Genomic DNA, 57,671 nt, shown 5'->3' on the forward strand with positions numbered 1-57,671 from the left:
GCTGTCGCTGTTTCCGCTGGTGTGGACGGCGATCGCGGCGTCCGGCACCAACGGCCGGCTCGCGCGGACCCCACCGCCCTTCTGGTTCGGCGGGAACCTGCCGAAGAACCTGGGGATCGCCTGGACCTCCGCGTCGCACCCCACGGACGACCCCGCCGGCGCCGCACCCGGCCCGGCCGGCGCCGAACCCCACCGGCCGGACGACCCCGCCGTCCCCAACGGCGCCACACCCCGCCCCACACACGACCCCGCCCACTCGGCTCACCCCGCCCACCCGGCTCACCCCGCCCCCCGCCCCCACGGCGGCCGGTCGTGAGGGGGGTCGACGTCGCGCGGCTGGTAGCCGTCCGTGCGCGGCGGCCCGAGGCCGTCGCCGAGGCAGCCGCCCGGCGGCGGCGACGGCCGCTGCTGGGCGACTCCGGGCGGCTGATGATCGTCGCCGCCGACCACCCCGCCCGGGGCGCACTGGGCGTCGGTGACCGGCCGTTCGCCATGGCCAACCGCCTCGACCTGCTCGAACGGCTCTGCCTCGCCCTCTCCCGCCCCGGCGTCGACGGCGTCCTCGCCACCGCCGACATCCTCGACGACCTGCTCCTCCTCGGCGCCCTGGAGGACAAGGTGGTCATGGGCTCCATGAACCGCGGCGGACTCGCCGGCGCCGCCTTCGAGCTGGACGACCGCTTCACCGGCCACCGCCCCGAGGACCTCGCCCGCCTCGGCTTCGACGCCGGCAAGGTGCTGCTGCGCATCGACCCGGCCGACCCCGGCTCCCTCAGCACCCTCCACTCCGCCGCCCGCGCCATAGACGCGATGGCCGAGCAGCGGCTCCCCGTCTTCGTGGAACCCTTCCTCTCCCGCCGCGACCCGGTGGACGGCCGGGTCCGCAACGACCTGAGCGCCGACGCGGTGACCACGTCGCTCGCCATCGCCTCCGGGCTCGCCGGCACCTCCGCGTACACCTGGCTCAAAGTGCCCGTCACCGACGACCCCGACGACATGGCACGGGTGATGGAGACCACCACCCTGCCCGCGGTCCTGCTCGGCGGGGACGTCGGACCCGACCAGGACACGGCGTACGAGAAGTGGCGCAAAGCCCTGCGGCTGCCCACCGTCCAGGGCCTGGTGGCCGGCCGCTCGCTGCTCTACCCGGCCGACGGTGACGTGGCCGCCGCGGTCGACACGGCCGTCGGCCTGCTCTGAGGCCGTTTCCGACAGGGTACGGAGAGATCATGAACCCGCAGCTGCACCTACCGCGCGGTGAGGCGGCCCACGGGCCCTACGCCGTGCACATCGATCCCCGGCGCGCCGGCTGGGGTTACTCCTCCTTGCGCGTCCTCGACCTCGCCCCCGGCGCGTCCCACCCCTTCGCCACCGGCGACAGCGAGTGGATCGTGCTTCCCCTCACCGGCGGTTGTACGGTGCGGGTGGACGGCGAGGCGATGCAACTGCTCGGCCGGGAAAGCGTGTTCGGCGGCGTCACGGACTTCGCGTACGTACCGCGTGACGCCCACGCCCAGATCGCCTCCGGCGCGGGGGGCCGCTTCGCCCTGGCAGGAGCGAGGTGCGAGCGACGACTCCCCGCTCGCTACGGCCCCGCGCCGGAGGTTCCGGTCGAAGCGCGCGGCAGCGGGACGTGCGCCCGCGAGGTGCGCAACTTCGCCGCCGCCGACGCCTTCGACTGCGACCGGCTCATCGCCGTCGAGGTCATCACCCCCGGCGGCAACTGGTCCTCCTACCCGCCCCACAAACACGACGAGCACCTGCCCGGCCAGGAGGCGGAACTCGAAGAGATCTACTACTTCGAGATCGAGCGCGACGGGCTCGGCTACCACCGGGTGTCACCCTCCCGCCCCGGCGGTGCGGACGTCCTCGCCGAGGTCCGCGGCGGCGACGCCGTGCTCGTACCGGACGGCTGGCACGGCCCGTCCATCGCCGCGCCCGGCCACACCATGTACTACCTCAACGTCATGGCCGGACCCGGCGACGAACGGGAGTGGAAGATCCGCTTCCACCCCGACCACCGCACGGAGGGATACCGATGAGCACGCGCCGACTCACCACCGCCCAGGCGCTCGTCGCCTTCCTGGCCCGCCAGTACACCGAACGCGACGGGCAGCGCCACCGGATCGTCAACGCCACCTGGGGCATCTTCGGCCACGGCAATGTGGCGGGCATCGGCCAGGCCCTCGTCGAGTACGGGGACGAGATGTCCTACCTCCAGGGCCGCAACGAACAGGCCATGGTCCACGCGGCGGTCGGCTACGCCCGCCAGTCCAACCGGCTGTCCACCCACGCGGTCACCACCTCCATCGGCCCCGGCGCCACCAACCTCGTCACCGGCGCCGCCCTCGCCACCATCAACCGCCTCCCGGTGCTGCTGCTGCCCGGCGACACCTTCGCCACCCGCCCCGCCGACCCGGTCCTCCAGCAGCTCGAAGTCCCGTACGCGGGTGACGTGTCCGTCAACGACACGCTGCGGCCCGTGTCCGTGTACTTCGACCGGATCACCCGTCCCGAGGCCCTCATCCCCGCCGAGCTCCAGGCCATGCGCGTCCTCGCCGACCCGGCCGCGACCGGGGCGGTGACCCTCGCGCTGCCGCAGGACGTGCAGGCGGAAGGGTTCGACTGGCCGGAGGAGTTCTTCGCGGAGCGGGTCTGGCACGTGCGCCGCCCGCAGCCCGATCCGTACGAGCTCCACGCGGCGGTACGGGCGGTACGCGAAGCCCGCAGGCCACTGATCGTCGCGGGCGGCGGCGTCCACCACAGCGAGGCCGAAGCCGCGCTGAGGGCGCTCGCCGACGCCACCGGCATCCCGGTGGCGTCCACCCAGGCCGGCAAGGGCTCACTGCGCCACGACCACCCGGCGGACGTCGGCGGCATCGGCCACACCGGCACCGCCACCGCCGACCACCTGGCCCGCACCGCCGACCTGGTCATCGGCGTCGGCACCCGCTACTCGGACTTCACCACCGCGTCCTCCACCCTCTTCGCCCACCCCGGCGTCCGCTTCGTGAACCTCAACATCACCGGCTTCGACGCCCACAAGCTGGCCGCGCTGCCGCTGGTCGCCGACGCCCGCGCCGCCCTCGAAGCGCTCACCGGGCACCTGGCGGGCCACCGCGTCGACCCGGCGTACGAGAGCGAGTACGCGGAGCGCAAGACAGCCTGGGAGGCGCGCGTCACCGCCGCGTACACGGCGCACAGCGACGACGCGCGCCCCACCCAGCCGCAGGTCCTCGGCGCACTCGACACCCTGATCGGCGGCGACGACATCCTGATCAACGCCGCCGGCTCGCTCCCGGGCGACCTGCACAAGCTCTGGCGGGCCCGCTCCCGGGACCAGTACCACGTCGAGTACGGGTACTCCTGCATGGGCTACGAGATCCCCGCCGCCATCGGCGTGGCCCTCGCCGCGCCCGGCCGCCCCGTGTGGGCCCTCGTCGGCGACGGGACGTACCTGATGAATCCCACCGAAATCGTCACCGCGGTCCAGGAGCGCGTCCCCATCAAGGTCGTCATCCTCCAGAACCACGGCTACGCCTCGATCGGCGGCCTCTCGGAATCCGTGGGCGCCGAGCGGTACGGCACCGCCTACCGCTACCGCGCGCCCGACACCACGTACACCGGCGATCCGCTCCCCGTGGACCTCGCCGCCAACGCCGCCTCGCTCGGCATGCGCGTCCTGCGCGCCCGCACCGTGCGTGACCTGCGAGAAGCCCTCGCCGAAGCGCGGGCGTCGACCGTGCCCACATGTGTCTACGTGGAGACGGAAACGGCAGACACAGTGTCGGGCGCGCCCCCCGCCGAGGCATGGTGGGATGTGCCCGTGGCCGAGACCGCGACCCGCGCGTCGGCGGTCAAGGCCCGGGAGGAGTACGACCGGCAACGCGCAGCCCGGCGCCGCCACCTGTAGAGGTCTGAAGAGGAGTACGTACGTCATGACGAAGACCGTTCACCACTGGATCGGTGGCAAGCCCGCTGAGCGAGCTGAGGGCACGTCGGGCAACTGGGGCCCGGTCACCGACCCGGCGACCGGCGCCGTCACCACGCGGGTCGCCCTCGCCTCGCCCCAGGAGGTCGACGCCGCCGTCGCCGCCGCCAAGGCCGCGTACGCGACGTGGGGCACCTCGTCGCTCGCCCAGCGCACGGCCGTCCTGTTCACGTACCGCGCCCTGCTCGACGCCCACCGCGACGAGATCGCCGCCCTGATCACCGCCGAGCACGGCAAGGTCCACTCCGACGCGCTGGGCGAGGTGGCGCGCGGCCTGGAGATCGTCGAGCTGGCGTGCGGCATCACCGTCCAGCTCAAGGGCGAGCTGTCCACCCAGGTCTCCAACCGGGTGGACGTCGCCGCCATCCGCCAGCCGCTCGGCGTCGTCGCCGGCATCACGCCGTTCAACTTCCCGGCGATGGTGCCGATGTGGATGTTCCCGCTGGCCATCGCCTGCGGCAACACCTTCGTGCTCAAGCCCAGCGAGAAGGACCCGTCCGCCGCCAACCTCCTCGCCGAGCTGGCTTCCCAGGCCGGTCTGCCCGACGGCGTGCTCAATGTCGTCCACGGCGACAAGGTCGCGGTCGACGCCCTCCTGGAGCACCCGGACGTGGCCGCCGTCTCCTTCGTCGGCTCGACCCCGATCGCCAGGTACATCCACACCACGGCCTCGGCGAACGGCAAGCGCGTCCAGGCCCTCGGCGGCGCCAAGAACCACATGCTGGTCCTGCCCGACGCCGACCTCGACGCGGCCGCCGACGCGGCGGTCTCGGCGGCCTACGGCTCGGCGGGCGAGCGGTGCATGGCGATCTCGGCGGTCGTCGCGGTCGGCGCCATCGGCGACGAACTCGTACAGAAGATCCGCGAGCGCGCCGAAAAGATCAAGATCGGCCCCGGTGACGACCCGGCGTCCGAGATGGGCCCGCTGATCACCGCCGCCCACCGCGACAAGGTCGCCTCGTACGTCACGGGCGCCGCGGCCCAGGGCGCGGAGGTCGTCCTCGACGGCACGGGGTACACGGTCGACGGGTACGAGAACGGCCACTGGATCGGCCTGTCCCTGCTCGACAAGGTGTCGACCGACTCCGACGCGTACCGCGACGAGATCTTCGGCCCGGTGCTGTGCGTGCTGCGCGCCGACACCTACGAGGAGGGCGTCCGCCTCATCAACGACTCGCCGTTCGGCAACGGCACCGCCATCTTCACCCGCGACGGCGGCGCCGCCCGCCGCTTCCAGCTGGAGGTCCAGGCGGGCATGGTCGGCGTCAACGTCCCGATCCCGGTGCCCGTGGGCTACCACTCCTTCGGCGGCTGGAAGGACTCCCTCTTCGGCGACCATCACATCTACGGCAACGACGGCGTGCACTTCTACACCCGCGGCAAGGTCGTCACCACCCGCTGGCCCGACCCCGCCGAGGCTCCGGCGGGCGTGGACCTGGGCTTCCCGCGCAACCACTGACCCGGCACTGACGACACTGATACGGCACTGACACGGCACAGGGCAGGGGAAGGGGAAGGGCGGGTGACCCGTGGGGAGCCACCCGCCCTTTGCGCGATCCGCGACGTCGACGTCGACGTCGTCATCCACAACTCCTAGAACAGCGAGTACAGCAGCTTGTTCGGGGAGCCGATCAGGGCGTTCTGGACCTTGCCGCTCGTCGCGTTGGCGACCAGGGCGTCACGCACCTGCGCCGGGGAGGCGGTCGGGTGCTTGGACAGATGGAGCGCCGCCGCTCCCGCCGCGTGCGGAGCCGCCATCGACGTACCGGAGATGGTGTGGGTCGCCGTGTCGCCGGTCCGCCAGGCGGAGGTGATGCCGACGCCCGGGGCGAACAGGTCCAGGCAGGTGCCGTAGTTGGAGAACGAGGCGCGCTTGTCCGCCTTGTCCGTCGCGCCGACCGTGATCGCCTCGGGGACGCGGGCGGGGGAGGTGTTGCACGCGTTCTCCGGCAGCCCGAGGATGTTGCCGTTGCCCGCCGCGATGGCGTACGAGACGCCCGACGCGATGGAGCGCTTGACCGCGTTGTCGAGGGTCGTACTCGCGCCGCCGCCCAGACTCATGTTGGCGACCGCCGGCTTCACGGCGTTCGCCGTCACCCAGTCCACGCCCGCGATGACCCCGGCCGTCGTACCGGAGCCGTTGCAGTCCAGGACGCGGACGGCGACGAGCTTGGCGGCCTTGGCGACACCGTAGGTCCTGCCGCCGACCGTGCCCGCGACGTGCGTGCCGTGGCCCTGGCAGTCCTGGCCGTTCTGGCCACCGCCGACGGTGTCCGTGCCGACCACCGCGCGGCCGCCGAACTCGCCGTGCGAGGTGCGGATGCCGGTGTCGATGATGTACGCGTGCACGTTCGCCGCGGAGGTGGTGTAGGTGTACGTCGTCGACAGCGGCAGGTTCCGCTGGTCGACCCGGTCCAGGCCCCAGGTGGCGTCGGTCTGCGTGGCGTTGAGGCGGACGGTCGCGTTCTGCTCGACGTAGGCGACCCTCGGGTCGGTGGCGAGCGCGGCGGCCCTCGCCTTCGGCATCGTGGTCGAGAAGCCCTTGAGGGCGCTGCGGAATACGAGGTCGGGCGTGGCGCCGAGGTCGGCGGCGCGCGTCGAGCCGTCCTTGAGGACGACGATCCAGCTGTTGGCGACGGCGGCGTCCGCCGGGGCGAGACGGAGATCGCCGAGGGGCGCGCTCTGTGCCGTGGGGGAGGCGGCGAACTGGAGGCCGGCCGCGAGGCCGACCACGGATATCAGCGCGCCGATGCGACGGGATGCGGCTCTCATCTCGGGGCACCTGCTCTTTCATGGTCCGGAGGGGGCCTCCACAGCGTCCCGTCCAGTCATGTACAGCACAAGATGATTACCGCGCTTCGTCGCCGAACCCCCACGTGAGCATGGCGAATTCTCCATCGTCGCCGGCACCGGCCGAGCGATACGTCGCCAATGCCGGACCGTTGCCGGTGTCCACCCCGACGGATGGTGTACGGCGACGGTAGTGCGTACGCCTCAGGACGGCCCCCGAGTTCCGCCGTACGGCAGCCCGGCCGTGGCCGCACTCCGCTTAGGGTGCTAAGCATGCAGATCCGAATTCCCCGCCTTCCTCGGCGCGGGCTTTCCCGACGCGAGCTTCCCCGGCGCGGGGTGGCCGCTTCCGCCACCGCCCTGGCGCTGCTTGCGGGCGCCGGCACCTGGACGGCCGTCGCGTCGGACGGCGAGCCCGCCGTGCACCGGGAGGACACGGTGATGGAGATGCCGGGAGCGAGGATCGACACGTCGTTCTTCACCTCCGGCACCGATGACGTCCGCCGGCCGGCCGTGCTGCTCGGGCACGGATTCGGCGGCAGCAAGCACGATGTGAAGGCCCAGGCCGAGAAGCTGGCACGGGACGGGTACGCCGTGCTGACCTGGTCCGCGCGCGGCTTCGGCGCCTCGACGGGACGGATCGGGATCAACGACCCCGACTTCGAGGTCAAGGACGTGTCACGGCTGATCGACTGGCTGGCCCGGCGCCCCGAGGTCCGGCTGGACCGGGCGGGCGACCCGAGGGTGGGCATGTCGGGCGCGTCGTACGGCGGGGCGATCGCGCTGCTGGTGGCCGGGTACGACAAGCGGGTGGACGCGATCGCCCCGGCGATCACGTACTGGAACCTGGCGGACGCGCTGTTCCCGGACGGGGTCTTCAAGAAACTGTGGGCGGGGATCTTCTTCACGACGGGCACGGCGGCGTCGTCGCCCCAGCCGCGGACCCCGCCCCGGCCCGACCAGCGCCCGACCCAGGCCCCGGGCCAGGGCGAGGCCCCAGCGGGCGCGGGTGCGGGAGGGGGCGCGGCTCCGGGTGCCGGTGCGGCGGAGGCCACACCCGCGCCGGGCGCGGCGGGTGCCGCGCAGCGGGAACCCTCGGCCGGGTCCGCCGCGGCCGCGCGTTCCGCCGCCGGTGTGGGCGCCGCGGCCTGCGGGCGGTTCCAGGAGGTGCTGTGCGCGATGTACGAGCGGGTCGCCGTCGCCGGGAAGCCCGACGCCGCCGCCCGTGCGCTGCTCGAAGCGCGCAGCCCGTCCGCCGTGGGTGACCGCGTCAAGGTGCCCGCGCTGATCGTGCAGGGCCAGTCCGACTCGCTCTTCCCGCTCTCCCACGCCGATGCCATGGCCAAGGCCATCCGCGCCAACGGCGCCCCCGTCGCGGTCGACTGGATCGCCGGCGGGCACGACGGCGGCGACCGCGAGACAGCCCGCGTCGAGGCGCGGATCGGCGCCTGGTTCGACCGGTACCTCAAGGGGGACACCGACACCGACACCGGGCCCGCCTTCCGGGTCAGCCGCGCCGGCGGCGTCGACTCGACGGACGGACAGGCCCAGCTGCGCGGCGCGACCGGGGACCGCTACCCCGGTCTGCGCGGCGGCGGCCGCACCCTCGCGCTCACCGGCCCGCAGCAGACGTTCCGCAACCCCGCCGGGGCCACCCCGCCCGCCATCTCCGCCGTCCCGGGCGTCGGCGGAGGGCTGTCCCAGCTGTCCTCACTCGGCGTCGGCCTGTCGCTGGACTTCCCCGGCCAGCACGCGCGGTTCGAGTCGGCGCCCCTCCCCGAGACGCTGCGCATCACCGGCTCGCCGGCCGTCCGCGTCAAGGTCACCTCCGACAGCGGCGAGGCGGTCCTCTTCGGCAAGGTGTACGACGTCGGGCCGGACGGGCGGCAACAGGTGCTGCCCGCCCAGCTCGTCGCGCCCGTCCGCGTCGAGGACGCGCGGGGCGGCAAGGACGTGGACCTCACCCTGCCCGCCATCGACCACGAGGTCGAGGCCGGTCACCGGCTCCGCCTCGTCCTCGCCGCCACCGACCTCGGCTACGCCTCCCCGGTGGCCCCGGCGACGTACACCGTCAGCGCGACCGGCGGCCTGTCCGTACCGACCGCGCCCGCCGTGCGCACCCAGACCGCCGGCCTTCCGTGGTGGGTGTGGGGCCTCCCGGCCGCCGGCGCCCTGATCGCCGCCGCGCTGCTGCTGACCGCCCGCCGCCGCACCGCCGCGCCCGCGCCCGACTCGCAGCTCGCCGAGGTGCCGCTCACCATCAGCGGCCTGACCAAGCGGTACGCCAAGTCCGCCGGCAGGTACGCCGTCCAGGACCTGTCCTTCCGTGTCGAGAAGGGCCAGGTTCTCGGGCTCCTCGGCCCGAACGGCGCCGGAAAGACCACCACCCTGCGCATGCTGATGGGCCTGATCACCCCCGACGAGGGGGAGATCCGGGTCTTCGGGCACGCCATCCGGCCGGGCGCGCCGGTGCTGTCCCGCGTGGGCGCGTTCGTGGAGGGCGCGGGCTTCCTGCCGCACCTGTCCGGACGCGAGAACCTGGAGCTGTACTGGCGGGCCACCGGCCGCCCCGCCGAGGACGCCCACATGGACGAGGCCCTGGAGATCGCCGGTCTCGGCGACGCGCTGGCACGTGCCGTGCGGACGTACTCCCAAGGCATGCGGCAGCGGCTCGCCATCGCCCAGGCCATGCTGGGTCTGCCGGACCTCCTCATCCTCGACGAACCGACCAACGGACTGGACCCGCCGCAGATCCGTGAGATGCGGGACGTGATGATCCGGTACGCGGCCGGGGGCCGGACCGTCATCGTCTCCTCCCACCTCCTCTCCGAGGTCGAGCAGTCCTGCACGCACCTGGTGGTCATGGACCGCGGCCGGCTCGTCCAGGCGGGCCCGGTCGCGGAGATCACCGGCTCGGGCGACACACTGCTCGTCACCACGGACGGCGAGGTGCCGGAGCCGCTGGTCGGGAAGGTCGTCGCCCTGCCCGGCGTCGGCTCCGCGACGCGCACGGAAGGCGGCCTGCTGGTACGGCTGGACGGCATGAGCGCCACCACCCTGATCGCCGAACTCGTCCGTCTGGACGTGCCGTTGACCGGGGTGGGCCCGCACCGCCGCCTGGAGGACGCGTTCCTCACCCTGATCGGAGGAGGAACCGCATGACCAGCACCGTCAGCGTGGCGCACGGCTACCGTCCCGGACACACCCTGCCGTTGCGCGTCGAAGCCGTACGCCAGCTCAAGCGCCGCCGGACGCTCGTCATGGGCGCGATCCTGGCCGCCCTGCCGTTCGTGCTGATCACCGCCTTCGCGATCGGCGGCACCCCGGACGGGCGGGACAACGACCGGATCACCCTGATGGACACCGCCACCGCGTCGGGCGCCAACTTCGCCGCGACGTGCCTGTTCGTCTCGGCCGGCTTTCTGCTGGTGGTGCCGGTGGCGCTGTTCTGCGGCGACACGGTGGCGTCGGAGGCCAGTTGGTCCTCCCTGCGCTATCTGCTGGCCGCGCCCGTGCCGCGCGCCCGGCTGCTGTGGTCGAAGCTGGCCGTGGCGCTCGGGTTCAGCGCGGCCGCGATGCTGCTGCTGCCGCTGGTGGCGCTGGCGGTGGGCACCGCGGCGTACGGGTGGGGGCCGCTGGAGCTGCCCACGGGCGGTTCCCTGGCCACGGGCGACACGGTGCCCCGGCTCGCGCTGGTGGTCGCGTTCATCTTCGTCTCGCAGTTGGTCACGGCGGGCCTCGCCTTCTGGCTGTCGACCAAGACCGACGCACCGCTCGGCGCGGTCGGCGGCGCGATGGGCCTGACGATCATCGGCAATGTGCTGGACGCGGTCACGGCACTCGGCGACTGGCGGGAGTTCCTGCCCGCGCACTGGCAGTTCGCCTGGGCCGACGCCCTCCAGCCGCAGCTGGAATGGGGCGGCATGGTGAAGGGCGCGGCGGTGTCGGTGACCTACGCCCTGGTCCTGTTCGCCCTGGCCTTCCGGGGTTTCGCCCGCAAGGACATCGTGTCCTAGCCGGTCGCGCCGTGGCGGTCATGTCCGGCCGGCCGCGCGGTGGACGGGCCGCTCACAGCCAGCCGCGCCGAGCCGCTTCCGCTCCCGCCCGGAAGCGGCTCGTCGTACCGAGCGCCGCGAGCAGCTCGCCCACGCGACGGCTGTACGTACGCCCCGATATCCCCAGCCGCGCGGCGGCCGTCTCGTCGGTGAGCCCGGCCAGCAGGGCTTCGAGGACCGGGCGCAGATGCGCCGGCAGGTTTTGTGGCCCCGCACCGGGCGGCTCCGGCCTCGCCAGGGCGTCCTCGCCCGACTCCCACCAGGCATGGTGCGCCCGGACGAGGGCGTGCACCACCACCGGGTCGCGAATCAGCAGCAGCCCGTTGTAGAGCAGTTCGAGATCGAGGGGGACGGCGGCGACCGTACGGTCCACCACGATCATCTTGAACGGGATCGACTCCGTCAGCCTGGCCCGGCCCGACAGCGCCGCCGCCCCGGCGACCTCGGCGGCCACGACCCTGGCCAGCGCGTGCCGGGGCACGATCTGGCGTACCGTACGCACCTTCTCCCTCGCCAGGCGCACGCAACTGCCCGCGAGCTCCAGAAAGGGTTCCGGGAGCGACAGGCCCAGGCAGGCGGCCGGATCGTCGAAGGTCAGCACTTCATGGCGGGCCGACTCGGTCAGCGCCGCGAGCGTGGCGCAGACCTGTCTCGTACCGCACACCGGTTGCCCGGCCGGTCGCGGCGCCCGCCACGGCGCCGCCCGCGCCGGTGTCCCATCCCTCGACGCCGCCCGGCCGAGCACGGAGCCCGGAACGTTCGCCACGGCTGACCACCCCCGTCATCCCTCTGGACGTACGCCACTCCATGTACGCACGCGATTCCACACGGTGACAAGAGCGGGATCATCGGTTGGCGAGTCCCAGCCAATCGCCGCATCACGCCCCCATCACCTGACCGGGTGTGCGCTGTTTGCAGTACCGCGAGTGGCGCCCCGCGCACGATCGTGTCCGGATGGTCATCGTGGCCCATGAAACCTGAGGGCCGCGACCGACCGACGAGAAACGGACAACCAACCGTGACCCGCACTCACCGCTGGGCCGCTACGGCCTTCACCTGCCTCGCCCTGACCGGCATAGCCGCCGGACCCGCCTTCGCCGGCGGCACCGACACCGCCACCGACAGCGCGTTCCTGCGCGCCGCCCACCAGGGCAACCTGGCCGAGATCGCCGCCGGCCAGGACGCCCAGAAGAACGCCACCACCGCCTGTGTGAAGAAGGTCGGAGCCGTACTGGTCCGCGACCACACCAAGCTCGACGCGGACACCAAGGCGCTCGCCAACAAGCTCGGCGTCGACCTGCCCGTGGCACCCACCAAGGAGCAGCAGGAGAAGCTCGCGGAGGTCATGGCCAAGGCCGGTACGAAGGCCTACGACGCCGCTTGGCTGCGCGTCCAGGCGGCAGCCCACGAGAAGACCCTCGCGCGCATCGACAACCAGATCGCCCACGGCAAGAACGCCCAGATCACGGCCGCCGCCAAGGCCGCCCGCCCGGTCGTCGCCATGCACCTGGACATGGTGCGCGGCGGTGAGTGCCGTGCGGGCCACGCGCCCAAGGCCATCCACGCCGGCAACGGCGGCCAGGCGGCGCTGGCGGCCGAGGTACCGGTCGCCCTCGCCGTGCCCGCGGTCGCGGTCGGCGGTGTCATCGTCGCCGCCGGAGCCTTCTGGGCCGCGGCCCGCATGCGCCGCAACGACAACCGCTGACACCCATGGGCGCCTGGCCGCGTACCGGGCCTGGCCCGGACCGTCTCCTGGTCCGGGCCGGGCTCGCGGTGTCCGCCGCGACGCTCCTGGTCTGTCTGCTGCCGCTCCTCGCCACGCCGACCCCCGCCCGGCCGCCGGACGCCGGCAGCCTCCCGGCCGCGGCGGCGCCGACCGCGACGGCCGCCCCGGTGCACTCCCCGCCGGTCACCCTCAGCATCCCCGGCCGTCTCGACAAGGTCCCGGTCGACCCGGTCACCAGCGACGCCACCGGTGCCATGACCGTCCCGGAATCCCCTCGCCGCCTGGGCTGGTGGGCCCTCGGCGCGGCTCCCGGCGCCCCGCACGGCACCGTCCTCCTGGCCGGTCACCTCGACTCTGCCGCCGAGGGCGTGGGCCCCTTCGAGACCCTCCACGACGTGCCTATCGGCACCCTCGCCCACGTCACGGCGGCCGACGGCAGGCGCCACACGTACCGGATCGTCGCCCGCCGCACCCACCGCAAGTCGGCCCTGCCCCGGGACCTGTTCGCCCCCGGCGGCACCCCGCGCCTGGCCCTGGTCACCTGCGCCGGCACCTTCGACCCGGAGGCGCACGCGTACGCCGACAACCTCGTCCTCTACGGCGAGCCGGCCGTATAGCACCGGCACCACACGTGTGTCCACCACCACTCGCGGGGTTCGCCAGCCGTGTTCGCCGTCCGCTACTTTCCCTCTGCCGGCTGATCAAGCCCCACAGCCATGTGTCTGTCCAACAAGGAGAGTTGTGGAACGCAGTGCTGCTGTCGCCGCCATCGCCGCCATCGCCACCGCCATGGCCGCAGTCGCGCTGTACTTCGGCATCACCGTGCCGGCCCTCGGCACGGAGCCGGCGGAACAGGTCGTGCTGGCGAGCGTGGTGAAGGACCAGCTGATGTGGTGACGCCCGCTCAGGAGCCGGTCACCCCGTGGTCCACCAGGAGGCGGCGCAGGCTCTCGGCCTCCGCGTCGGCCTCAAGGCTCACGTACAGGGCGACCGCCTGCCGGCCGTAGTGGCGGGCCGGTTCGATGCTGTGCGAGGACAGCGCGGTCCGGGCCAGCCCCGCGAGCGCATGGGCGGAACCGAGCGGAGAGCCGATCTCCCGCGCGACCTGGAGAGCCTGCTCGTACACCTCCATCGCGGCGCCGAGCCGGCCCGACTCGCGCTGGACGCCGGCCACGCCGATCAGGGCGCGCTGGCGCTCGTAGGAGTTGCCGATGCTGTGGGCGACCCGTTCCGCCAGGTTGAAGTGGAGCAGGGCCTCGCCGCGGCGGCCGGTTTCCGCGTACGCCGCGCCCATGCTGATCAGTACGTTCGCCTCGCCGAGGCAGTCCCCGCCGGCCCGGTGGCTGTCGAGGGCCCGGCGGAAGCAGGCCAGTGCCAGTTCTGTCCGGCCGGTCGCCTGGTGGACGCCGCCGAGGTTGGTGTCGAGGATGGCGAGTTCCTGCCGGCCGCCGCACCGCCGTACGAGGGTGAGGGACCGCTCGTAGTAGTGGCGGGCCTCCTCGTACCGGCCCTGGAGGCGGTGCAGCTCGCCCATGTTGTTCAGGGCCTTGGCCTGGGCCAGCGGATCGTCCAGCTCCTGGTTGATCTCCAGGATCTCGCGGAAGGTGCGGAGCGCCTCGCCGTACCGCCCCGCGAAATACAGCACCGCGCCCTGCACGTTGAGGCACGCGCTCTCGCCGTACCGGTCACCGGCCCGCCGGTACAGCGGCAGCGACCGGTCCAGGAGCGCCATGGCCGTGCCGCCGTTGCCCGCCGCCAAGTGGGCGCGGCCCGACTGGTACAGGGCGTCGGCGCAGCCGTGTGGGTCGCCGAGGTCCTCGTAGAGCGCCAGGGCCTCGGTCGCGCAGCGGAGCGCTTCGGCGTGGCCCTTCTGGGCCAGTACGTCCGCGCGTTCGGTCAGCGTCCGGGCGAGGACCGCCCGGTCTCCCTGTGCGCGCAGGGCGGGTACGGCGGCGGCGTACAGCTCGGCCGCGATGTCCCACGTACCCCACAGCTTCAGCGACGTGGCCAGGACGAGCGGGAACAGCGCGGCGTACCGGGGGACGTGGGTGGCGGCGGCGCGCGCGACGGCCAGGAGGTTCGCGCGTTCCACGGTGAGCCACACCGACGCCTCGTCCGCGTCGGCGAACTCGGGCACAGGGGTGGACGGTGATGCCGGCGGGGGCAGGGGCAGGGGCAGGGGCAGAGGCAGAGGCAGGGGGCGGCTATGGGGGTGCGCGAGGCGGCCGGCGCGGTGAGCGGCGGTGAGATAGACGCCGAGGAGCCGTTCGACCGCGGCCCGGCGGGCGGACTGCGGGTCGGTGCGGGAGCAGACCTGGAGGCCGAAGGCGCGGGCGAGGTCGTGGAGCTGGTAGCGGTCGCGTACGGGCTCTTCGAGCAGGTGGCAGTCCAGCAGCTCCTCCACGCTCCGGCGCACCCCCGCGGCACTCGCCGACCGTTCCGCCGGGTCGGAATCCGGGCCGGGCGCGGGGTCCGGGCCGGGCGCCGGGTCCGGGTCCGGATCGGGCGCCGGGTCAGGGCCGGCGAGCGCGGTCGCCGCGAGAAGGGTGATGTCGGGGCCGCTGTGCAGCGCCAGGCGGCGAAACAGCCGCTGCGCCGGGGCGCTGAGGGCCGCGTACGAGAGCCGGAACGCCGAGGCGACGGCGTCGTCCAGCTCGTCGAGCGGGTCGGCGGCCTGGGCGAGCCGGTCCAGGAGGTGGGGCAGGTCCCATGAGTCGCGGTGCCGGAAGTGGCCGGCCAGGAGCTGGACGGCCAGCGGATGGCAGCCGCACGCGGCCACGACCCGCCCCAGAGCCGTGGCGTCCTTGGCCACCCGGGCGGCTCCGGCGATCCGCGTGAACAGCGTGGCCGCCTCCGCCCCGGACAGCACGTCCACGAACAGGGACGTGGCGCCGCCCAGTCCGGCGAGCCGGTTGCGGCTGGTCACGATCGCCCGGCAGGAGGCGGCTCCGGGCAGCAGGGGCCGGACCTGATCGGCGTCCCTGGCGTTGTCCAGCACCACGAGCACCCGGTGGCGCGCGGTCCACTGCCGCCACCTCGCCGCCCGCTCGTCGAGGGAGGGCGGCAGGTCCCCGGGCACCCCCGCCGCGTGCAGCAGGACCGCGAGCGCTTCGGTGGGCTCGAAGGGCGGCCGGCCGCTGTAGGCGTGCAAGTCCACATAGAACTGGCCGTCGGGGTAGGAGCCGCGCAGCCGGTGCGCGGCGTGCACGGCCAAGGCGGTCTTGCCGACGCCCGGCATGCCGTGGACCACGGTCACCGGTAACGCGGTGCTGCCGCCACCACCACCGGCGGTGTCGCGCCCGCGCCCGCGCCCGGACTCGGACTCGGACTCGGACTCGGACTCGGACTCGGACATGGACTCGGACTCGGTGAGCAGGATGCGCAGTTCGGCGGTACGGCCGGTGAAGTCCGGGGTGTCCCGGGGAAGGTTGTCGCAGGGTGCCGGCGGCACCACCGGAACGCGCCCGGGGCCGGGGCCGGGGCTGGAGATGGCGTCGGAGCCGCGCCCGGAGCCGGGGTCGGGCTGCGACAGTGACCGGTCCTGGTCGAGGATGCGCCGGTGGAGGTCCCGCAGTTCGGCGCCGGGCTCGATGCCCTGGCGCTCCTGGAGGCGCCGGTGGGTGGTCCGGTAGACGGCGAGGGCCTCGTCGTGGCGTCCGCAGCGGTACAGCGCCAGCATCAGCGAGGCGATCACCTTCTGCGCGAGCGGGTGCTGCGAGGCCAGCTCGTGCAGTTCGCCGATGAGGTCGGCGTGCCGCCCCGACTCCAGCTCCAGGCGGATGCGTTCCTCCCGTACGCGACGGTGGTCCTCGACCAGCCGGGCACGCGCCGACGCGGCCCACGACCCGGTGAACTCCATCAACGGCTCTCCCCGCCACAGGGCTTCGGCGGTGTGCAGCAGGCCGACGGCGAGGTCCCTCTCGCCCCGCCCGGCGGCCGCGGCCGCGTCCGTACGCAGCCGCTGGAACCGCAGCAGGTCGACGTCGTTCGGATCGGCGACGCGCAGCTGGTACAGCCGCGAGGAGGGCCGATCCAGCTTCGCCAGATCGCCGACCGACCGGCGTAACCGCCCGCGCAGCCGGGAGAGGTAACTGTGCAGGGTGTCCAGGGCCGTACGGGGCGGGTCACCGTCCCAGATCCGCGCCATCAGCGTGTCCGCGGACACCGGCTCGCCCCGGGCGTGCACCAGCACGGCCAGTACGCAGCGCTCCTTCAGCGAACCGAGCTCGTACTGCCGCTGGTGCTCCCACAGTTCAAGGGGTCCCAGAGCAAGAAGTTCCACCATCGCCCCCGACGGGTGTGCTTCTTTCCACCGCATCCGGCAACGCGCGCACATTTTTCGTACGGCGCTCAACTTACTGTTTCCCGCGCCGCGAGGGTCATGGCCAGAGGCGCACGGAAGCGCGACCGGCGCGCAACAGCTCCCCGCCACCTCGTACTTGGAGTGCAGGATTCCTGCAAGCCGGCCATCCACCCGGCCGGGCACAGCGGTAGCAGTGGCCGCGAACCGTCGCGGCCTGCCGGACCGGCGACGGTCCGAGGGGGAAAGACCGGGGGATCGATTTCGATGAGCGTGACAGTGCCGGAACCGCACTGGCGGCACGTGCCGGTGCGTCTGGACGTCGAACGCTGGGCCACCCGACAGATCCGCAGGAGGGTCCTGGCCGTGGTGCACACGGTGACAGCCGGGCAGCGGCTGCTGGAGGCGGTGCGGCTGCTGGAGGGAGACTCCAGGGTGCAGGTGTTCTTCACGTCCGCGCCGGATGTGTTCAGCAACGGGGTGGCCGACTTCCTGGAGCAGCTCAGAGGGCTGGTACTGCCGTGGAACCAGGCGGTGCAGACCCGGTTCGACCTGGCCCTGGCCGCGAGCCACGGCAGTCTCCACGAACTGCACGCCCCCGTCATCGTGCTGCCGCACGGTGCCGGGCACAACAAGCTCACCCCGGGCGGGCGGCGCGGACGCGCCGTCGCGGAACGGGGTGTGTACGGCCTGAGCCGGCAGCGGCTGATCCGCGACGGCACGGTGGTGCCCGAGGTCATCGTCCTGGCGCACCAGGAGGAACTGGCCCGCCTCGGCCGTGAGTGTCCCGAAGCCCTGCCCGCCGCCGAGGTCGTCGGTGACCCCTGCTACGACCGGATCAGCGCCAGCCTGCCCTCACGGGCGCTGTACCGGGAGGCGCTGCGCACCGGCGCCCGGCAGCGGCTGGTCCTGGTCTGCTCCACCTGGGGGCCCGACTCGCTGCTGGGGCGGGGCTGGGAGCTCCTGGAGCGGCTGGTCACCGAGCTGCCCCGGGACGAGTACCGGGTGGCCGCGCTGCTGCACCCCAACGTGTGGAACGCCCACGGCGAATGGCAGATCCGCAGCTGGCTGGCCGGGCTGGCACGCTCGGGGCTCACCCTGATCAGCCAGTACAGCGACTGGACCGGGGCGCTCGTCGCCGCGGACTACATCGTGGGTGACCACGGCTCCGTGTCCCTGTACGGGGTGATGACCGGCGCGCCCGTCCTCATGGCCGACACCCACGAGCCGGAGGTGGACCCCGGCTCGCCGCTGGCCGACCTGCGGTCCTTCGCGCACCGGCTGCGCGGGGACCGGCCGCTGCGCCGCCAGCTCAGCCGCAGTTCCGCCACGTACCGTCCACAGCACTACGAGCGGGTCGCGGCCCGGATCACCTCCGAACCGGGGCGGTTCGCCCACAAGATGCGCGCGCTGATCTACCGCAAGCTGCGCCTGCGGGCCCCTTCGCCGCGCCCGACCACGGAACCGGCACGGCTGCCGGTGATGGTGCGCTACGACGAGCCGGGCAGCGTGACGTCGTGACGGGCGAGATGACCGGCCCGGCGACCGGCGTGGTGACGGGCGCGGTGACCGGCATGACCGGTGTGGTGACCCTCACCGGCACGGTCACCGGCGCAGGCACGGTCGGCGGCACCGGCACGGTCACCCTGGCTTGTGGGCCGGCCGGCTGCCGTACCCGCGTGGCGCTGGTGCGTCCCGGCACCGGCCGCCTCGTCGTGGACGAGCACCTGCGCGTACGGCTGCCCGCCGCCCACCCCTGGCCGTCGCTCGCCGATGTGCTGTACGGAGCGGGGCAAGGACCGGGCGACGCCGCCGAGCTGGCCGCCCGCCATCCCGGCGCCCTGGTGGTGGCGGTGCACCGCGGCCGGGACTGCTGGCTGCGGCTCGGCCCGGAGGGCGTCGTACTGCGGCTGACGTCCCGGCGAACCGACCCCGGAGCACCGTGGGGCGGCTGGGGGCTGCGGGCGTCACTCGCGCACGCCTGGCTGGTGGCCGGGCTCCCCGCCGAGGCCCTGCGGTCGGCGCGGGTACGGCCGCCGCGGGGTCAGTCGGGGGCCGCGCGCTCCAGCCGCTCCACCCGGGTCCGCACCGCACGTGCGTCGGCCGAATCCGCCCGGCCCGCCGCCGCGTACAGATCCAGGGCCTCGCGGTAACGGCCGAGGGCGAGGCCCGGCTGCCCGCGCCGCTCGGCGAGCCGTGCCAGGCTCTCCAGGGCGCGGGCGGTCTCGTACCCGGCCGCCATACCGCGCAGGGTGGCGAGCGCCCCGGACAGCCGGCTCTCCGCCTCGTCGAGCAGCCCGCGGTCGAGGTGCGCGCGGCCCAGCAGGGTGGCCGCGCGTGCGGCGTTGTACGTGTCGCCCGCCTCCAGCAGCGCCGTGTACGCCGCGTCGGCGTCGCCCGCCGCCTCCTCGGGCAGCCCCCGGCCGAGGGCGACGTCGGCCAGGTTGAGCCGGGCCAGCGCGCCGGCCCGCCGGTCGCCGCACGCCGGTAACGCCTCGGCGGCGCGGGCGTACAGCTCCGCCGCCCCGTCCAGCCGGCCGAGCCGCTGGTGCGCCAGGCCCCGGTAGTTGAGCGTGCGGGCGTACCCGAGCGCGTCGCCGCGGGCCTCGAAGATCCCGGCCGCCCGCTCGAACATCTCCAGGGCGCGTTCATGGCTCCCCAGGCCCAGCTCGCCCATCCCGCCGGAGGTGAGCATCCGGCACGCGGCCCGCTCGTCGCCCAGCTCCTCGGCCGCCGCGAGCCCCTCCGCGTGCGCCGCGCGCCACTGCTCGTAGAACTTGCGGCGCAGGAACAGCGGCCACAGGGCATCGGCGAGCTGCCACGCCACCTCCGGGAAGCCCGCCGGGCGTGCGCGGCGGATGACGGCCATCAGGTTGGGCAGCTCCCGTTCCAGCCAGTCCAGCGCGCCTTCGGGGGTCTCCGGGAACTCGGCCGTCACCACGGGGCCGTAGTCGCGGGGCATGGTCCGGTGCTGGGGGTCGACGATCTCCTCGGCGCGGGTGGCGGTCGCGAGGTAATGGTCGGCGATACGGCGCAGGGCCGTGGCACGGTCCGCGGCGGACTCGTCCGCCTCCGCCTTGGCGGCGGCGTGCAGCCTTACCAGATCGTGGAAGCGGTAACGGTCCTCTCCGGCGTCGATGAGGAGGTTCGCGTCGTGCAGTGTCTCCAGCAGTTCCGTCGCGTCCGCCGCCAGCGCCGCGGAGGCGACGGCGGCGCCGAACTCCCGCCCCGGATGCAGCCCCAGCAGCCGGTAGAGCCGCGCGACGCCGGACGGCAGGCCCTGGTACGACAGGTCCAGGGCCGCCCCCACGTTGTGGTCACCGTCGATGGCCAACGCCTCCAGCCGGTCGTGTTCCTCACTGAGCGCGCGCACCATCGTGGTGAGCCGCCGCCGGGGCCGCGCCGCGAGCCGCGCCCCGGCGACCCGCACCGCCAGGGGCAGCCCGGCACACAGCTCGACCAGCGCGCGGGCCTCGCGGGGCTGCGTGGCGACCCGGTCGTCGGCGAGCACGGCGGCCAGCAGCTCGACCGCCGCCTCGGGGCCGAGGGGTTCCAGGTGCAGCGCGTAGCAGCCGTCGACCGTCAGCCCCGGCATCCGCCAGCGGCTGGTCACCGCCGTCACGCTCCGCCCGCCCGGCAGCAGCGGCCGGACCTGCGCGGCGGTGGCGGCGTCGTCGAGCAGCACCACGAGCCGCCGCTCGGCGGTCAACGACCGGTACAGCGCCGCCCGTTCCGCGATCGTCGCGGGCACCTGCGCGGCCGGCACGCCCAGCGCCCGTAGGAACCGGCTCAGCACCTCGTCCGGGCCGGCCGGACCGGCGGGCGACTGGGCGCCCAGATCCGCGTACAGCTGGCCTCCCGGAAACCGGGGCCGTAACGAATGCAGCCAGGCCAGCGTGACGGCCGTCTTTCCCACCCCGCCCAGCCCGCTGACCGCCACCAGCGCCGCATGCCCTTCCCGCTCGGCCCGCTCCCGGTGCCGCTCCAGCGCGCCCTGCTCCGCCTCCCGGTCGGTGATCGGCACCGACGGCGGCAACTGCCACGGCGCCCGCCCATCACCGGGCCCCGCCGCGCCCTCGATGTGGATGCCGCCGTACACGGCCCCCGCCTGCACGGCGGGCCCATGCACCGTCCCGCTCACGTCGTTGCGACCACTCCGCTCGTCCCCCCGCACCCGTCCCCCTCCCACCCGCGATGACCGGCTTCGGCGCACCCATCCTTTCCGTACACGTAATCGATACCCGATGCCCCGCCGGCGAACTGCCCCCTGGCCCCAACCCGCCACAACGGCCGGAAGTGTTGGGCACGCCCGGCGTCGGCGGGCCGACCCGCCACGGTGGCCGGAACAAGCAGTACCGGGGCGTACCAGTGCCGACGGTACGGAACGCGACTCCCGACGCGGAGACCATCAGCCGACCGTCTTTGACACGGAAAGATGAATGCGAGGCACAGTCGCGGCCGAACGGGTGAACAAGCTCGGGAAGGCCCCCAGAAGCGCCTCTAACATCCGGCACCATGACCTCTTCAACCGACGTACCCGCGAGGCAAGAAGGTTCCGTTCTGGGAACCCTCACCATTGTGCCTTGGACCAGTGAGCCTTCCTCCAACACTCCGCGGCTACCGTTTCTCACGGTGTACTCGCTGGGTGACGGTCGTGACGGGCCCGAGGCCGGTGAGAAGGCGATGCGGGCCAATCTGGAGAAGCTCGGCCTGCCGGTGTCCGGCCGGCCGGTCGAACTGCCCCGAGAGGCCAAGTCGGCCGTCACTCTGCTGGTGGAGGCCCAACAGGCCGTACTCACCACGCCGTTTCTGAAGGTGCAATGCCCCGTACCGCCGAAGTGGCAGGACGCCGCGCACAAGAACGGCACAGTCCATCTCATCTGCCTGACCCGCCCGTGGCCGCACGCCGCTCCGGGGCAGGAGATCAGCCCCGACCAGCTGCGTAGCTTCCTCGACGACGATGAACTCCGGTCGGCCAGCGCCCACTGCGTGGTTCCCGTCCTGCGGTTGCGCCGCTGAGACCGTCGCTCCAGCGCGGTTCGGTGGTGCGCACAGTGCGCGCACAGTGCCTCTGGACCAGGGATACGAGCCGGCCTCCCCCTCGGCCCGCCTCCGATCGATGGCGGCGGCCGAGGGGGAGGCCATCAGCTTTGCCCCACTCGGACTGAAGAGGATAGGTCAGTGACTACACCCTGATTGCCTCGTTGTTGGGTACGCAGAAACGAGCGCAGACAGGGGCCTGACCCTCGTGGGGCGGGCCGTAAAGTTTATCCTTTTAAGGACTCCTCATGCGACGATCCCTTACGGTATGTGTTATGGCGGTAGCGGCCTTGGCGACCGGAACCGCGGGAACCGCGCACGCTGTAGACGTTGCCGACGCATCCAGCCTTGATGGTATTCCGGCCGTTGCCCCTGATGGTATGAGTGCCGCGATCGACGGGGCGGCACAGCAACCGACGAGCCTGGCGGCAGACGCGGGCGGCAAAGGCGTCCACAAGGTACTGCCGGAGGCAGGCAGGCTGGTACGCGCAGTCTGATCGGATGAGCGCAGTGAGCGCCGGGGAACACTTCGCCGAAAATCAACGGCGTTGGTCAGGCGCAGGCGCTACTGGTGATGCCTGCGGCGGAAGCCGACACGGTACGTGCGCGGCTACGCCGGCCGGCACGGTCGAGTATGGTTCCGCCGGACCGGCATATCACTGAGCGGGTGTGTTCATCGGACCCCGGCTTGGGTGCCGGATTAAAAAGCTCGTCGTGAAGTCGCACGAATCCGGTGTCTGGGTGATTGTCAAAGCCCCGGGGAAACGTCCGCTCGGGGGAGCCGGTTAGAGAGGGTGCTGCCGTTTCATCGGGAGACGTCGCCCAAGCGCTAGGAAGGTAAACGCCATGGATGTGAAGAAGATTGTCGCGGGGTCCGTCCTGACATTGACTGCTACTGGAGTGGCTGTCACGCCCGCGATGGCCGACGAAGAGGTCCGCGGCCACTACTCGCAGAGCGTCGAGATCATCCGTGACATCTGCCCCACCATTCAGGACATCGACGTCATCACCGTCGAGGTGCTGGATGAGGCCCGCACGTTCCAGTGCAATGAGATTCGTCAGGGTTCGAAGGTGAGCGACAGCTCTTCCGCCCCGGCGCTGCCCATCCTCGGGCATGTAATCAACTGAATCGGGACACCGTTTGTTCGGTGTCGTGAACGCCCTTTCACCAGGGGAAACGGGCCCCGGTCCTGCGCGATCAGCCGCACAGGCCCGGGGCTTTGTGCTGAATACCGCGCGTTTGCGAACGATGGTGGGCCGCGCCGAGGCCGAGTGGATCCTCATACGTAGTGCTCATCCTCAAAAACAACCGCATTGCCCGGCTGGCCGGTTGCTGCAAGTGGATGAATCGGCATGACAGTCCGGAACTCCAAGGGTGTGAAGTCGGTTAGTAGTCCGTCGGCACTCACCAGTAAGTGGGGCCGCTATCACGCACAAGGAAGGCAACGCAAATGAACGCCAAGAAGGTCCTCGCTGGTTCGATGCTGACGCTGGCTGCGACGGGCGCGGCAGTCACGCCGGCCATGGCCGACGAAGAGGTGCACGGCCACTACTCGCAGAACATCGAGATCATCCGTGACATCTGCCCCACCATCCAGGACATCGACGTCATCACCGTCGAGGTGCTGGATGAGGCCCGCACGTTCCAGTGCAATGAGATCCGCCAGGGCTCGAAGGTGAGCGACAGCTCTTCCGCCCCGGCGCTGCCCATCCTCGGGCAGGTCCTCAACTAAATCGTTGGACACCGTTTATCTGGTGTCCTGTGAGCCCTCTCGCCGAGGGAGAGTGTGCCCCGAACTGTGCGACCAACGCACGGGTCGGGGCCTATTTTTATGGCGAGTTCCCGCTCCACCGGTCAGCAAGAGCGCGTGAGATTATGTGACACGCTCACTTATTGCTGCAAGTGGATGAATGGGGATGACGGTCCGGAACTGCAAGGGCCTGAAGTCGGTTATCAGGCTGTCGGCACTCACCACTAAGTGCTGTAGCTACCACGCACAAGGAAGGCAACGCAAATGAACGCCAAGAAGGTCCTCGCTGGTTCGATGCTGACGCTGGCTGCGACCGGCGCGGCAGTCACGCCGGCCATGGCCGACGAAGAGGTGCACGGCCACTACTCGCAGAACATCGAGATCATTCGCGACATCTGCCCCACCATCCAGGACATCGACGTCATCACCGTCGAGGTGCTGGATGAGGCCCGCACCTTCCAGTGCAACGAGATCCGCCAGAAGTCGTCGGTCAAGGACGACTCCGCTGCGCCGGCCCTTCCCATCCTCGGGGCTGTCATCGACTGAACGAAGTAGATGAGGCAGGCTCTACTGCAACGTCGGGGCCGCTATATCCGCTGCGGCCCCGACGTAGTGCGTTACAGCTCGCCACGCCCGATCCGGCAGCCGCCGAGTGACCTGCACAGCCGTGTGACCATACACGTGAACAAGCGATATGCGAGGATCCGCATAATCGCACCCGGCGCACCAGTCGGGCGGTAACACCGAGGCCCATGCGTGCGAAAAGCCTGTGGCTCCTGATCTTCTGATCGAGGAGCCACAGGCTTTTCTTGGTATTACACTCGCCTTGCCGCGGACGTGGCTGTTAGTCCGCCACGCTTACGAAGGCGCCGTAGTGCTTCGATCCGCTGAAGATCCCGGTGTTGGAGGAGGTCTTGAGGGCTTCGAAGCTGCCCCCGCCCCATTCAGCGGCGACAATGCGGTCGCGGTGGTCGTCTCCGCTCTCGTGCGCGGCGGCGGACCCGGCCCCCAGTGCCACGGCGGCCGCAGCGACAGCTGCGCAAGTCAGAACCTTCTTAATCATGGTTTCTCTCCGAGTTGAACGGTCGGTCCGTCCCGTACTTGGGACAGGATTCCGCAGTGATGCTAGCCCCGACACCCAGCAGGTAAGCAGGCCGAGCATTTAGCTCACTCTTTCGAGACGGCGTTAAGTCCATTTGGCTGAAACGGCAACGCCGCATTCGTTTCTTATGCGTCACCGTTAATTCAGGCGCGATGTGCGTACCCGGCATGAGAAGGTGCCGGCCGATCCGTCGCGCCCTGCGGTGCTACGGGGGCCGATGACCGCGGCGGCGGTAGTGACTGAGCCGGGCTGGTGTCGGCGGCGCCGTCGCCGCGCGACCAGCACCAGAGATGTTCGGCTTCCTGCCGGACGGCGGGACGCCCAGTGCCCTGCCCGCCGGTCCACCGCCGTCATCCGCAGCGGCGGGGGCGTCCCACCAGGGCGTCGTCGCGCCATTGACGGCGCCGAGCGTGGCTGGTGACCAGCCATCTGTCTTCTCCGGACCACGGCAGACGGGGACCTTCACCCCCCTGTTCGAGGCGGGGGAAGGCGGGATACCGGCGCCCCGCCCAGCGCCTTCCGCACGACAGGCGACTGCCCTGGGCTGGACCACTGCCCGGTCGGTCGGGTAGGGAAAATTAGCCGTCAGGTGACGGCGGGCGGACCACAGCCATCTGACCTGGGAGACGAACCGAGCAGCGCCTGCACGCCGGCGTCAACAGCTCGGCATTGGTCAGCCTCGGCGGACAGCCCCAACACCGCGATCTCATAGCTGCAGACCGGCGACGGAGCGCGAGTCCTGACTTTGCCTGGAGGTACGTGACCCACCCGCCGACCGATCGGGGCCCGCGAACCTGCGGCTCGCCGCACACAGCCCGATTTTCCTCACTCAATGGCTGTGACCTGTGCGTTCTCCTCAGCGCGAGAGGATTCGCATGGGTCGACGGCACGTTTGTCTGCCGGCGGAGCCCAACCGCTCATGTCAGCGACAGAAACCAAACACGCGGCTGACCTGCGGTCATCTCATCTCCAGGCCGGACCGACCGCAGGGTTTGCGCCCCCGGCAGGACTCGAACCTGCGGCCAAGCGCTTATCAAAGCGCTTGCTGTCATTTCCGGGGGCCTTTGGCTGATGACCGCCCCTCGTGCCTTCGCCCTGGCTCATGGGGACAGGGCGAAGGCACGTTCGCGGCCACTCAGTCGATGCAGAACTCGTTGCCCTCGATGTCCAGCATCGGGATGCACGAATCATTGCCGTCGTACAGCGTGCGCACGTGCACCGCACCGAGCGGGACCAGTCGTGCGCATTCCGCCTCAAGGGCGGCGAGGCGCTCTTCCCCCACGAGTCCGGTGCCGACCCGCACATCAAGATGCAGCCGGTTCTTGGCGGCCTTCCCCTCGGGGACACGCTGGAAGTACAGCCGCGGGCCCACCCCTGAGGGGTCGACGCAGGCGAACCAGGAATCCCGCTGCTCAGGTGGCTGCGAGCGCTTGAAATCGTCCCAAGTGGCAAACCCCGCCGGTGGCGGCGGTATGACGTACCCCAGCACCTCGCACCAGAAACGAGCGAGCCGCTCGGGTTCTGCGCAGTCGAAGGTCACTTGGAACTTCTTGATCGGCGTCATCGGGTAACTGTACGGGCGCGTGCCGGCACCGAGGCTCCGGGCGCCATCTCCGCGCAGATCGAGGTCTCGCGTGCCGTGAGTTGGCGAAGGGCAGTGATGTCCGCGACCGGGAGTGGAACCACCCTGGCTTCCGGCGCAGGGCGGGACCGACGCGGTACTACCGGTCGTGCAGGATCTCGGGCCGGGTGACGGGCACGATGGTGACCAAGCCGTCGAGGCCCTTGAAGTCGTCGGGGTTGGTGGTGAACAGGGGGAGTCCCTCGGCGACCGCGACGGCGGCGATCATCAGGTCGGCCGCACGGCGACGGGGCTTGCCGCCTGTGGAGACGACGGCGGCGCAGATTCTGCCGTAGATGCGGGCCGCCTCCACGTCGAAGGGGATGGGGTCGAATTCGTTCTCCGCGCGCTGTAGAACGTCCATGCGGCGGGCCCGCTCGGCGTGTTCGTCGTAGTCGCTCTGCTCGCCGCCGCGCACCTGGTGAGGGCCTGCAGAGAGTTCTGCGAGGGTGATGGCGCTGATGGCCATCTCGGCAGGTAGCTCGTCGGCGTCGATCCACTTGCGCAGGATCATGATGTTGGTGTCGAGCAGGCCTTGCTCGTGCTCAACGGGCATACGGGTCGTCCAACTCCTGCTCGACGACCGCGTCCTGGTCGTCGCGGAAGGCGTCCAGCGAGATGTCAGGGGCGGTACGTGACATGGCCGCGAACTCGGCGCGGGGAACGAAGCGGCGACGGCGGCGGAGCGGGATCAGCTCGCCGACACGATGCCCGTCGCGGGTGACGGTGAACGCCTGTCCTCCCTGGACGGCGTCCATGATCTCTTTGGAGCGGGTGCGCAGATCGCGCTGAGTGATCTCCGGCTGCGCTGTCATGCCGTCCACGATAGCGAAGGTGTGCTACCGGGTGCTACACGGTTACCCGCGATGGCGGCAGGCGAAGGCGCCTGCTCCAGAGCGATGTGCATCCGGACACGAAAAAGCCCCTCACGCGTTTCCACAGGTGAGAGGTTGTATGCGCCCCCGGCAGGACTCGAACCTGCGGCCAAGCGCTTAGAAGGCGCCTGCTCTATCCACTGAGCTACGGGGGCCGGTGGTGGCCTTGTGGCCTGGAGCCCCTGGTGGGTGGTCCGTGACCTTGCCGGGGACAAGGATAGGGCTCCGATCGCCTTGACCCGGTCGCTTCACCTGCGTGGCACGATGTGGAGGTTCGGTGAAGCGAACCGATAATCGCAGGCAGGTGCGATTTCCGCAGCGTTTTTCGCGTCTCGCGCCTCGGGTGTTGTGCACTCGTTATGCCTGTGTCCCACTCGTCCCGTCTGTCCCGAGTGCCTGATCGGCGCGCAGGGACACCTATACGCTTCAAAAAGGTCACGAAATTGGGCATTCTTCGCATGTGGTGACCTTGGACGTACGGCCTCAGCTCATCGACGCACTCTCCGCCCTGCGCGACCGTGTCGCCGCCGTGCGTCTTCCACTGCCCCTGCCGGGGGCGCCACGGGCGCGGCAGACGCGGGCGGAGTTGCTCGCGCAGCTCGATGACTATCTGGTGCCCCGCCTCAAGGAGCCCGACGCGCCGCTGCTCGCCGTCATCGGGGGATCCACCGGGGCCGGAAAGTCGACGCTGGTGAACTCCCTGGTGGGGCGGCGCGTCAGTGAGGCGGGGGTGCTCCGGCCCACCACGCGTACCCCCGTCCTCGTATGCCATCCCGACGATCACCACTGGTTCGCCGGTATGCGGGTGCTGCCGCAGCTCACCCGCGTATGGACACCGCAGGACGCGGACGGCGACGGGGACGGCGTCGAGGAGCGCACACTGCGGGTCGTCACCGCGGACACCCTGCCGCCCGGACTGGCGGTGCTCGACGCGCCCGACATCGACTCCCTCGTCGTCGAGAGCCGCGAGCTCGCCGCCGAACTGATCTGCGCCGCCGACGTGTGGGTGATGGTGACCACCGCCTCGCGATACGCCGACGCCGTGCCGTGGCATCTGCTGCGGACCGCCAAGGAGTACGACGCCACGCTCGTCACCGTGCTCGACCGGGTGCCGCACCAGGTGATCAACGAGGTGTCGCGGCAGTACGAGGCGCTGCTCGTCCGAGCGGGTCTGGGCGACGTGCCCCGGTTCACCATCCCCGAGCTGCCCGAGTCGACCGGTGGCGGAAGCGGCCTGCTGCCCGACACCGCCGTGGCGCCGCTGCGGGCCTGGCTCGCCCACCGGGCCCTGGACCCGGCCGCCCGGCAGCAGGCCGTCGGGCGCACGGCCGCCGGGGTCATCGACTCGCTGAACGCACGGATGCCGGAGCTGGCCGCCGCGGTCGCCGCCCAGTACGCCGCCGCCGTACGGCTCACCGGCGCCGTCCAGGCGGCCTACGAGCAGGAGGGCGAACGGGTGCGCCGGGAGCTGGGGCGCGGCGCCGTGCTCGCCGGCGACGCCCGCACCCGCTGGCGCGGCTACCCCCGCGACTGCTCGGCCACCGAACTGCTCGACTCCCTCGTCGAGTCCCTGACCGCGCTGCTCCAGTGCGCCGTCGCCGCCGCCGACGAGCACGTACGGGAGGCGTGGCGGCGCGAACCGGCCGCCGGCGCGCTGATGGGCGAGGGCGACGGCGGCGGCAGCGGCGCCCGGACCTCCGCCCCCGACCGGGAGACCGGCGAGCGCATCGGCATGGCCGTACGGCGCTGGCGGCGCGTCCTGGAGGAGCTGGCCGAGGACGAGGTACGGCGCGCCGACCGGGCCGCCGCCCCCGACGCCGAGACCGCGGCGGCGCTCCTCGCGGCCGCGCTGCTCGGCGGGCGCAGGACGCGCAGCGCGGGCGAGCGGCTCGCCGAGCTGCTCGGCGCGCAGGGCGCCCTGCGGCTGCGCGACCGGGGCGGCGAGCTGGTCACCACGTACATCGACCGCGTCCTGCAGGAGGAGAGGACGCGGCGGCTCGCGCCCCTCCGAGCGCTCGATGTGACACCGGAGCCGCAGGCCGAACTCATCGCCGCGCTGTCGCTATTGCAGAAGGAGAGGTGACGGCGGTGAGCGCCGTTGACGAACGCTGGGACGACGGACTGATCGCCCGCCGCGTACAGGAGCAGCTGGAGGCCGGCGAGCTCGGGCCCGGTGACCCGGACGCGCCGGGCGATCCGCACACCCCCATCGGCGAGGCGTACGCCGGGACCCTGCGCGCCCGCCTCGACGCCCTGCGCGAACTGATGGGGCTGTCCAGCACCCGGCTGGACGGCAAGACGCTCGCCGAGGCCGGGCGGGTACTGGACGAGGCGGCGGCGCGTCAGCGGCTCTCCTCGCGCCACACCGTCGTCGCCATCGCCGGAGCCACCGGAAGCGGCAAGTCCACTCTGATCAACGCGCTGGCCGGGGTGCCGATTTCCGAAACCGGCCTCCGCAGGCCCACGACGGCCGCGCCCATCGCCTGCACCTGGTCCGAGGGCGCGGCCGGGCTGCTGGACCGGCTCGCCATCCCGGGGCGGCTGCGGCGCCGGCCACTGGCGGGCGGCGTCGGCGACGAGGACTTGCAGGGGCTGGTCCTGGTCGACCTGCCCGACCACGACTCGGCGGTCACCGCGCACCGCAAGCAGGTCGACCGGGTGCTGGCCCTGGTGGACGCGGTGATCTGGGTGGTCGACCCGGAGAAGTACGCCGACGCGGCGCTGCACGAGCGGTACCTGCGTCCGCTCGCCGGGCACGCGGAGGTGACGTTCGTGGTCCTCAACCAGGTCGACCGGCTGCCCGGCGACGCCGCCCACCAGGTGCTGGACGATCTGCGGCGCCTGCTGGACGAGGACGGGATCGCCCTCGGCGAGCACGGCGAACCCGGCGCCACGGTGCTGGCGGTATCGGCGCTCACGGGGGAGGGCGTGGGCGAACTGCGCGAGACGCTCGGCGCGTTCGTGCAGCGGCGCAACGCCGCCGAGCGGCGGCTGTCGGCGGACGTGGACGCGGCCGCCGCGCGGCTCCGCCCGGTGTACGTGGCGGACGGCAGGCCCGGCCTCGGCGAGCGGTCCCGCGAGGACTTCGGCGCCCGGCTCGCGGTCGCCGTCGGGGCGCGAGCGGCCGGCGAGGCGGCGGAACGCGAGTGGCGGCGCAACGCGGGACGGGCGTGCGGGACGCCGTGGCTGCGGCTGTGGCGCTGGTACGAGCGGCTGCGTACCGGCGGTGGCCCGGCGGGCGGCGCGTCGGGGAGCGGTACGCGGGAGGGCGCCGAGCAGGAGGCCACCGCGCCGGCGGAGGACGAGCTGACGGCACGCCAGCGCGTCGAGCAGGCCGTGCGGATCGTGGCGGACGAGGCGGCGCGCGGGCTGCCGCTGCCGTGGGCGCAGGCGGTGCGCGAGGCGGCGGTGCGCGGGGCGCAGGGGCTCCCGGAAGCGCTGGACGAGCTGGCGGTGACGCTGGGGGCGGCGCCGGCGGGGGGACGGCCGCCCCGGCCCGCCTGGTGGCCGGCCGCGGTGCTGGCGCAGGCCGCGATGACGCTGCTGCAGTTCTACGGTGCCCTGTGGCTCGTCGGCCAGATCGTCGGCGTGCTGGAACCCGGGCTGTTCCCGCCGGTCCTGATCATGCTGGCGGGCATCCTCGGCGGGCCGCTGGTCGAGTGGGCGTGCGCGGCGGCCGCCCGGGGGCCGGCCCGGCGGTACGGGGAGGAGACCGAACGCCGGCTGCGGGAGGCGGCGGCGGGGTGCGGGCGGGCGAGGGTGCTCGATCCGATCGCCGCCGAGCTGATGCGCTACCGCGAGGTGCGGGAGCAGTACGCCAACGTGTCCGGGCGCCGTAGCGCTGTGGCCACCGGGGTCGGAATGGTGGCCCTGACGGGTGGTCCACCCGACGGGTGACGCAGTTGTGCACAGGCGGGGTGCTCGTCCACAGGCCGAGCGGGATTTTCGCGGACGGGCCAGCATGAACTCCGTCGGCAAGCTTCGTCGGCAAGCTTCGTCAGCAGAGGCAGACCGCGCCGCAAGGCCGGACGGGGAGGGATGGGCATCATGAACGACACCATGGTGACGGTCGTGGGCAATGTGGCGACCAACGTCGAGTACCGCGAGACCGTGTCGGGAGGCATGGCGAAATTCCGGTTCGCGGCGACCGCGCGCCGCTGGGACCGGGAGAAGGCGGCCTGGGTCGACGGGCACACCAGTTTCTACACGGTGTGCGCGTGGCGGGCGCTCGGCATGAATCTGGCCGCGTCGGTCTCGGTTGGTGACCCGTTGGTGGTGCACGGGCGGCTGAGGGTGCGGGAGGAGGACTGGGACGGTCAGCGCAGAACGTTCGTGGACATCGACGCGTCGGCGGTGGGACACGACCTGACGCGTGGGACCTCGGCTTTCAGGAGGGTGATGAGGGGAGACCCACGATCGGCTGAACGCGGCGAGCGCGGCGAGCGCGGCGAACGCGGTGAACGCGGCGAACGCGTGGAGCCCGTGGAGCGGGTCGACCGTGAGGAACGGGCGGTGCGGGAGCCCGGGAAGAGCGGCAAAAGCGCCGCCGAACGGCCAGCGGAGCTCGTGTCATGACGGCTCGGTGTCATGACGGTACGTCAGGAAAGGAGTACCCTCCGGCGCGCGGATGTGGAGATTTGGCGAGCGCCCACCCTGCGCCGCCCATGCGCGATAACGATTCCGAGTCGGAATGGTTGTCTGACGGTATGACAGGGCATTGGGCAGGGCCGCCTCTCTAGGATTCCCCGGTACCCACGGGGCACTTGAGTCGGCAGGCGAGGCACTCCCCCCACGCATCACACGCGAAAGAGTCTCGCCCGGAGGGGAATTCGGTGTTTGCTGCGTTTTCTGTACGAAGGCGGAGAAGGCGTCCCGCCCGTCTCGTCGCCGCGGTCGTGACCTCCGGGCTGGTCGCCACCGGATTCATAGCCGGCGCGTCCGCCGCCGCGGCCGACGAGGCTCCACAGCACCAGGGCGGTGCCGCCGCCACCCTCAACGGGCTGACCACCTACGACCGCGCCGTACTCCGTGTCGACGGTGAGAAGCGGGAGATCCCCGCCGGACTGTTCGAGATGACCGTCGACGGCGGCGGGACTCTGAAGACCTACTGCGTCGATCTCCACAACCCCACCCAGGAGAAGGCCCGGTACCTGGAGACCTCCTGGGACCAGACCTCCCTCGGCGGGAACAAGGACGCGGGCAGGATCCGCTGGATCCTCCAGCACTCCTACCCGCAGGTCGACGATCTGGTGGGACTGGCTCATGATGCCGGGGCGGGGCCGCTCACCAGGGAGACCGCGGCCGCCGGCACCCAGGTCGCCATCTGGCGGTACTCCGACGACGCGCAGGTCCAGGCGCTGGACCCGGCGGCCGAGAAGCTGGCCGACTGGCTGGAGAAGGCGGCCGAGAACGTCGCGGAGCCCAAGGCGTCACTGAGCCTGGAGCCGAGCGCCGTCTCCGGACCGGCCGGAACCCGGATCGGCCCGGTCACCGTACGCACCGACGCCGACCGGGTCACGGTCGCCCCGCCCGCCGACGCGGCCACCAGTGGCATCAAGGTCACCGGCGAGGACGGCAAGCCGGTCACCTCGGCGGCTGACGGCAGTCGGCTGTACGTCGAGGTGCCCGCCAAGGCCGCCGACGGCTCCGCCGCCCTCACCGTGCAGGCCACCACCTCCGTGCCGGTGGGCCGGGCCTTCGCCGGGGTCACCAAGAGCCAGACGCAGATCCTCGCCGGGTCCAGCGAGTCGACCGTCTCCGCGACGGCCACCGCCACCTGGGCCACCACGGGCGCCATACCGGCGCTCTCCGCGAAGAAGAACTGCGCCAAGAGCGGCGTGGACGTCACCGCCACCAACCAGGGCGACGCCGCGTTCAGCTTCGAGCTCACGGGCTTGCGGCACGCCATCCGGGCCGGCGAGACGCGGACGGTGACCATCCCGGTCGCCGAAGACCAGGCATACGACTTCACCATCACCGGGCCCGGCGGCTTCCGGAAGACCTTCAAGGGCATCCTCGACTGCAAGACCACCGGCAGCACGGCCACCACCGTGACCGGGCAGCAGGGCTCGCAGCCCAGCCCCCTCTCGGCCGGCGGCGCCTCGGCCGGTACGGGCGCGCTCGACGGCGCGCTCGACGGCGGCGAAGACCTCGCCGAGACCGGCGCGTCCGGCGCCACACCCATGATCGCGGGCATAGCCCTGACGATGGTGGTGCTCGGCGGGGCGGCCGTCTTCCTCCTCCGCAAGAAGGAGTCACCCGGCGCCGGAGAGTGACCGCACCGCGGCGGTGCGCACACGATTCAGGCCCCGGCAGGCGCGCGGACGCGCGGCCGGGGCCGCTGCCTTAGCAGGCCCCGCGGTACTGGTTTCCATCGGGGGATGGACGTCAGGCAAGATGGGGTGTATCTGCCCACTCTCGGATTGCCGGACGGTTTCTCTTGGCTGAGTACATCTACACGATGCGCAAGACGCGCAAGGCGCACGGCGACAAGGTCATCCTCGATGACGTGACGCTGAGCTTCCTGCCCGGCGCGAAGATCGGTGTGGTCGGCCCGAACGGCGCCGGTAAGTCCACCGTCCTGAAGATCATGGCCGGTCTGGAGCAGCCGTCCAACGGTGACGCGTTCCTGTCTCCCGGGTACACGGTCGGCATCCTGCTCCAGGAGCCGCCGCTGAACGAGGAGAAGACGGTCCTGGAGAACGTCCAGGAGGGCGTCGCCGAGATCAAGGGGAAGCTCGACCGGTTCAACGCGATCGCCGAGGAGATGGCGACCAACTACACCGACGAGCTCATGGAGGAGATGGGCAAGCTCCAGGAGCAGCTGGACCACGCCAACGCGTGGGACCTGGACGCCCAGCTCGAGCAGGCCATGGACGCGCTCGGCTGCCCGCCCGGCGACTGGCCGGTCACCAACCTCTCGGGTGGCGAGAAGCGCCGCGTCGCGCTCTGCAAGCTGCTGCTGGAGGCCCCCGACCTGCTGCTGCTGGACGAGCCCACCAACCACCTGGACGCCGAGTCCGTGCAGTGGCTGGAGCAGCACCTCGCCAAGTACGCCGGCACCGTCGTCGCCATCACCCACGACCGGTACTTCCTCGACAACGTCGCCGAGTGGATCCTCGAACTCGACCGCGGCCGCGCCTACCCCTACGAGGGCAACTACTCCAAGTACCTGGAGACCAAGCAGGCCCGTCTCAAGGTCGAGGGCCAGAAGGACGCCAAGCGCGCCAAGCGGCTCAAGGAAGAGCTGGAGTGGGTCCGCTCCAACGCCAAGGGACGGCAGGCCAAGTCCAAGGCCCGTCTCGCCCGGTACGAGGAGATGGCCGCCGAGGCCGACAAGATGCGGAAGCTGGACTTCGAGGAGATCCAGATCCCGCCGGGCCCGCGCCTGGGCAGCGTCGTGGTGGAGGTCGAGAACCTCCACAAGGCGTTCGGCGAGAAGGTCCTCATCGAGGACCTGAGCTTCTCGCTGCCGCGCAACGGCATCGTCGGTGTCATCGGCCCGAACGGCGCCGGCAAGACCACGCTGTTCAAGATGATCCAGGGGCTGGAGGAGCCCGACTCCGGCACGATCAAGGTCGGCGAGACCGTCAAGATCAGCTACGTCGACCAGAGCCGCGCCAACATCGACCCGAAGAAGACGCTGTGGGCCGTCGTCTCCGACGAGCTGGACTACATCAACGTCGGCCAGGTCGAGATGCCGTCGCGGGCGTACGTCTCCGCGTTCGGCTTCAAGGGCCCGGACCAGCAGAAGCCGGCCGGCGTGCTGTCCGGCGGTGAGCGCAACCGCCTCAACCTGGCGCTCACCCTCAAGCAGGGCGGCAACCTGCTGCTCCTCGACGAGCCGACCAACGACCTCGACGTCGAGACGCTGTCCTCGCTGGAGAACGCGCTGCTGGAGTTCCCCGGCGCGGCCGTGGTCGTCTCCCACGACCGCTGGTTCCTCGACCGGGTCGCCACGCACATCCTGGCGTACGAGGGTGACTCCAAGTGGTTCTGGTTCGAGGGCAACTTCGAGGCGTACGAGAAGAACAAGGTCGAGCGCCTCGGCCCGGACGCGGCCCGTCCGCACCGCGCCACGTACAAGAAGCTGACGCGGGGCTGAGGCAACGGCAGTGGCTCGTCACATCTACAGCTGTCCCCTGCGCTGGTCGGACATGGACGCCTTCGGGCACGTCAACAACGTCGTCTTCCTCCGCTATCTGGAGGAGGCGCGGATCGACTTCATGTTCCGGCTGGCGCCGGGGAACGGCTCACCGTCGTTCTCCGGCGGGTCGGTCGTGGCCCGGCACGAGATCGACTACGTACGGCCGCTGGTCCACCGGCACGAGCCGGTGACCATCGAGTCGTGGGTCACCAAGATCGGCGCGGCGTCGCTGACGATCGCGTACGAGATCAAGGACCCCGATCAGGTCTACGTGCGCGCCTCGACGGTCGTCGTGCCCTTCGACCTGGAGGCGCAGCGGCCGCGCCGCATCACCGCGGAGGAGCGGTCGTTCCTGGAGGAGTACGTGGACGACGGCATGCACGGTGAGCCGACGGCCGCATGACGCCGCCGCTGCACTTCGCCGACGCCAGGGAGGCGGCCGACCTCGCCGCCTTCCTGGCCCGGCTCATCCACTACGACCGGGCCGCCGCCGTCCGCCTCCAGGCGGGTGGCGGGGCCCTGGCCGTTTTCGGGCGGCCACCGTCCTTCGAGGTGCTGGCCATCCGCACGGCCGCGCTGCTGGACGACGCGCCGCTGGACGTCACCGTCTCGGCCGGTCAACTCCTGGACGGTATCGAGGAGTCGGCGGGCAAGGCGATCGTGCCCGCCCCCGTCACCGGGCCGCCCTGGGCCGGCGTCCTGCCCCCGCGCGGCGGCTGGCACGAGGTCCCCGGGCTCCCCGACGCGGCGGGGCTGCGCGGGGCGGTGGCCGCGGCGGTGGCCGAATTCCGGGAGCGGGACGCGCGGTTGCCGGCCGAGCACCGCACGCGCGCGGAGCGCGACCGGATCGGCCGCGAGATCTGGTCCCGGACGGTCGGCTCCACCGGCCTGCCGCTGCGTGCCGTCCACGCCGCGCAGTCCCTGGGCTTCCTGCCCTCCCACGACGTGCCGGTGGCGCTGCTCGGCGCAGGCTCGTGGCTGCGGCTGCGCACGCCGTACGGGTCGATCGCCGTCCGGGTGCGGGGTCTCGGCGGCCTGACCGTCACCCCGGTCCGGCACGCGGACCCGGGCTAAGGTCAGTCCGGGGTGTTGACCATCGACGCGGCGGCGTACGTCAGGTAGTTCCAGAGCGTCCGCTCGTGCTCCTCGGACAGGCCCAGCTCGTCGACCGCTGCCCGCATGTGCTTCAGCCAGGCGTCGTGCGCCGCCCTGTCGACGGTGAAGGGCGCGTGGCGCATGCGGAGCCGGGGGTGGCCCCGGTTGTCGCTGTAGGTGCGCGGGCCGCCCCAGTACTGCATCAGGAACAGCACCAGCCGCTCCTCGGCCGGGCCCAGGTCCTCCTCGGGATACATGGGCCGCAGGAGCGGGTCCTCGGCTACCCCCTCGTAGAAACGGTGGACGAGGCGCCGGAAGGTAGCCTCGCCGCCGACCTGCTCGTAGAAGGTCTGCTCCTGAAGCGTGCCACGCGGGATCTCATTCACGACTCCATCGTCTCAGACGCACCGGCCGAGGACCCGGGGCCTAGGCCACGCCCTGGGTCACGCTCCAGGACTCGGCCTTGGCAGCCCGCCGTGCTACTCGCCACCCGGCCCCGTTGGGCAGCACAGTGGAGGCATGCGCACACACCACGAGGATCCGTTCGCCGGACCCGCCGCCGAGGCGCGGCGCGCGCTGGTGCGGCAGATCGCCGCGGCCGGGGATCTGGCGGACCCGGCCTGGCGGGCGGCGTTCGAGGAAGTGCCGCGGCACCTGTTCGTGCCGTACTACTACATCGGCGTCATCGGCGGATACGAGCGGCTGTGGTGCGAGGACCCCGATCCGGACCGGCGGCGGCGCTGGCTGGAGGGCGCGTACCTGGACCGGCCGCTCGCCACGCGCGTACGGGACGGGGAACTCGTCTCGTCGGCGAGCCAGCCGTCCCTGATGGCCGCGATGCTGCACGCGCTGGAGCTCAGGGACGGGGACACCGTGCTGGAGATCGGTGCCGGCACCGGGTACAACGCGGCGCTCCTGGCACACCGGCTGGGCGACGAGCGGGTGACGACCGTCGACCTCGACGAGGACATCACGGAGGCGGCCAGGGCCCATCTGGCGGCGGCCGGTTACCACCCCGTCGTGATCACCGGCGACGGGGCGCGCGGCTGCCCGCAGCGGGCGCCGTTCGACGCGATCATCGCGACGTGCGCCGTGCCGTCCGTACCGCCCGCGTGGCTGTCGCAGTGCCGGCCGGGCGCACGCGTCCTGGCCCCGCTGTCCACCGGACTGATCCGGCTACGGGTACGGGACGCCGACCACGCCGAGGGACGGTTCCTGCACACCTCCGCCTACTTCGTGCCGCTGCGTGGCGGCAGCGCGTCCCCGCCCGCGGTGCACACGGGCGGACTGCCCCGCCGCGCGGCCGAGAACGACCTGTTCCGCTTCCTGCTGACGCTCACCGCGGGCCGCCTGGACCCGCAGGAGGCGTACTCGCTCTGGCAACGGGAAGGGCAGCCGGACCGGGAGAGGTTCGGCGTGACGGTCAGCGGCGGACACCAGTGGGCCTGGCTGGACGACCCCGAGGGGCCCTACAGCTGGCCCCTCGGTACGCCGGGCTAGCCGCGGCGGATCGTGATCGTCGTCCAGGCGCCCACGTGGACCCGGTCGCCGTCCTTGAGCGGCACGGGGACGTAGGGCTGGATCGGGTCCTCGGCGCCGTTGAGCGTGGTGCCGTTGGTGGAGTTCTGGTCGACGACGGCCCACGAGCCGTCCGGCTGCTGGACCAGGACGGCGTGCTGGTGCGAGACGCCCGGGTCCTCCGGCGGTACGGACAGGTCGATGTCGGGCGACTCCCCCGTGGAGTGCCGCCGGCGCCCGATGCTGACCTGGCTGCCGGACAGCGACAGGCGCTGCTCGGGGGAGTACGCGGGCAGGTTCAGGCCCGCGGCCTCGGGACCGCTGCGCTGCATCATCGCCATGAAGTACTCACGGTCGGGCGCGATGACGGCCGTCCAGCCCGCGGGCGGCTGGTACTGCGGCGGCTGGGAGGCGTGCGGTGGCTGCGGCTGCGGCGGCTGGGGCTGCGGCTGGTGGCCCTGGCCATGCGCCTGGTGGGGCTGGGGCTGGGGCTGGTGGGGCTGCGGCTGGTGAGGTGCCTGCGGTCCCGGTCCCTCGGGCGGCGCGGGGGGCGCCGGCCGCTGAGGGCCGGGAGTCTGCGGAGCCTGCGGGGCCTGCGGCGGCGAGGGCGGCGGCAGCACCCAGTCGTCACCGTCGTCGGCCGGCCGGGACCGCGGCGGGGGTGGCGGACCCGGCTGCTGGAACGCCTGCGGAACCGGCGGCGGAGGCGGCGGTCCCTGTGGCGGTCCCTGTGGCGGTCCCTGGGACGCGGGCCGCTCGGGGGCGAACGGCTCGGGGGCGAACGGCTCGGCCGGGCGGTTCACCTGCGACGGCCGGGAGCCCTGGTACTCGTACGGGTCCGGAGGGGCCGGCTGGGACCGGAAGCCGGGCGGCAGGTTCAGCCCGGGCGGCGGACCGGCGGGACCACCGGGGCCGCCGGGACCGCCACCGGGACGGGCCGGGGGCGGCGCGACCGGGGTGTACGAGGTCGCCGTGTTGGTGAGGAAGTTCCACCGGCACTCCTCGCAGAACGGCGCCATCGCCTCGCGCGGGGTGCGGCACTGCGGGCACAGCTCCGCCTGGGCGGTGGCGTTCGGATCGCCACCGGGGCCCGGGCCCGGGTAGCCGTACGCGGACGGCGGCGGGGGCGGCGGTGGGGGAGGGGGCGGCGGAACGGCACCCGCAGGCGCGCCCGCCCCGGCCATGCGATGGCCGCAGACCTCGCACCAGTCGTCGGAACCCGACTGGTGTCCGTTCGGGCAGGTCGGCATGTCGGCGCTTCCCCCTCTCCTCATCCGGCCCGCGGGCCGAGCAAGTCGTGTCTCGTGACCTATTTCTTCACGCGAACGGTCTTGGTGGAGCGCGTCTCAAGCGTCATCTCATCCGCCTCCGCGACCTTCGCCTTCAGTCGCACAGTACCGGTCGCCGCGTCGACGACATCCACCACCTTCGAAAGCAGTTTCGCCGTATCCGCGTTCCCGGAGGCGGCCGCGAGCTGGACCGCGCGGCCCAGTTTCGCGGTCGCGCCATCGAAGTCGCCCGACTTGCGGGCATCGAGCCCCTGTTGGATGACGTGTGCCAGTTCGGCCTGTCCCGTGTAGTGCGCGACCTGCGGGTTGATGGACGTGGAGGCCGCCATGTCCTCGGTCCACACCGCCCGTACCAGACCCTGCGCCGGCGGCCCGGCCGTGCCGCCCGCCGGGTCCGGCAGGATCAGCGAGACCCGCGCCGCCAGCATCTCCTGCCCGATGCCGGCCTGCGGCACCCGTACGCACACGTGGTAGTCGCGGGACTCGTCGCCCCAGGAGCCGGTCGGGTAGTCCCCGGCGCGCGGCCCCGCCTCCGTACGCCGGTCCGTCAGCTCCTCCACCGCCGGCGCCACCTGCTTGACGAAGACGATCTCCGCCCCGACCGGCGTCCACAGCCGCAGCGCGACGTCTGCGACCTCCTTGCCCATCGCGTTCTCCATCATCCGCGTGAAGTCCGCGGCCAGGCCGGCCGGATCGGCGACGATGTCGGCCGTACCGAGCAGTGCCGAGGCGACAGCGGTGACCTCCTTGACCTCCCAGTCGGTGCCCACCCCGCGGGCGTCGCAGGTGAAACGGCCCGCGCAGGCGTCGAGCGCGGCCCGCAGGTCCTCCGGCGCCTCGTGCTCGTTGCGGCCGTCGGTGAGCAGGATGCCGTGCCGGATCGGTACACCGGCGGAGTTCAGCAGCCGGTCGGTGAGCCTCAGCCACGTACCGATCGCGGTGCCGCCGCCCGCGCTCAGCCGGCGCAGCGCGTCCTTGGCCTGCGCGCGGGTCCGCGCGTCGGCGATGGCCAGCCGGCCGCCTCCCGGATACACCTCGGCCGCGACGTGCGTGCCGGCCACCACCGCGAAGGCGACGCCGTCGCGCAGGGTGTCGATCGCGGCGGCCGTGGCGTCACGCGCGTTGCGCATCTTCGTCGGCGGATAGTCCATCGAGCCGGAGCAGTCCACCATGATCACAACGGCGGCGGTGGGTGCCCGGCCCGGTATGGACGAAGGGGAGAGGGACGCTCCGGCGAGCGGCACTCCTCCGGTGGTGCCCCCGCCCGTCGACGTGACCGTGACGATGGCGTTGACCTCGCGCCCGCCCTCCGGCAGGTACTCGTTCTGGTACACCTCCACCGAGAACCGCGGCACGTTCGACTTGGAGAAGTTCGCCATCTCACACTCCGTACGTCGCGGGCGAAACGGTCAGGCCGATACTGCCCCTTCGGGCGCCATGGCGAACGGGAGCACGGCCACTGTTACGTTGTCGTGGCCGCCACCGTCGAGGGCGTGTCCGACCAGGACCTGGGCACTGTGCAGGGGCCGGTCGGCGGCGTCGGGCGGCACGACCCGCGCCATGTCCCGTGCGCCCTCCGCGTAGTTCCACAGCCCGTCCGTGCACACCACGACGACACCGGGCCGGTCCGGCTTGAACGCGGCGGTGTGCGGGTCCAGTTCGTACGCGTCGGCTCCCAGCCAGCCCGTGATCGCGTGCGCGCGCTCGTCCGCGTACGCCTCGGCCTCGTTCATCAGGCCCGCCGCCACCATCTGCGCGGCCCACGAGTCGTCCTCGGTGAGCCGGGCCGGCGGGGCGCCGCGGTCGTCGGGCACCCAGTAGGCGCGGCTGTCGCCGACCCAGCCGACGACCAGCAGGCCACCGGCGACGACCGCGCCGACCAGCGTGCAGGCCGGGGCGTTGCGGTGAGGCTGGTGGTGCGGGTCGTGGTCCGTCGCGCCCTGGCCGTCGTCGTCCGCGAGGGCGTTGACCGCCGCGGCGGCCGCGACGATCGCCTCGTGCATCGCCGCCTGCGGGTGCGTACCGCGCGGCAGCGCGCGCAGCAGCGACTCGTTGGCGGCGGCCGCGGCGGCCGCCGACGCCTCGTCGGGGCGGGTCGCCGACGACACCCCGTCGCACACGATCGCGACGACGGCCGGCGAACCGTCCGGGAGGGCGGTCGAGGACACCGCGAACGCGTCCTCGTTACGGTGGTGGCGCAGCCCGCGGTCGCTGACGGCCGCGACGGAACCGAGCTCCTCCTCCATGTGGTCGCGCTCGCGCGGCTGGGCGTGCCCGCAGTTCTCGCAGTACCCGTCCGGGTCCACCCGCCCGGCCCGGCACGCCACGCACAGCCGGGTACCGGCGGGCGGAGCCGGCGTGAGACCCCCGGCACGGGGATCCGGCGCGCTTCCGCCCAGGGGCGCCTGCCCGGCCGGCTCCGGGGACGCGGGTACGGGCCCGGGACCGGACGCGGGCCCGGGACCGGACGCGGGTACGGGACCGGACGCGGGTACGGGACCGGACGCGGGTACGGGATCAGGCTCGGGTACGGGCTCGGGCGCCGGGGCCGGCGCGGGGAGTTCGAAGTCGCCGCTGTCCGTGGCCGGGGTGTCGAACCGAATGGCCGGGGGCTCACCCATGGGCGGTCGCCCGCCGCCCGCCGCGGGCCATGCCGTACCGCCCGCCGGGGAGCCCACGGCGATGGTGGGCCGGTCCTGCGGCGGAGGCGGTACGGCCGACAGGTCGTACCCGCACACACCACAGAACAGGTCACCCGACTCCAGCGGCTCCTCGCAGCCGGGACAGGCGGACAGCTGGTGCATCTGCGACATCAATCACACCCATGTCCGGGGGCGGAAGCGGTTCGCCCGCTCCACCATGTCGATCCTCTCCTCGCCGCGCTGAGCGAGCCGGGCGAGCATCCGGTAGGAGCGTTCCAGTCCGAGGCGCAGGCCGCGCTCGTCCGGTTCGCTGTCCAGCAGCGGGGTCCGTGTGGTCCCCGCCCCGGGACTACCGGAGAGTACCCAGTCGAGCGCCTTGCCCAGCACCTCGGTGGTCAGCCGCTCGCGGCGTACCGCGTCCAGCCCCGACTGCCGCAGCGCGGCCACCTGACCGGCCGCCGCCGTGAGGTCGGCGAGCAGCGGGTCCCGCGGGGAGCGGCGGCGCAGCCGGGCCCGTACGGCCGCGACCCGCGCGGCCGTGTAGTGGGCGGACGCCTCGGGTACCGACTCCAGCGTGCGGACCGCGCCGGTCCGGTCGCCGGCGGCGAGCTGGACCCGCGCGAGGCCGAACGCGGCGCTCACATAGCCCGGGTCGGTCGTCCACACCAGGCGGTAGTACTCGGCGGCGTTGTCCAGCTGGCCCAGCACCTCGGCGCACACCCCCAGCGCCAGCTTGGGTGCCGGCTCGCCGGGGAACGCGTCGTAGACCGCGTCGAACGACAGCGCGGCGTTCTCGTTGTCGCCGCTCGCCAGGGCGGTGATCCCCCGGTACCAGACCACCCGCCAGTCGTCAGGGTGCTGGGCCTCCAGGGTGTCCAGCGCGCGGGCCGCCGAGGCGAGTTCGCCCATGTCGAGGCGGGCGCGCAGCTCGCGCAGCCGCAGCTCGACGGAGCTCGCGGGCGCGGAGCGCAGGGCGGCGATCAGCTCGGCGGGCGCGGAGGCCAGGAGCCCGGCCAGGAACCCGGCGTTCGGGTCGCCGGGATCCACGTGCGGCACGGGCAGCGCCAGCGCGGTGGCCCGGGCGTCGAGCACCGCGAGCAGCGGCGGCGTGAGGGCGCCGGGGACCACGGCCTCGCTACGCGGACCGGGGACGGCGCCCTGCGCGGGTGCGTAAGCCCCGGGGTCAGCCCCACCGGCCGCGTACGCCCCGGGCGCGGCCACGCCGGCCCCGTACGCCCCGGGGTCGGCCCCACCGGCCGCGTAAGCCCCTGGAACGGCCACGCCGGCTGCGTACGCCCCGGGCGCGGGCCCACCGCCCCGGGCCGTCCCACCGGCCCGCGTCGACCCGCCACCCTGCCCGCCGGTTCCCGTCCGGGCGCGCCGTCGGCCGAACAGCCCCGCGCCCTTCGGGATGGCGCGGGGGCCCAGCGTTGACACATCGCCGTCCGGCTCGGCGAACAACTCCGTGTCCGTCACGCGCGATTCGGGGCCGAACAGCGTCGACAGGGCTGGGCGTGGCCGTCCCGTCCGGAGCGCCACCACCTCGCGCAGCACGCCCGTCAGTTGCTCGGCCATCTCCTGCGCGGAGGCGAACCGCCGCGCAGGATCCGGGTCCGTCGCCCGCACCAGCAGCCGGTAGAACGACTCGTAGGTCCGGAACACCTCGATGTTGTCCGGGTCCGGCAGCGAGTCCACGAACACGTTGGTGTAGCCCTGGAAGTCGAACGTCAGCACCGCCAGCGTCCGGGCCACCGTGTACAGGTCGGAGGCGACCGACGGGCCGGCCTCCGCGACCTCCGGCGCCTGGTAGCCGACCGTGCCGTAGATGGCCGACTCGTCGTCGTCCATCCGGCGCACCGCGCCCATGTCGATCAGCTTCAGCTGGTCCTCGGTCTGGATCGCGTTGTCGACCTTGAAGTCGCAGTACAGCAGGTTCCGGCTGTGCAGGTGCCCGAGCGCCTCCAGCGCCTCGATGCCGTACGCGCACGCCTGCTCGACCGGCAGCGGATCGCGCCGGCCGTCCGGGCCCCGCCGCTCGTTGGCCAGCTCCTTGAGGGACTTGCCGCCGACGTACTCCATCACGATGTACCCGTCCAGCGAACCGGTGCGCTGGTCGAGGTGTTCGACGAAGTTGTAGATGCGGACGATGTTGGCGTGCTCGATCTCCGCGAGGAACCGCCGCTCGGAGATCGCCGCGGCCATCGCGTCCTGGTCCCCGGTGTCCAGCAGGCCCTTGAGGACCACCCACCGGTCGGAGACCGCCCGGTCCACGGCGAGGTAGACCCAGCCCAGCCCGCCGTGCGCCAGGCACCCGGCCACCTCGTACTGGCCGTGCACGATGTCACCCGCGCGCAGCTTCGGCACGAAGGAGTACGGGTGACCGCACTTGGTGCAGAAGCCCTCCGTACGCCCCGGCCGGTCTCCGCGCGCCCGCCCCACCGGCGCCCCGCAGTCCGACCGGGAGCAGAATCGCTTCCGCTCCGGAACCTCCGGCCTCTCCATCACCACCGAGCGCGGATCGGGCCGCGGCACGGCCGGGATCGACACGAGCCCCGCACCCAGCCTGCCCCGCCCCGACGGGCCGGTGGACGTGCCGGAACTGCGCACCGACACCGACCGGGACGCGCCCGTGCCGCCCGGCAGCGAGCGCGACAGCCGCCCGGAGACGGAGCGCCGCGACGAACGGGAGGACCGGGACGACGAGCGGGACGAGCGCGAACTGCTCCCCGAGCCGCCCTTGCCGCCGCCCGCGATGCCCGTCGGCGGCGACGACACCATCCCCGACGGCGAGACGACCGGCGCCAGGCCGCACGTGTCGCAGTACAGCTCCCCGCCGCCCATGTCCTCGTACGAGCCCCCACAACCGGGCCGCTGGCACAGCTTCACCGACTCCCCCTACCGTCCACGGGCCCCGCCCCCGACAGAGCCTCCGCGGCCGCCTGCTGGTAGCGCAGCACCGCCTGCTCCGCCACGCGCAGGTCGCACGGCGCGCTCCACAGCATCCGGCGCGCCGCGTCGTACCGCTCGATCAGCAGCGGGTCCTCCGCCATGCCGTGCCGGGCGACCTTGGCCTTGTACGCGTCGAGCCGGCCGCGCAGTTCGGCCCGCACCGCGAGCGGCGCGGTGACCGCCGTCAACTGCTCGCGCGCCCGCAGGAGTTCGTCCTCGGCCTCCCGCTCCAGCGACTCCAGCAGCGGCGACAGCCGGTGCCACTGGGCGTGCCGCCGGTACTCCGCGGCCAGCGCCAGCCGCTCCTGGAGGGCGGTCGGCGGACCGCTCACCACCGGCACCTCGGACGCGGCGATCTTCGCCAGTACCTCGCCCCGGGCCGCGCGCGCCTCGGCGAGCGTCCGGTCGGCGCGCGACAGGACGTCCCGCAGCCGCAGCAGCCGGGCCTCCGAGTCCTGCCGGACCTGGAGCACCGCCTCGATCTCCCGGCGTACGTCCTCCAGGGCGCGGGCCGCCCGGTCGTACCGGTCGGTGTCGGGCCGCCCGCCGCCGGGCGCCGAACTGCCCATGGCGGGCCGCCAGAACGCCAGCGGGTCGGTCACCACCTGCGCCCGCAGCGCCGTCAGCTCGTGCGTGATGGACTCCAGGTCGTCACCGGCCGGGTGCTCCCCGGGCCGTACACCGACCGAGTGCGCCAGCGAGCGGGTGCGGTTCAGCTCGGCCGCCAGCAGGTCTATCCGCGCGGGCAGCGCGGACCACACCGCGTCCGCCGTCACCACCATGTCGAGGGAGCTCGCGTACAGCTCGTTCATCCGGTCCACCAGCTGCCGCAGCGTGAACCGCTCGGCCAGCTGGGACGAGGACGTGCCCGAGACGGTGACGCTCTCGCCGCGCAGCCGCTCGGTCAGCTCCACCAGTTCCTCGCGGCCCGGCCAGCGCCGCCGCCCGCGCACCTCACGGGCCTCGTTCAGCGCCTGGGTGTACGCGTCGAAGTACGTCCACAGCAGGGTGATCGTGTGCTCCGTGGCGGCCCAGCGGTCCTTGGTCGTGCCGGTCAGCTCGGCGCCTTCGAGGAGTCTGCGGCCCGCGTGGTCCTGCAGAGCGAGCAGCGAGTCCTCGACCGCCTTGTGCTCCGCCCCGAGCCGCGCCAGCGCACGGTCCACCTCGTCCCGGTCCATCACCGGCCCAGGGGGTCCCGTGACGCCCATCGATCACCTCTCCACTCGTACGCGCAAGGTCACAAGCTCAGCCGGTCCACGCTCAGCCGGTCCGGTACTTCGGAGCCGGCGGCCCGGTTATCCCGGGCAGTACGGGGCGCAGCCAGGTGTCGTACGCCCTCATCCAGGCGCCCGCGCGGTACTCGACGAGCACCTGGTTGACCCGCCGCACCAGGTCGTCGTTGCCGAGCTTGGCGGCGACGCCGTAGAACTCGGTGGTGAACGGCTTGCCCTTCAGCTCGACCGCCGGGTCCTGGGCCGCCTGGCCGGCCGCCAGGGCATTGTCCGTCACCACCGCGTCCACCTCGCCCATCTGGAGCCGCACCAGGCAGTCCAGCTGATTGGGCACGGTGTGGATGTCCTCGTCGCCGTCCTCGCCGTCGTGCTCGTCCTTGAACGTGGCGCCGAAGGAGTTCTTCTCCAGCGCCTCGTACGCCGTCGAGCCCTCCGCCGAGCAGACCCGCTTGCCCTTGAGGGAGGCGTCGTACCCCTTGACGGGGGAGTCCTCCGGTGCCAGCACCTGCTGCCCGGCCTGGAAGTAAGCGGTGGAGAAAGCGACTTGTGCGGCCCGCGCGCAGTTGATGGTCATCGTCCGGACCACCAGGTCGACGGTCCCGTTCTCCAGCGCGGCGATCCGCTGGTTGGTGGGGACGGCGCGGAAGATGATCGCGTCCCGGCTGCCCAGGATGTCCTCGGCGATGGCCCGGGCGAGGTCGATGTCGAAACCTTCCAGCCTGCCGGTCGCGGGGTCGCGGTATCCCCACCGGTAGCTGTTCTGGTCGACACCGACGACGAGCTTGCCGCGCGCCTTGATGGCGTCGATCGACGGCCCGTCGCCGCTGGAGGGCGGCAGGGACGCCTCCGGGTCCTGGCACGTGCCGGCCGTGGCGCCCAGGGCGCTGCCCGCGCCGGACATCGCGGAGGAGCCCAGGTCCGCCCGGGACAGCGGCACCAGGGTCAGCGCGGCGGTCAGCCCGCAGGCGGCGGCCATCGCCGCCACCCCGCCCCACCCGCGCAGCCGCCCGGCACCCCGCATAGCCCCGCGGCGGGCCCGGCCGGCTTGGCCGGGAGCAGGGCCCGCGTGCGTGTCGTCGTCGCCCTTCATCGTGCCTCCCCTCGCCCTCACCGGTACTCCGACAGTCTGCGGTTGATGCCCATGATGGCCCCGGCCGCCCCCACCACGGCCAGGGCGCCCGCTCCCACGGGCAGCCCGGTCAGTGCGCCGCGCCCGTCCTCGGCGGCCCGGGTGAACTCGCCCTGCTCATGCGCCAGGGCCTTCTTCAGCGCCGCGTCCACCTGGTCGAAGGACTCACCGGTGGAGTCCTCGACGCCGATGACCTTGGCCAGTGCGCCTTCGTAGTCGCCCGCGTCGTCCGTGTCGCGGGCGTCCTCGTGCCGCTTCTTCCACTCCTCGACGCGCTGTACGGCGTCCGCGACCGGCCCGCCGCCCGCGCTGTCGTCGGCGAGCCTGCCCGCCTCCGCCAGTGCCGCGCTCAGCTTGCCCATGCCCGTGCCGTACTCGGTCTCGTACTTGTCCCTCTTGCCGTCCGCGGTCAGCACCGCACCCCGGGCGACCACCGTCAGGTTCTCGTTCGCGCGGGCCTTCAGGGAGTTGATCCGGGCCTCATTCAGCACCTTGAGCGAATCCTGACCGTGCGCGCGGGCCTCGTTCAGCCCGGCGCGGGCCAGCGTGTGGCCGGCCGCCAGCCACAGCAGCATCACCGTGGACGCGACGGTGGCTGCCAGCAGGCCCCGGTTGAACACCCGGTTCGTCCGCAGGTACGTGCGGCGCTGCGCCCGGAGCAGGGCGGCGACGACCACGACGCCCAGCGCGAGTGACAGGAACGGCCACCCACGGGCGCTCCGGTCGTCCTGGTCGAGCCGTGCCGTCTCCGCCTCGTACAGCCGCTCGGCGGCGGGCAGCAGATGGGTGCTCATCTGCTGGTTGGCGTACCGCAGATACGCGCCGCCCAGCGGCAGGCCCTGCCGGTTGGCGGCGCGGGCCCGCTCCACCAGGCCCGTGTAGCGGGGCAGATGCTCATTGAGGGTCGCGATGTCACGGGCCGACCGCGACGAACCGTCCGTGTTCGCCGCCGCCTTGATCAGCAGGCGGGACGCGGTGGTGATGTCCCGCTCGTAGCGCTCCCGCACATCGGCGGGCTCCTGAGCGCCGGCCAGGAAGCCGCCGGCCGCCGCCGTGTCGGCGTCCGCCAGCGAGCGGTAGATGTCGGCCGCGTCGGCGCTCAGCGGCTGGCTGCGGCTCACCACGTCGTCGGCGGCGGCCGCCCGGTCGGACACCTCGTACGCCGTGACCGCGCCGAACACCACGACCAGCGCGGCCAGGACGGCGCCCAGGATCAGCAGCCGTCCCGGCTCGGTCGTCGCCTCGGCCCGCAGCCGCGACCAGCCCCCGGCCCATGCCCCCCGCGCCGCGGGCGGCGTCGCCGGCGGCGGTCCCGGCACACCCGGTGCGACCGGCGCACTCCGCGCGGCCGGCACAGCGGCCGGCGCATCCGGTGCGTACGTCACGTGACCTCCCCCTCGGTCGCTCACCGCAGTATGGCCACAGCGGCCGGTACGCACACCAGACTTGACGCGATCTTGTTCTTATCGTGCCCGGCGCCCCACTCGCACCGCCATTCGAACTCCCCACCCTGTATACGCCGCCCGGCCCTGATCGGTTCCCCGCCCGGCGGGCCTAGGCGTAGTGCGCCCGCAGCCGCGCCCGGACCTCGGCCGGCGCCCCCACATGGTCCAGACCCAGCAGCGCGGCGCCCAGCACCGGCGGCTCGCTCACCACGCGGACGGCGGCCTTCGGCGCCCGCAGCGCCAGCAGTTCGCGGATGCGGCCGTCCAGCTGCGGGTGCCGGGCCGCCAGCACACTGCCGCCCAGCAGCACCGGAGCCTCCTCCTCCAGCAGGCCCAGCCGGCCCAGGGCGACCGCCGACAGGGCGACGATCTCCTCCGCCTGCCGGTCCACCACCGACCGCGCCACCGCGTCCCCGGCCGCGCTCGTCGCGAACAGCACCGGCGTCAGCTCGTGCCGCCGCTCCCAGGGGATCCGCCCCAGGTGCAGCGCCTCGATCAGCGCGTACACCGTCTCCAGGCCGAAGTGCGCGGGCAGCGTCCGCGCCAGCCGGGTCGGCTCACCGCGCCCGTCCTCCGCCCGGGCCGCGAACCACATCGCCTCCTCCGCGAGCCACGACCCCCCGCCCCAGTCACCGGAAATCCGCCCGATCGAGGGAAAGCGGGCCGTCCGCCCGTCCGGCAGCATGCCCACGCAGTTGATGCCCGCACCGCACACCACCGCGACCCCCCGGGGCTCCTCCGCACCCGCCCGCAGGATGGCGAACGTGTCGTTGCGGACCTCCACCGTGCCGCCCCACGCACGCGCGCGCAGACCGGCCGCCAACTCCGCCTCCTCGGCAGGGAAGTCGGCGTTGGCGAGGCACGCCGACACATGCCGTACGCCGTCGATGGACAGGTCCGTGGCCGCCAGCGCCTCCGCGACCGTCGAGGCCAGCACGTCGAGCGCCGCCCGCGCGCCCACCCTGTGCGGCTGGAAGCCCGGTCCGCGCGACGCGGCGAGCACCGAGCCGTCCTCGCCGACGAACGCCACGTCCGACTTGCTGTTGCCCGCGTCGATGGCGAGCACCAAAGCCCTCACGCCCACGCCAGGTGCTCCCGGTTGTGCGCGATCAGCCGGTCGGTCAGCCCGTCGGCCGTCGCGTACTGCCCCACCAGCGGATGCGCCAGCAGCGCCTTGAACACCCGGTCGCGCCCGCCGCGCAGCGCGGCCTCCAGCGCCAGGTCCTCGTACGCCGAGACATGGCTGATCAGCCCCGCGTGCAGCGGGTCCAACTCGGGGATCGCCAGGGGCGAGGCACCGGAGGAGTCCACCGCCGCCTGCGCCTCGATCACCGCGTCGTCCGGCAGGAAGGGCAGCGTCCCGTCGTTGTACGTGTTGACGACCTGTGGGCGCGGCCCGGACCCGGAACCCAGCAGCGAGGCCGCCAGGTCCACCGCCGCCTCCGAATAGAAGGCCCCGCCCCGTCCGGCGAGCAGTTCCGGCTTCTCGTCCAGTGCCGGGTCGGCGTACATCTCCAGCAGCCGCCGTTCCATCTCCGCCACCTCCGCGGCCCGTGGCGGCCTGGTCGCCGACTCCCGCACGACCTCGTCGTGCGCGTAGAAGTACCGCAGGTAGTAGGACGGCACCACACCGAGCCGGTCGAGCACCGCGCGCGGCAGCCGCAGGTCGTCGGCGATGGCGTCACCGTGTTCGGCGAGCAGCCTGGGCAGGACGTCCTCGCCGTCCGGCCCGCCGAGCCGCACCCCGCGCTCCCACGTCAGGTGGTTGAGGCCCACATGGTCCAGGTGCACCGCGCCCGGGTCGGCGCCCAGCAGTTTGGCGAACTTCCGCTGGAAACCGATGGCCACATTGCACAGCCCGACCGCCCGGTGGCCGGCCTGGAGCAACGCCCGGGTCACGATCCCGACCGGATTGGTGAAGTCGATGATCCAGGCGCGCGGACTGGACCGCCGTACGCGCTCGGCGATGTCCAGCACCACCGGGACCGTCCGCAGCGCCTTGGCGAGCCCGCCCGCGCCGGTCGTCTCCTGGCCGACGCAGCCGCACTCCAGCGGCCAGGTCTCGTCCCGCTGCCGGGCCGCCTGCCCGCCCACCCGCAGTTGCAGCAGCACGGCGTCGGCGCCGTCGACGCCCGCGTCCAGGTCGGAGGTGGTGGTCACCAGGCCAGGGTGCCCCTGCTTGGCGAAGATCCGCCGGGCCAGCCCGCCGACCAGCTCCAGGCGCTCGGTGTCCGGGTCGACCAGCGCGAGCTCGGTGACCGGCAGGGTGTCGCGCAGCCGCGCGAACCCGTCGATCAGTTCGGGCGTGTACGTCGAACCGCCCCCCACCACAGTCAGCTTCATGCTCAGCCCTTCACTCCGGTCAGCGTGACGCCCTCGATGACAGCCTTCCGGGCGAGGAAGGAGACGAGGATCACGGGGGCCACGACCAGCGCGGTCGCGGCCATGGTCAGGTTCCAGTCGGTGTGGTGCGCGCCCTTGACGGACTCCAGGCCATAGCTCAGGGTCCACGCGGCAGGGTGGGCCTCCTCGAACCGTTCGATGGTGGCGTTGACCCGACCCGGCCGAGCCCTGCAGGCGGAGGTGAGCAGCGCTGGGGCGGCGGCAGCGGCGAGCGCGCCGGCGGCTGTGCGGTTCACGGCGGTCTCCCGAGGTGTGGTCAGCGAGAGGTGTCGAAGACGTCGTCCCGGGTGGCGGTGAGCGCGCTCTCCAGGGCGCCGCGCAGCACGGGGTGCTGCCGTACGCCGCCGATGACGAGCCGTGGCCGGGACGCGGCCAGCTCGCCCAGCTCGGCCTGGACGCGCTCACGCAGCGCCTCGCCCCCGGCGGCGATCACCTCGCCGGACAGCACCACCAGTTCGGGGTCGAGGACCGCGACCAGCGAGGCCAGACCGGTGGCGAGGCCGGTCGCGAAGGCGTCCAGGAGCCTTGCGTACGGCGGCGAGCCGGCCCGCGCCGCCGCCCGCCCGAGCAGCGCGACGGCGACCTCCACGTGGTCCCCGCGCGGCATGTCCTCGATGCCGTACGCCCGGGCCAGCCGGGGCAGCACCTGGGCCCCGGCCAGCTCCTGGAACCCGCCGCTGTTCGCCTTGGTCACCTGCCGCACCAGCGGCGCGCCGGGCACGGGGAGGAAGCCGACCTCGCCCGCGCCCCCGGTGAACCCGCGGTGCAGCCGCCCGCCGAGCACGAGCGCGGCACCGAGGCCCTCCTCGTTCCACAGCAGGACGAAGTCCTCGTGGCCCCGGGCCGCCCCGAGCCGCTGCTCGGCCACCGCCACCAGGTTGACGTCGTTCTCGTACTCGACCGGCATCGGCAGTGCGGCCGCCAGCTCGTCCAGCAGCGTGGGGGAGTGCCAGCCCGGCAGGTGGGAGGCGTACCGCAGCCGCCCGGTCGACGGGTCGAACGCGCCGGGCGTCCCGATCACCAGCCGGTGCACCTCGTCCCCGGTGACCCCGGCGGCCTTCACGGCCCCGTCCAGGGCCTCGGTCACCTGCCGTACGACGCCCCCGGCCGGCCTTCTCGGGGTGGCGAGCTCGAACTCGCCGACCACCGCCCCGGTCAGGTCAGCGACGGCCGCGCGGACGCGCCGGGGGTTGACGTCCAGCCCGGCGGCGTACGCGGCGCGCGCGTTGACCGCGTACAGCTGGGCGTTCGGCCCCGGCCGCCCCTCGGTCGTCCCGGTGGCCACCACCAGCCCGGCCGCCTCCAGCCGCGCGAGCAGCTGCGACGCGGTGGGCTTGGACAGCCCGGTGAGCTTCCCGATCCGGGTCCGGGACAGGGGCCCGTGCTCCAGCAGCAGATCGAGCGCGGCCCGGTCGTTCATCGCCCGCAGCACACGTGGTGTGCCGGGCGTGGTTCCGGGGGTTGCGGTCACGGCGGGTGCACCTGCCCTCCGACTTCCACTGACTTCTACTGTTAGGAAACTTTCCTGTTCGCGTGGGCAGAAAATATGGGCCAGGTCAGGGACGCGTCAAGAGCGCGGAGGCAGGTTCCCGGAGCGACGAAGGGCGCCCCCGCCGTCACGGCGGGGGCGCCCTTGGTGTCGTACCGGCGTTACTTCGCCAGGTTCGGCGGCGGGGTGAGCGGAGTCGCCGCGACCGACTGGGGGGAGGTCGCCGAGGCGTAGGCGGACGGGGGCGCGACGGACGCGGCCGGGTCGGCGGCGGGCTCCTCGGGGGCCGGCGGAAGGCCGCCCACGATGCGGATGCCCAGCTCGTCGAAGGCCCGCTTGACGCGCCAGCGCAGCTCGCGCTCCACGCCCAGCGCCTTGCCCGGCATCGTCTTCGCGGAGACCCGGACCGTCATCGAGTCCAGCAGCACCTCGGTCAGGCCCAGGACCTCCACCGGGCCCCACAGGCGCTCGTTCCAGGGCTCCTCCTTGGCCATGGCCTCGCCCACCTCGGTGATCACCGTGCGGACGTGGTCCAGGTCCTCGGTCGGGCGGACCGTGACGTCGACCGTGGCCGTGGACCAGCCCTGGCTCAGGTTGCCGATGCGCTTTATCTCGCCATTGCGGACGTACCAGATCTCGCCGTTGTCGCCGCGCAGCTTCGTCACGCGCAGGCCGACCTCGATCACCTCGCCGGAGGCCACGCCCGCGTCGACCGAGTCGCCGACGCCGTACTGGTCCTCAAGGATCATGAAAACGCCGGAGAGAAAGTCCGTGACGAGGTTGCGCGCGCCGAAACCGATCGCGACACCCGCCACACCCGCCGAGGCGAGCAGCGGTGCCAGATTGACGTTGAAGGCGCCGAGGACCATCAGGCCGGCGGTGCCCAGGATGAGGAACGAGGCGACCGAGCGCAGCACGGAGCCGATGGCCTCGGAGCGCTGCCGCCGGCGCTCGGCGTTCACGAGCAGACCGCCCAGGGCGGAGCCCTCGACCGCCTGGGCGCTGCGGTTCATGCGCTCTATCAGCTTGCTCAGCGCCCTGCGGACGAGGTGCCGCAGCACGACCGCCACCACCAGGATCAGCAGGATGCGCAGGCCGGTGCTCAGCCAGGTGGACCAGTTCTGTTCCACCCAGCCGGCGGCCTCACCGGCCTGCTTGGCGGCCTCGTCGAGCGACACCGGCGCGGGTGTGGGGTCGGCAGCCGAAACGGCGGACCAGAGCACGGCGGGAACCTCCAGGATGGACAAGCGGACCAATTACATTTAACGGCGCATCGGGGGTGGTTCGTTGCCCTGTTCGAGGGAGAGCTGCGTCTCACCTGGGGAGGATCCGGGTGTGGTCGAAAACACTTCGGGCCCGTTACCGGTACGTGGTGGCGCTTCGACCTGGCATGAGGAGAGACTAAGAGCAGATCGTCCCGGCGCGAGCCACGCGCCGCCGGCGTACAAGGAGGCATCCGTGCCGCATGTCCTGGTCCTCAACGCGTCGTACGAGCCCCTCGGTGTCGTACCGCTCCGCCGCGCGCTCGTCCTCGTCCTGGAGAACAAGGCGATCTGCCTCGAGGAATCCGGCGCCTTCATGCACAGCGCGACCCGTGTCCTGGCCGCACCCAGCGTGGTCCGCCTCAAACGGTTCGTGCGGGTCCCCTACCGGGGGCCCGTTCCTCTGACCCGTAAAGCACTCTTCGCCCGCGACGGCGGGCGCTGCATGTACTGCGGTGGCGTCGCAACCAGCGTCGACCACGTCGTCCCGCGCAGCCGCGGCGGACAGCACGCCTGGGAGAACGTGGTGGCGGCCTGCCGCCGCTGCAACCACGTGAAGGCCGACCGGCACCTGAGGGAGCTGGGCTGGCGGCTCCACCAGCAGCCCGCCCCGCCCACCGGCCTGGCCTGGCGCATCATCGGGACCGGGCACCGGGACCCGCGCTGGCTGCCCTACCTCCAACCGTACGGGGCGGATGACGCCATGGCCCGGATCGACCGTGTTTCCTAGGGCTCGGTCCGGCTCCGGGGCGCCTCGGCGTGCGTCGACCGCGCGCCCCTTCGCCTCACTCGCCTCACTCGTCTAGGGCGCCGCGACCGCGTACGCCTCGACCGTGAACAGTGAGTAGCCGTACTCGGTCGCCCGCGCGTCGCCCTGGACGCGGAGGAAACGGGTGCCCGGGGCGTCCATCCGGATCGCCTCGCGGCCCCCCTTGCCGTCCTTCACGGTCGCCGCCGTGCGCCAGGTCCGGCCGTCCGCCGACACCTGGACGCGGTACCTGCTCGCGTACGCGTCCTGCCAGTGCAGGACGACCTGGCCGACCCGGGCCGGCCGCGCCAGCTCCGCCTGCCACCAGGCGCCGTCCTCGGCCGGGGACGACCAGCGGGTGCGCGGGTCGCCGTCGATCGCGGCCGACGCGGGGAAGTCGGCGGTCTCGTCCCCCGACGAGGACGCCTTCGCCGTACGCGCCAGGTCGGGGCCGCCCGTCGGCGGGTACGCCCGGACGGTGAGCGTGCGCTCCTGGCCCGCGAACGACAGCGGCACCCGGTAGTCGCCCGCCGGGGTGCCCGCCGGGACGGTGATGTCGACCGGCACGGTGGCCGCCGTGCCGCGCGGGACGGTGGTCTGCCGGGGGGCCGCCACCCGGATGCCCGCCGGGGCCTTCGCGGTGATCGTGCCGCGCACCTCGCCGGGGCGCTGGGCGGCCAGCACCGCGCTCACCCGGCGCGGGGCGCCGCCGATCACCGCGTCCGTCTCGGCGCGCGGCAGGTCGAGGCGGGCCTGCGGGTCGTCGGCGAACCACGGCACGAGGGCCTTCACGGCCGGTGCCGCCGAACCGGGCCAGGTGATGCGTACGGCGTCCGCGCGCACGCCACGGGGGGCCGTCTGCGTCCAGCCGCTCGGCGACAGCGCGCCCAGCCTCCGCCAGCCCTCACCCGGTACGTGCGCCTCGACACCGCCGCCGGCCGCGCCACCGGCCGCGTCGGGCACCGTCATCACGGTGATCGTGTCGAGGAGCCTGGGCCGGTCCAGGCGTACGGTGTACGCGCCGGCGCTCCGGGTCACCTCGCCGGCCTGCCTCGACGCGCCCGTCCACGCCGCCGCCTCCTTGACGGCCCGGGACAGGAACGGGTCCAGCACGCCCTGGCCCACCGTGACCGGGCTGGACGCCAGCGACCGGCGCAGCGGCTCCAGAGCCAGCGAGGCGCGCCAGGCGGCCGCCCCGTCGCCCCGCGCCTGCGCCTGGAGCATGTCGACGGCGGCCTCGCCGGCCCGGCCGTAGCGCGCCAGCTGGTCCAGCCACGGCCGCACCTCGTCGTCCAGCCGGCCGTCCGCCGCGCCCGCCAGCCGCCGAGGGGCCTCACGCATCACGGTGAACGCCGCCCGCAGCTGCTTCGCCGCCCGCTCGCGGGCCGCCGCGTCCGTGGCCGCGCGGGTGCGCCAGAAGGCGGCCAGCAGCGGCCGCAGATACGCCGACTCGGTGCGGCTGAGGATCGAGGAGGCGTCGTTGCCGGCCAGCGCGTGCAGCGCCTCACGGGCCTGCGGATCGCCGCCCGCCAGGTCGTTCACCGCGGCCCGCCAGGACTCCTGGGGGCGGTAGCCCTTGGGGTTCCAGGCGTAGTCGGCGGCGGTGAACAGCGGCACCCGGGAGGCGGCCGCCTGCTCCATCGCGTTGGCCAGCAGCGCGGCGGAACCGGCCGCGACGGCCGGCTCGCGGCCCGTGTACGGGCCCATGAAGATACGGTCCTGCGCGTAGTCGTTGACCGGGTAGTTGTCCATGGTGACCAGCGGGTGGCGGAACGCGTCCCGCGCCCCGGCCAGTTCACGGCCGGTGATCGTACGCGGTACGACGCCGACACCCGTCCACGCCACCTGCACCCGCTCGTCCAGCTCCTCGGCGAGCGCCGTGCGGTAGTCGGTCGCGCCGTCCTGGTAGAACTCGGTCGGCATCAGCGTCAGCGGGGCCGCGTCCGGATACCGCCCGGCCAGGTGCCGCGCCAGTTCCGTCGCCACGCGCGCGTGGGCCCTGGCGGCCGCGACCGGCCCGGAGCCGAAGGTGTCCGCGTCCCTGGAGCAGTGCCATTCGTCGTAGGCCGCGTCCTGGAACTGGAGCTGGAAGGCGCGCACCCCCAGCGCGTACATCGCGTCGACCTTGCGGGTGAGGGCCGTGACGTCGTCCTCGGAGGCCAGGCACATCGACTGGGCGGGCGCCACGGCCCAGGCGAGCGTCACATGGTTGCGCCGGGCCCGCTCGGCCAGCTCCCGGAACTCGGCCCGCTGGGCGGCCGGGTACGCCTCACGCCACTGCGTCTGGCGGTACGGGTCGTCACCGGGCGCGTAGAGGTACCGGTTCTGCTTGGTGCGGCCCATGAAGTCGACCTGGGCGAGCCGCTGTTGGTGGCTCCAGGGGTGGCCGTAGAAACCCTCCGTCACACCGCGCACGGCGGTCCCCGGCCAGTCGCGTACGACAACGCCGGGCACCGTCCGGTCCGTTATGAGCTGGCGCAGCGTCTGCACGGCGTGGAACAGGCCGTCCTCACCGACCCCGTCGACGGCGACCGTGTCGCGGCCGTCGAACCGGCCGGTGGCGAGGCGGTACCCGCCGGAGGGCAGGTCGCCCCGCTCGGGCACCCGCAGGGCGCGCAGCGCGTTCTGCGCGCCGTCGCCGCCCACCAGCACAACCGGCCCGCGTCCGCCCGGGCCGGTGTGCACGTCGCGTACGCCCGCCTCGCGCAGGACGCCTTCCAGCGCGCTCACGGCGTAGGGGTCGGCGCCCTCGCCCGCGAGGACCGTCACCTCGTCGCCGAGCGGCACGGCCGCGCCGGGCACGGCCCGGGCGGACTGCGGGCGCGGCCACACCGGGGGCAGGGCGGAGCCGTCCCGATCGGGCACGGTGGCGGTGGGAGCGCCGGGGCCGCCGGGCGCGGCCAGCGCGCCGGGAGCGCCGCCCAGCAGGCCGCCGATCACGGCGACGGCGACGGCCGTCGCGGTCCGCTTTCCGCGACCGAAGCGCCCGAACTGCACGCGCGTCTCCCCTCGTCTTTCGTTGTTCTGCGAGTAGCTTTGCCGGTGGCCGGAGCAGTGGCTGAACCGGTCGGTT

At 72.8% G+C, this 57,671-nt stretch carries 45 protein-coding genes, 2 tRNA genes and 2 pseudogenes; 25 read left to right on the top strand and 24 right to left on the bottom strand.

All coding sequences use genetic code 11. The annotated features are described in order from the left end of the window. The 5 genes and pseudogenes from QWM81_RS23275 to mmsA all read left to right on the top strand — a co-directional run. Positions 1-136: pseudogene (locus QWM81_RS23275) on the top strand (carbohydrate ABC transporter permease); the annotation flags it as partial. A 176-nt stretch (positions 137-312) separates the two neighbouring features. Continuing rightward, entirely contained in the window at positions 313-1,200 is an 888-nt protein-coding gene (locus QWM81_RS23280; RefSeq protein WP_290114265.1) for a Cgl0159 family (beta/alpha)8-fold protein, read from the top strand. A 29-nt stretch (positions 1,201-1,229) separates the two neighbouring features. After that, on the top strand, positions 1,230-2,042 hold the full coding sequence (gene iolB / locus QWM81_RS23285) for a 5-deoxy-glucuronate isomerase (protein ID WP_290114267.1): 813 nt from the start codon (positions 1,230-1,232) through the stop codon (positions 2,040-2,042). Further along, positions 2,039-3,913, top strand: a complete 1,875-nt coding sequence (gene iolD, locus QWM81_RS23290) for a 3D-(3,5/4)-trihydroxycyclohexane-1,2-dione acylhydrolase (decyclizing) (protein WP_290114269.1) — start codon at positions 2,039-2,041, stop codon at positions 3,911-3,913. Before iolB ends, iolD begins: the two co-directional genes overlap by 4 nt. A 25-nt stretch (positions 3,914-3,938) precedes the next feature. Then, entirely contained in the window at positions 3,939-5,450 is a 1,512-nt protein-coding gene (mmsA, locus tag QWM81_RS23295; RefSeq protein WP_290114270.1) for a CoA-acylating methylmalonate-semialdehyde dehydrogenase, read from the top strand. Between the two features lie 134 nt (positions 5,451-5,584). Here the strand turns inward: mmsA and QWM81_RS23300 are convergent, their stop codons facing one another. Next, positions 5,585-6,763 (bottom strand): S8 family peptidase, encoded by a 1,179-nt coding sequence (locus QWM81_RS23300; RefSeq protein ID WP_290114272.1) that lies wholly within the window; start codon positions 6,761-6,763, stop codon positions 5,585-5,587. Between the two features lie 291 nt (positions 6,764-7,054). Between QWM81_RS23300 and QWM81_RS23310 the strand changes: the two genes are divergently transcribed. Then, a complete protein-coding gene (locus QWM81_RS23310) occupies positions 7,055-9,943 on the top strand; it encodes an alpha/beta fold hydrolase (protein WP_290114275.1) in 2,889 nt (962 codons plus the stop codon). Continuing rightward, positions 9,940-10,797 carry an ABC transporter permease gene (locus QWM81_RS23315; protein WP_290114278.1) on the top strand — a complete coding sequence of 286 codons (858 nt, stop codon included), beginning with the start codon at positions 9,940-9,942 and terminating at the stop codon, positions 10,795-10,797. The genes QWM81_RS23310 and QWM81_RS23315 overlap by 4 nt, the downstream gene beginning before the upstream one ends. A gap of 52 nt (positions 10,798-10,849) precedes the next feature. On the opposite strand, the gene QWM81_RS23320 is transcribed toward QWM81_RS23315, so the two are convergent. Next, the gene (locus QWM81_RS23320; protein WP_290114279.1) at positions 10,850-11,602 is read right to left on the bottom strand and encodes a helix-turn-helix transcriptional regulator; all 753 of its coding nucleotides are present in this window, start codon (positions 11,600-11,602) and stop codon (positions 10,850-10,852) included. Between the two features lie 252 nt (positions 11,603-11,854). On the opposite strand from QWM81_RS23320, the gene QWM81_RS23325 reads away from it, so the two are divergent. The 3 genes from QWM81_RS23325 (at position 11,855) to QWM81_RS23335 (ending at position 13,459) form a co-directional block, all read left to right on the top strand. Further along, positions 11,855-12,541: a DUF4142 domain-containing protein gene (locus tag QWM81_RS23325; protein ID WP_290114280.1), complete on the top strand. Its 687-nt coding sequence runs from the start codon at positions 11,855-11,857 to the stop codon at positions 12,539-12,541. A gap of 5 nt (positions 12,542-12,546) precedes the next feature. Then, positions 12,547-13,179: a class F sortase gene (locus QWM81_RS23330; RefSeq protein ID WP_290114282.1), complete on the top strand. Its 633-nt coding sequence runs from the start codon at positions 12,547-12,549 to the stop codon at positions 13,177-13,179. 124 nt (positions 13,180-13,303) lie between these two features. Further along, positions 13,304-13,459 (top strand): hypothetical protein, encoded by a 156-nt coding sequence (locus QWM81_RS23335; RefSeq protein WP_290114283.1) that lies wholly within the window; start codon positions 13,304-13,306, stop codon positions 13,457-13,459. A gap of 7 nt (positions 13,460-13,466) precedes the next feature. On the opposite strand, the gene QWM81_RS23340 is transcribed toward QWM81_RS23335, so the two are convergent. After that, positions 13,467-16,847, bottom strand: a complete 3,381-nt coding sequence (locus QWM81_RS23340; protein ID WP_290114284.1) for an AfsR/SARP family transcriptional regulator — start codon at positions 16,845-16,847, stop codon at positions 13,467-13,469. Positions 16,848-17,129: 282 nt separating this feature from the next. Here QWM81_RS23340 and QWM81_RS23345 point away from each other — a divergent pair, with 282 nt between their 5' ends. Continuing rightward, positions 17,130-18,383, top strand: a complete 1,254-nt coding sequence (locus QWM81_RS23345) for a hypothetical protein (protein WP_290114286.1) — start codon at positions 17,130-17,132, stop codon at positions 18,381-18,383. Continuing rightward, positions 18,380-19,015 (top strand): transcriptional regulator, encoded by a 636-nt coding sequence (locus QWM81_RS23350; RefSeq protein ID WP_290114287.1) that lies wholly within the window; start codon positions 18,380-18,382, stop codon positions 19,013-19,015. Before QWM81_RS23345 ends, QWM81_RS23350 begins: the two co-directional genes overlap by 4 nt. On the opposite strand, the gene QWM81_RS23355 is transcribed toward QWM81_RS23350, so the two are convergent. After that, positions 18,907-21,003 carry an ATP-binding protein gene (locus tag QWM81_RS23355; RefSeq protein WP_435372431.1) on the bottom strand — a complete coding sequence of 699 codons (2,097 nt, stop codon included), beginning with the start codon at positions 21,001-21,003 and terminating at the stop codon, positions 18,907-18,909. The two genes, QWM81_RS23350 and QWM81_RS23355, sit on opposite strands and share 109 nt — an antisense overlap. 374 nt (positions 21,004-21,377) lie before the next feature. Between QWM81_RS23355 and QWM81_RS23360 the strand changes: the two genes are divergently transcribed. From QWM81_RS23360 to QWM81_RS23375, 4 genes are all read left to right on the top strand, one after another. Beyond that, entirely contained in the window at positions 21,378-21,881 is a 504-nt protein-coding gene (locus QWM81_RS23360; RefSeq protein WP_290114289.1) for a DUF5949 family protein, read from the top strand. 867 nt (positions 21,882-22,748) lie between these two features. After that, on the top strand, positions 22,749-23,030 hold the full coding sequence (locus QWM81_RS23365; RefSeq protein WP_290114290.1) for a hypothetical protein: 282 nt from the start codon (positions 22,749-22,751) through the stop codon (positions 23,028-23,030). A 323-nt stretch (positions 23,031-23,353) separates the two neighbouring features. Further along, a complete protein-coding gene (locus QWM81_RS23370; RefSeq protein WP_290114291.1) occupies positions 23,354-23,635 on the top strand; it encodes a hypothetical protein in 282 nt (93 codons plus the stop codon). Between the two features lie 282 nt (positions 23,636-23,917). Then, the gene (locus QWM81_RS23375) at positions 23,918-24,199 is read left to right on the top strand and encodes a hypothetical protein (protein WP_290114292.1); all 282 of its coding nucleotides are present in this window, start codon (positions 23,918-23,920) and stop codon (positions 24,197-24,199) included. Between the two features lie 298 nt (positions 24,200-24,497). On the opposite strand, the gene QWM81_RS23380 is transcribed toward QWM81_RS23375, so the two are convergent. The 6 genes from QWM81_RS23380 to QWM81_RS23405 all read right to left on the bottom strand — a co-directional run bounded on the left by QWM81_RS23380 (position 24,498) and on the right by QWM81_RS23405 (position 27,406). Further along, a complete protein-coding gene (locus QWM81_RS23380) occupies positions 24,498-24,716 on the bottom strand; it encodes a hypothetical protein (protein ID WP_290114293.1) in 219 nt (72 codons plus the stop codon). A gap of 1,034 nt (positions 24,717-25,750) precedes the next feature. Next, a tRNA-OTHER gene (locus QWM81_RS23385) sits at positions 25,751-25,817 on the bottom strand. Positions 25,818-25,890: 73 nt separating this feature from the next. Beyond that, on the bottom strand, positions 25,891-26,319 hold the full coding sequence (locus QWM81_RS23390) for a VOC family protein (protein ID WP_290114294.1): 429 nt from the start codon (positions 26,317-26,319) through the stop codon (positions 25,891-25,893). 157 nt (positions 26,320-26,476) lie between these two features. Continuing rightward, positions 26,477-26,932, bottom strand: coding sequence for a type II toxin-antitoxin system VapC family toxin (locus QWM81_RS23395; protein WP_290114295.1), 456 nt, complete (start codon positions 26,930-26,932; stop codon positions 26,477-26,479). Further along, positions 26,922-27,191, bottom strand: coding sequence for a type II toxin-antitoxin system Phd/YefM family antitoxin (locus QWM81_RS23400; RefSeq protein WP_062145112.1), 270 nt, complete (start codon positions 27,189-27,191; stop codon positions 26,922-26,924). The genes QWM81_RS23395 and QWM81_RS23400 overlap by 11 nt, the downstream gene beginning before the upstream one ends. Before the next feature lie 142 nt (positions 27,192-27,333). Next, positions 27,334-27,406: transfer RNA gene (locus QWM81_RS23405), tRNA-Arg, on the bottom strand. Positions 27,407-27,720: 314 nt separating this feature from the next. Here QWM81_RS23405 and QWM81_RS23410 point away from each other — a divergent pair. The 7 genes from QWM81_RS23410 (at position 27,721) to QWM81_RS23440 (ending at position 36,471) form a co-directional block, all read left to right on the top strand. Continuing rightward, positions 27,721-29,334: a dynamin family protein gene (locus QWM81_RS23410; protein ID WP_290114318.1), complete on the top strand. Its 1,614-nt coding sequence runs from the start codon at positions 27,721-27,723 to the stop codon at positions 29,332-29,334. Further along, entirely contained in the window at positions 29,331-31,148 is a 1,818-nt protein-coding gene (locus QWM81_RS23415) for a GTPase (protein WP_435372432.1), read from the top strand. Before QWM81_RS23410 ends, QWM81_RS23415 begins: the two co-directional genes overlap by 4 nt. A gap of 150 nt (positions 31,149-31,298) precedes the next feature. After that, on the top strand, positions 31,299-31,826 hold the full coding sequence (locus QWM81_RS23420) for a single-stranded DNA-binding protein (RefSeq protein ID WP_290114297.1): 528 nt from the start codon (positions 31,299-31,301) through the stop codon (positions 31,824-31,826). 257 nt (positions 31,827-32,083) lie between these two features. After that, positions 32,084-33,526: a Cys-Gln thioester bond-forming surface protein gene (locus QWM81_RS23425; protein ID WP_290114298.1), complete on the top strand. Its 1,443-nt coding sequence runs from the start codon at positions 32,084-32,086 to the stop codon at positions 33,524-33,526. A gap of 164 nt (positions 33,527-33,690) precedes the next feature. Beyond that, positions 33,691-35,355 carry an energy-dependent translational throttle protein EttA gene (gene ettA / locus QWM81_RS23430; protein ID WP_290114299.1) on the top strand — a complete coding sequence of 555 codons (1,665 nt, stop codon included), beginning with the start codon at positions 33,691-33,693 and terminating at the stop codon, positions 35,353-35,355. A 10-nt stretch (positions 35,356-35,365) separates the two neighbouring features. Beyond that, positions 35,366-35,800, top strand: coding sequence for an acyl-CoA thioesterase (locus QWM81_RS23435; protein ID WP_290114300.1), 435 nt, complete (start codon positions 35,366-35,368; stop codon positions 35,798-35,800). Continuing rightward, the gene (locus QWM81_RS23440; protein WP_290114301.1) at positions 35,797-36,471 is read left to right on the top strand and encodes a DUF8010 domain-containing protein; all 675 of its coding nucleotides are present in this window, start codon (positions 35,797-35,799) and stop codon (positions 36,469-36,471) included. Before QWM81_RS23435 ends, QWM81_RS23440 begins: the two co-directional genes overlap by 4 nt. A 2-nt stretch (positions 36,472-36,473) precedes the next feature. Here the strand turns inward: QWM81_RS23440 and QWM81_RS23445 are convergent, their stop codons facing one another. Then, entirely contained in the window at positions 36,474-36,878 is a 405-nt protein-coding gene (locus QWM81_RS23445) for a globin (RefSeq protein WP_290114302.1), read from the bottom strand. Positions 36,879-37,011: 133 nt separating this feature from the next. Between QWM81_RS23445 and QWM81_RS23450 the strand changes: the two genes are divergently transcribed. After that, positions 37,012-37,992, top strand: coding sequence for a methyltransferase domain-containing protein (locus QWM81_RS23450; RefSeq protein ID WP_290114303.1), 981 nt, complete (start codon positions 37,012-37,014; stop codon positions 37,990-37,992). Here the strand turns inward: QWM81_RS23450 and QWM81_RS23455 are convergent. The 12 genes and pseudogenes from QWM81_RS23455 to QWM81_RS23510 form a co-directional block, all read right to left on the bottom strand. After that, the gene (locus QWM81_RS23455) at positions 37,989-39,260 is read right to left on the bottom strand and encodes an FHA domain-containing protein (RefSeq protein ID WP_290114304.1); all 1,272 of its coding nucleotides are present in this window, start codon (positions 39,258-39,260) and stop codon (positions 37,989-37,991) included. The two genes, QWM81_RS23450 and QWM81_RS23455, sit on opposite strands and share 4 nt — an antisense overlap. A gap of 59 nt (positions 39,261-39,319) precedes the next feature. Next, positions 39,320-40,678: a vWA domain-containing protein gene (locus QWM81_RS23460; RefSeq protein ID WP_290114305.1), complete on the bottom strand. Its 1,359-nt coding sequence runs from the start codon at positions 40,676-40,678 to the stop codon at positions 39,320-39,322. Between the two features lie 30 nt (positions 40,679-40,708). Further along, on the bottom strand, positions 40,709-42,112 hold the full coding sequence (locus tag QWM81_RS23465) for a PP2C family protein-serine/threonine phosphatase (RefSeq protein WP_290114306.1): 1,404 nt from the start codon (positions 42,110-42,112) through the stop codon (positions 40,709-40,711). Positions 42,113-42,115: 3 nt separating this feature from the next. Next, positions 42,116-44,782 (bottom strand): serine/threonine-protein kinase, encoded by a 2,667-nt coding sequence (locus tag QWM81_RS23470; protein ID WP_290114319.1) that lies wholly within the window; start codon positions 44,780-44,782, stop codon positions 42,116-42,118. 41 nt (positions 44,783-44,823) lie between these two features. Next, positions 44,824-46,098 carry a coiled-coil domain-containing protein gene (locus QWM81_RS23475; protein ID WP_290114307.1) on the bottom strand — a complete coding sequence of 425 codons (1,275 nt, stop codon included), beginning with the start codon at positions 46,096-46,098 and terminating at the stop codon, positions 44,824-44,826. Between the two features lie 52 nt (positions 46,099-46,150). Further along, positions 46,151-47,143, bottom strand: a complete 993-nt coding sequence (locus QWM81_RS23480) for a glutamate ABC transporter substrate-binding protein (RefSeq protein WP_290114320.1) — start codon at positions 47,141-47,143, stop codon at positions 46,151-46,153. A gap of 86 nt (positions 47,144-47,229) precedes the next feature. Then, entirely contained in the window at positions 47,230-48,636 is a 1,407-nt protein-coding gene (locus QWM81_RS23485) for a GlnX family signal transduction membrane protein (protein ID WP_435372433.1), read from the bottom strand. A 169-nt stretch (positions 48,637-48,805) separates the two neighbouring features. Then, entirely contained in the window at positions 48,806-49,780 is a 975-nt protein-coding gene (locus QWM81_RS23490; RefSeq protein WP_290114308.1) for an N-acetylglucosamine kinase, read from the bottom strand. Further along, a complete protein-coding gene (locus tag QWM81_RS23495; RefSeq protein WP_290114309.1) occupies positions 49,771-51,039 on the bottom strand; it encodes a 6-phospho-beta-glucosidase in 1,269 nt (422 codons plus the stop codon). Before QWM81_RS23495 ends, QWM81_RS23490 begins: the two co-directional genes overlap by 10 nt. 2 nt (positions 51,040-51,041) lie before the next feature. Further along, positions 51,042-51,215, bottom strand: a pseudogene (locus QWM81_RS23500) (carbohydrate ABC transporter permease); the annotation flags it as partial. Between the two features lie 140 nt (positions 51,216-51,355). Further along, the gene (locus QWM81_RS23505; protein WP_290114322.1) at positions 51,356-52,519 is read right to left on the bottom strand and encodes an ROK family transcriptional regulator; all 1,164 of its coding nucleotides are present in this window, start codon (positions 52,517-52,519) and stop codon (positions 51,356-51,358) included. A gap of 230 nt (positions 52,520-52,749) precedes the next feature. Then, positions 52,750-53,811, bottom strand: a complete 1,062-nt coding sequence (locus QWM81_RS23510; protein ID WP_435372435.1) for a mechanosensitive ion channel family protein — start codon at positions 53,809-53,811, stop codon at positions 52,750-52,752. Positions 53,812-54,046: 235 nt separating this feature from the next. Here QWM81_RS23510 and QWM81_RS23515 point away from each other — a divergent pair, with 235 nt between their 5' ends. Next, positions 54,047-54,580 carry an HNH endonuclease gene (locus QWM81_RS23515; RefSeq protein ID WP_290114310.1) on the top strand — a complete coding sequence of 178 codons (534 nt, stop codon included), beginning with the start codon at positions 54,047-54,049 and terminating at the stop codon, positions 54,578-54,580. Between the two features lie 72 nt (positions 54,581-54,652). On the opposite strand, the gene QWM81_RS23520 is transcribed toward QWM81_RS23515, so the two are convergent. Continuing rightward, entirely contained in the window at positions 54,653-57,595 is a 2,943-nt protein-coding gene (locus QWM81_RS23520; protein ID WP_290114311.1) for a beta-N-acetylglucosaminidase domain-containing protein, read from the bottom strand. Positions 57,596-57,671: the final 76 nt, after the last annotated feature.

Origin of the sequence: Streptomyces ficellus, assembly GCF_030406405.1 — a bacterium.
GTDB classification, from domain to species: Bacteria; Actinomycetota; Actinomycetes; order Streptomycetales; family Streptomycetaceae; genus Streptomyces; species Streptomyces ficellus_B.

Bases quoted from the DNA above. Each gene is read 5' to 3' on its own strand.
- QWM81_RS23450 (WP_290114303.1), top strand. From the start codon at position 37,012: ATGCGCACACACCACGAGGATCCGTTCGCCGGACCCGCCGCCGAGGCG.
- QWM81_RS23480 (WP_290114320.1), bottom strand. From the start codon at position 47,143: ATGCGGGGTGCCGGGCGGCTGCGCGGGTGGGGCGGGGTGGCGGCGATG.
- QWM81_RS23440 (WP_290114301.1), top strand. From the start codon at position 35,797: ATGACGCCGCCGCTGCACTTCGCCGACGCCAGGGAGGCGGCCGACCTC.
- QWM81_RS23310 (WP_290114275.1), top strand. From the start codon at position 7,055: ATGCAGATCCGAATTCCCCGCCTTCCTCGGCGCGGGCTTTCCCGACGC.
- iolD (WP_290114269.1), top strand. From the start codon at position 2,039: ATGAGCACGCGCCGACTCACCACCGCCCAGGCGCTCGTCGCCTTCCTG.
- QWM81_RS23315 (WP_290114278.1), top strand. From the start codon at position 9,940: ATGACCAGCACCGTCAGCGTGGCGCACGGCTACCGTCCCGGACACACC.
- QWM81_RS23375 (WP_290114292.1), top strand. From the start codon at position 23,918: ATGAACGCCAAGAAGGTCCTCGCTGGTTCGATGCTGACGCTGGCTGCG.
- QWM81_RS23360 (WP_290114289.1), top strand. From the start codon at position 21,378: ATGACCTCTTCAACCGACGTACCCGCGAGGCAAGAAGGTTCCGTTCTG.
- QWM81_RS23300 (WP_290114272.1), bottom strand. From the start codon at position 6,763: ATGAGAGCCGCATCCCGTCGCATCGGCGCGCTGATATCCGTGGTCGGC.
- QWM81_RS23370 (WP_290114291.1), top strand. From the start codon at position 23,354: ATGAACGCCAAGAAGGTCCTCGCTGGTTCGATGCTGACGCTGGCTGCG.
- QWM81_RS23390 (WP_290114294.1), bottom strand. From the start codon at position 26,319: ATGACGCCGATCAAGAAGTTCCAAGTGACCTTCGACTGCGCAGAACCC.
- QWM81_RS23465 (WP_290114306.1), bottom strand. From the start codon at position 42,112: ATGTCGCAGATGCACCAGCTGTCCGCCTGTCCCGGCTGCGAGGAGCCG.
- QWM81_RS23365 (WP_290114290.1), top strand. From the start codon at position 22,749: ATGGATGTGAAGAAGATTGTCGCGGGGTCCGTCCTGACATTGACTGCT.
- QWM81_RS23495 (WP_290114309.1), bottom strand. From the start codon at position 51,039: ATGAAGCTGACTGTGGTGGGGGGCGGTTCGACGTACACGCCCGAACTG.
- iolB (WP_290114267.1), top strand. From the start codon at position 1,230: ATGAACCCGCAGCTGCACCTACCGCGCGGTGAGGCGGCCCACGGGCCC.
- QWM81_RS23505 (WP_290114322.1), bottom strand. From the start codon at position 52,519: ATGAACGACCGGGCCGCGCTCGATCTGCTGCTGGAGCACGGGCCCCTG.
- QWM81_RS23340 (WP_290114284.1), bottom strand. From the start codon at position 16,847: ATGGTGGAACTTCTTGCTCTGGGACCCCTTGAACTGTGGGAGCACCAG.
- QWM81_RS23475 (WP_290114307.1), bottom strand. From the start codon at position 46,098: ATGGGCGTCACGGGACCCCCTGGGCCGGTGATGGACCGGGACGAGGTG.
- QWM81_RS23395 (WP_290114295.1), bottom strand. From the start codon at position 26,932: ATGCCCGTTGAGCACGAGCAAGGCCTGCTCGACACCAACATCATGATC.
- QWM81_RS23345 (WP_290114286.1), top strand. From the start codon at position 17,130: ATGAGCGTGACAGTGCCGGAACCGCACTGGCGGCACGTGCCGGTGCGT.
- QWM81_RS23470 (WP_290114319.1), bottom strand. From the start codon at position 44,782: ATGGGCGGCGGGGAGCTGTACTGCGACACGTGCGGCCTGGCGCCGGTC.
- QWM81_RS23420 (WP_290114297.1), top strand. From the start codon at position 31,299: ATGAACGACACCATGGTGACGGTCGTGGGCAATGTGGCGACCAACGTC.
- QWM81_RS23455 (WP_290114304.1), bottom strand. From the start codon at position 39,260: ATGCCGACCTGCCCGAACGGACACCAGTCGGGTTCCGACGACTGGTGC.
- QWM81_RS23400 (WP_062145112.1), bottom strand. From the start codon at position 27,191: ATGACAGCGCAGCCGGAGATCACTCAGCGCGATCTGCGCACCCGCTCC.
- mmsA (WP_290114270.1), top strand. From the start codon at position 3,939: ATGACGAAGACCGTTCACCACTGGATCGGTGGCAAGCCCGCTGAGCGA.
- QWM81_RS23330 (WP_290114282.1), top strand. From the start codon at position 12,547: ATGGGCGCCTGGCCGCGTACCGGGCCTGGCCCGGACCGTCTCCTGGTC.
- QWM81_RS23380 (WP_290114293.1), bottom strand. From the start codon at position 24,716: ATGATTAAGAAGGTTCTGACTTGCGCAGCTGTCGCTGCGGCCGCCGTG.
- QWM81_RS23460 (WP_290114305.1), bottom strand. From the start codon at position 40,678: ATGGCGAACTTCTCCAAGTCGAACGTGCCGCGGTTCTCGGTGGAGGTG.